This is a genomic window from Candidatus Poriferisodalis sp. (assembly GCF_965198245.1).
In the GTDB taxonomy this organism is placed as follows: Bacteria; Actinomycetota; Acidimicrobiia; order Acidimicrobiales; family Poriferisodalaceae; genus Poriferisodalis.
The window spans coordinates 1,662,429-1,719,647 of sequence record NZ_OZ240249.1 but is presented as its reverse complement, the minus strand read 5'-3'; the positions used below and the strand labels follow the sequence as shown (position 1 = coordinate 1,719,647).

Below are 57,219 nucleotides of genomic sequence, written 5' to 3'. Positions count from 1 at the left end.
CGCTCAGGTGATCCCTTCGGCCGACGAATTGGGCATCGACATCGTCGATCAGCTGAATCTCCACGGTGGTGCCATCGCCTTGGGCCACCCGTTCGGCATGACCGGCGCCCGCATCATGACTACGCTGCTGAACGGTCTCGCCGACCGCGACAAGACCTACGGGCTCGAGTCGATGTGCGTCGGCGGCGGTCAGGGCATGGCCATGATCGTGGAGCGGCTGAACTAAGACACCGCTTTCCGGGGTGTCTCCCCCGATAACTGCCGCGTCTGACGGCGGCGCGTCGGCAACACTGGCCGAATGAACGCGAGCCCTACAACAGTGCCGCGGCCCATCGAGATCGTTCCGTCTGTCCTGCCCGCAGACTTCGCGCGCCTCGGAGACGAGTGCGCCGCGCTGGAACAAGCCGGTGTCGACCGGATCCAGTGGGACGTCATGGACGGCGTCTTCGTGCCGAACCTCACGTTCGGCCCCGACGTCATCGCAGCCTGCCGTCCCCATGCCGGCTTGCTCTTCGAAGCTCACCTCATGGTCGTTGACCCCGACCCGATGCTCGGTGCGTATGTCGATGCCGGCTGCGAGATGCTGATTGTCCACGCCGAGTCGGTCACCCACATGCACCGCACGCTGAGCCGGGTGGCCGAGCTAGGCGCCCAGCCAGCGGTGGCGATCAATCCATCTACGCCAATCGACGCCGTGGCCCATGTGCTCGACCTCGTTGACATGGTGCTCGTGATGACCGTCAATCCGGGTTTCGGCGGTCAGGCGTACATCTCGACAATGGAGCCCAAGATCGCCGCGCTGCGCCAGCTCATCGATCTGAGTGGTTCAGCGGGCGCATCGGGTTCGGGCATCGATATCGAAGTCGACGGCGGCATCTCGGCGGACACCATCAGCGGCGCGGCGGCGGCAGGTGCCAATGTCCTCGTGTCAGGGAGCGCGTTGTACCGCTACGCCGAGGGGCTCGCGCACGGCGTCGCGGACCTGCGGTGCCGCGCGGAGGCTGCGTCCCGAGCGTGATGACCGTGGCAGCTCGCCGGCGTTGGCTCCTCGTTGCTGCCGCCGCCGTAGTGATCGTCTTCGCCGTGCGCGTGACGCTGTTGCGCGACAGCGGGGAACCCTCCGCCGAAGAGTTCTGCGGGGAGTTTGCGCACCTGCTGGTCGTCGACGAGCTCAGCCTGACGGTCAACCCGAATGATGACGCAAGCGCCCGCGACGCGATGGATCGCACCGCTCGCCAATTCGCCGACGCCGCAGCAGCCGCACCCGCGGAGATTCGCCCGGACGTGCAGCTGCTGGCCGACCTGACCGCCGCACTTCGTGATGCTGTCGTTGACACAGCATCACGAGAGACCTTTGACCGCGCCGCTGCGCTGATAGCGGCCCAGGATCCGTTTCTCGAGACCCAAGACGCTGCTGCGCAGCGAGTCATCGACTACGTCACCCGCCATTGCATTGCTGCGCCCGGCTAAACCGGCCGCAATGAGGGCTTAGGTCATCTCGCCGCGTTTGACGATCACGTGATCGCACAAGCCGTAAGCCTGGGCTTCCTCTGCAGTGAACCAACGATCCCGCTCGGAGTCGATCAGGACCTGATCGACATCCTGGCCGCTGTGGTGGGCGACTCGCTCGGCCATCAACCGCTTGATGTAGGCCATCTGCTCTGCCTGGATGGCGATGTCAGACGCCTGGCCCCGAACGCCGCCAGATGGCTGGTGCATCATCACCCGGGCGTGCGGCAAGCAGTAGCGCTTGCCAGGCGCGCCGGCGGTCAGCAGGAACTGGCCCATCGAAGCACCCAACCCCAGACAGACCGTGGCCACGTCGCACGCAACGAACTGCATCGTGTCGTAGATGGCCATACCAGCAGTGACAGAACCGCCGGGGCTGTTGATGTACAGCGAGATATCCCGACCGCGATCCTGACCCTCCAGGTACAGCATCTGTGCACATACGACGTTGGCCAGATGATCGTCCACCTCGTCGCCCAGGAACACGATGCGGTCATCCAGCAGCCGGTTCGAAATCTGGGTCCAGCCAGACACACCGCCTGACTCGAATGCACGCTGCTCGAACGCACGCTCCGAAGCGGGGCTCGGGTGCTGGGCGGATGGAAGGTCGGTCATGCGGCGCAGGTTACCGACGAGGCCATCTTGCCCAGCAGGGCAGCTGCGGGCATGTGCGGGCAGGCGTGTCAGAGCTGCCTGGCCAGTGCACGCAGCGCCCGGCCCCGATGGCTGATCCGATTCTTCGCATCGGAAGTCATCTCGGCAAACGTCAGCGGAGCTGCTTCGTCAGGAACGAAGACGGGGTCGTAGCCGAAGCCATGATCGCCGCGCGGTGCCGTCGCGATGGCCCCCTCTACGAGACCGTCGGCCAACACCTCGCGCCCGTCGCCGAATACGACTGCGACCACGGTGCGAAAGCGGGCAGTGCGCCGCGGCGGGGGCACATCAACCAGTGCCGCCATGAGCTTGGCCAGGTTGGCGATCGGGTCCGCCCCGGGTCCCGCGTAGCGGGCACTGTGCACGCCGGGCGCGCCGCCGAGCGCGTCGACCTCGAGGCCGGTGTCATCTGCGATGGCCAGCTCGCCGGTGGCTGCGTGCACGAATCGGGCCTTGATGAGCGCATTATCTGCCAGGGTCTCGCCGTTTTCGGCCACGTCGCCGAGGTCGCCGGGCCGTGGCACGATTTCCGCTTCCGGCAACGCCTCTCGCAGCACGTCAGCGATCTCGATCGCCTTGTGCGGGTTGGCCGATGCCATTACGAGTCTCATGCCGTCGGGGCCCTCTCAGCGCATGTGTACGGAGTCGTTTGGCCTCAAGATGGCGGCGTGACCAGGGCCGCTCGCTGCAAGTTGACAATCTCGGTGATGCCTGAACGGGCCAGGGCCAGCATCGCCCCGAGCTGGGCATCGTCGAACGGGTCTCCCTCGGCGGTGCCCTGCACCTCGACAAAGCGGCCCTGTCCGGTCATGACGACGTTCATGTCCACCTCGGCCCGGAAGTCCTCCTCGTAGGGGAGGTCCAAGCGGGCCTCTCCGTCCACGATGCCCACCGAAATGGCAGCGCATTCGTCGGTGAGCGGGTGTTGGCTGATCACCCCGCTGCGGATCAGGCGGGTGCAGGCGTCGTGCAGGGCCACGTACCCACCGCAGATCGACGCAGTACGCGTACCCCCGTCGGCCTGCAGGACGTCGCAGTCAACGGTGACCTCACGCTCTCCGAGCGCCGCCATGTCGCACACTGCCCGCAGTGCCCGGCCGATCAAGCGCTCGATCTCGAGCGTGCGGCCTTTCTGCTTGCCGCGCTTGGCTTCACGGCCGACGCGTTCACCGCTGGAGCCGGGCAGCATCGCATACTCCGCGGTGACCCAGCCCGTCCCGCGGCTGCGCATCCAGCGCGGCACGTTGTCGTCGATGGACACGGTGCACAGCACCCTGGTGCGGCCGAAGGACACCAGCACCGAGCCGGGTGTCTGGTCGGTGAAATCGCGTTCGAAGGTGACCGGGCGCAGTTGGCCGGGCGTCCGACCATCGGCGCGCGTCACCGCGGGGGTCCGGCCGCCGGTGCGCTCCACAGCGGGGGGTCCGGCCATCACGCCCAAAAGGTCGCGCCGGTGCGGGCAACCGACACATCGCCGCAGAACACTTCGCCCGCCTCCGTGAGATGATCCTGCGGATCCGAGCCAGGCGGCACATGGGTCACGACGAGTTTTTGTGCACCCACGTCGTTGGCATCGGCCGCCAACCACGCAGCGCTGAGGTGGGGGATGTCGGGATTGTCAGTCGCATGGAGCAGCGTTCCCTCTCCGACAACCAGGTCCGGTGCGGGCCGCCCGGCGTCGCGGCTGAGCGCAGCGAGCGCCCAACCCCGGCCGGTGTCCGAGGTGTACACGATGGATTTGCCGTCGGACTCGAAACGCATTGCAAGCGTCTCGACCGGGTGATCGGTGCGGGAGAACAGCACATCGATGTCGCCGACACGCGCTTTCGACGAGTCCTTCACCATCTCCCAGCCGAAGAGATCCGAGCTGTCGCCGTAGGCCTCGGTGACCTCCCGCACGCCGCTGGTAGCAAGGACGCGAATGCGCTCAATGCCCATGTAGTACTTCGCGGCGTTGTAGACGACCGGCAGCTCGGCGCAGTGATCCGGATGGTGATGGCTCACCAGCAGTGCATCCACGGATTCGAGTGCCACGTGCTGTTGCAGGTTGGCGAAGGTGCCAGGGCCGCAGTCCACCCACAGCGTCGTGGAGTCGCTGCGCACGAGGTAGCCGCTGCAGGACTCGCCAGCGGCGGCATAGCTGCCTGAACAACCCAAAACCGTCACCGAGAGCTCGCTCACGGAGGCCGATACTACGCAGGAAGGCGACGCGGCTCACATCGCGCCGGAGTCAGCGAACTTCAGCCCGTTGGGCAGCGCGTTCCTGCTTCGAGCGACCGGAGGATTCCGGTGCCGTCCAAAATGCCGGTGAGCCGGCCGCCGCTGGTTGCGAGCAGAACTGAGGCCGGTTCGCTGGCCGTCGCCGGGCGGAAAGTGGCGGCGGGGTATGCCTCGGCCACCTCGCTGCGCGTGGCGCCGATGCCGATCCCTTCGGCGGTGCGCAGCAGGTACGGATCGGGTCCGAACGATCCCAGCCGCCACGTCATGAAGTGCTCTTCGCCGGCATCGCGGTGCTGGTACCCGTCTTCGGGATTCCCGAACAGGGCCAGCACACCCGGCCATTCAACGACTCGCAGGCGGCTGCCGGGACAGTCTCCGTATATCGAGAACGTATCGATCCATCCGGTGTCGGTCACCGGCTGGCCGAGCGAAGTAATCAGCGCACCGAGGGCAGCCTGCACGCCGGCACCGAAGCTCACGAGACCGAGGCCGTTTCCGGCCAGGACCACCCCTTCAGGGTTCGGAATTGCCGCAGCCCCCAGCCGCTCGGATGTCGATGTCTGCGCCGCGGCGTCGGCCGGCACCGTTACCAGGACCGCAGCCGGCCGCTCAGATGACGGTTGTTCGGGCAGCAACGTCGTCTGGGTGATGTCGAGCGACAGCGCAGTTGCAGGGGGCGATGTGGGGGCAACCAGGATCGGCGGGCTCGTGCATGCACCTGCCGACAGCGCCAGCGTGACTACGAGCGCTGCAACACCGTGACGGGATGCCATCTCCCCCATCTCGTCAACGCTACGACGGCGACCCAAAGGACCAGCAGCAGGAACAGCGAATCAGAAATAGATGACGCGCTCGGCGTTGGCGGCCGCGGCATCGAGGTCGTCAGTCCAGGCACCGACGGAGAGGTATTTCCACCCGTGGTCGCTCACCACGAACACGATGACGCCTTCGTCGATGCGGGCAGCGGCCTTGCGGGCCCCGGCCAGCGCCGCCCCGCCCGAGATGCCCGAGAAGACGCCCTCTGTCGCCAGCATGCGCGTCGCTTCGATCGATTCGCGTGGGCGCACGATCATCTTTTGATCGAGCAGATTGGCGCCACCCCAGTTCTCGAAGATGGGAGGCAGGTACCCGTCGTCGAGGCTGCGCAGCCCTTCGACCTGCTCGCCAGCGGGAGGCTCAACAGCCCACACCTGCACTCCGGGAGCATGCTCCTTCAGGTACCGCCCGACGCCCAGCAGCGTCCCGCTGGTGCCCAGCCCCGCCACGAAGTGGGTGATGTCAGGCACGTCGGCCACGATTTCGGGACCCGTGGTCCGGTAGTGAACCTCAGGATTGGCCTCGTTCCCGTACTGGTAGAGCATCGTCCAGTCGGGGTTCGCCTCTGCCAGCTCCAAGGCGAGCCGCACGGCGCCGTTGGATCCCTGCTCGGCCGGGCTGTCGATGATCTCGGCACCGAAGATCTCGAGCATCTGGCGCCGTTCCGCAGTGACGTTGCCCGGCAGCACGATCATCACCCGGTAGCCGCGGCGCTGCCCGAGCATGGCCAGCGCAATACCGGTGTTGCCCGACGACGGCTCGATGATCACCGAACCCGGTGCAAGTCGGCCCTCTGCTTCGGCGCTGTCCAGCATTGCCAGCGCCACACGGTCCTTCACGGAGCCGGTCGGGTTCTGCCCTTCGAGCTTGGCGTAGAGCGCAACCGACGGGTTGGGGCTGAGGCCGCTGACATCCAGCGTGGGAGTGCCGCCGATCAGCTCGTCGACGCAGCGATAGACGGCCACGAGCTAGCTCAGCGCCGAGGCCGGGGCGATGCCGGCTCAGCCGCCGGCGACGGCTGGCAAGATCGACAGCTCGTCACCATCGGCCAGCGCAGTGTCCATCTGGGAGAGGTACCGCACGTCCTCGTCGTTCACATAGACGTTGACGAAACGATGCAGGCTGCCGTCTTCGGCGAGCAGATTCGGGGCGATTCCGGGAAATTCGCCGACCAGCCACGACACTGCCTCGGCCACGGTGCTGCCCTGCGCGGCAACCCGCGACTGCCCGTTGGCGTGGGGACGCAGGACGGTGGGCAAGCGGACGGTGACAGCCATCGGAGCTCCCGGTTCGGCGGCGCTGGGGTGAGCGGTCTCTGGCCGGGGGGAATCAGACTGCGCCACGGCAATTCCCGACCTGATCACTCAGGATTCTACGGGCCGCGACCGCTGCCGCCTACTGCCGCGCTGGATCTTCAGCGCGAGTGCGGTGACCGCCAGCCGTACCCTCGGGCTGATGGCCGCGAGGCTGAGCCGATAGGCGAAGCCGTGGCCCGAGCGGCCCGTGAGCGAAGCGAACAAGAGCGGGAGGAAACAGGTGACGCAACGAGAAGGCTCACCTATCCGCGCGTCCTCGAACGATCGGACCGTCGTGGCGTCGAACCGGCGCGCACGACGCAATTACGAGGTGCTCGACACCTTCGAGTGCGGCATGGTCCTGCGCGGCACCGAAGTGAAGTCGCTGCGCGCCGGCGGGGCCCAGATGGGCGACGCCTACGCCCGGGTGCGTAACGACGAGATGTGGCTGATGGGCCTGCATATCGCACCATGGACCCACGCATCTCCCACCATGGGTCACGACGTCGAGCGTCCCCGCAAGCTGCTCATGCATCGTGCCGAGATCAACCGGCTGCGTGCCCGCACCGAACAGGATCGGTTGCAGCTGATCCCGCTTGAGATCTACTTCCGCGATGGGCACGCCAAGCTGGAACTTGCCTTGGCTCGGGGCCGTCGCATGTACGACAAGCGCCAGGCGATCCGCAAGCGAGAGACTGATCGCGAGGCTCAGCGAGCGCTGCGTCATCGGCCCGACTAGCGGCGGCGAGACATGGACCCGCCTAGCGGCACGGTGGTATCGGCCCGCCCGCCGTGCCGCCCAGTCCGCCAGCTCAGTTCCAGTCGCGGCCCACGATCGAGACATCGTCGGGGTTGAAGAATCCCGGGATGGTCCAGCCGTCGAGGTCGTACTCGGCCATGCACTGCTCCGCAAAGCCCTCGAGCGCCTCGGTCATCGAACCCAGCCCGGGAATCTCGAAGTCGGCCACCGCCAGATTCTCGAAGCGGATCTGTTCGTTGTTGCCGGCGTAGTTGCGCTCGTACAGCTCGTGGCGGCTGCCGAACTCGCTGCCCATGGCATCCCACAGCAGCTTCATGATCTTCATCCGTTCGAGCGCCGGGACGCCGTTCGACCCCCGCACGTACTTCTCGAGGTACGGCCGGATTTCGTCGGACTTGAAGTCTGACGCATGGGAATTCACGTAGATGAGCCCAGAGGCCACGACCGACTCGATGATGTCCTTGACGCGCGGATAGAACATCGGCGTAAAGGTGCGGTACGCCATGCCGTAGATCAGCGACGGCTGCACTGCGCCGTTCTCCCACGGGTCGGGGCTCTTGCACATCGCGTCGCTCAGGCCCCACATCAGGTTGCGGATGGCGATCACCTCGCCCAGGTTCACCTGGACGCCGCGGAAGTCACGGGTGCCAGTTGCCCGCAGTGCCTTGGAGAGCAGACCCGCGATGAAGTCGAGCTTCACGCACAGGCGGGCGAGACCGTGGAAGGTGAAGCGCGGGATGAAGCCCGACGCGGGGAAGAAGTTGTTGGCGTTCTCGAGATCGCCATAGAGGAAGACGTTCTCCCACGGAATGAGCACTTGGTCGAACACCAGGATCGAGTCGTTCTCATCCAGCCGGCTCGACAGCGGGTAGTCGAACACGCTGCCTGTCGCCGCCGCCTGCAGCTCATAGGAGTTGCGACAGATGAGCTTGACGCCTTCGCAATCCATCGGCGTGGTGCAGACGATGGCGAACTCGGGGTCCTGCAGCGGAAGCGGGCCGAAGTGGGCGATGAAGTTGTAGTGCGTGAGCGCGGAGCCGGTCGCCACGACCTTGGCGCCCGAGACGATGAGGCCGTTGTCGGTCTCCCGTTCGACGTGCATGCAGACATCGCGGATCTGGTCCGCTCCCAGATGACGGTCGACCGGCGGGTGCACGATGGCGTGGTTCCAGTACGACACTTCTTCCTGGCTGCGTCGATACCAGTACAGGGCGTTGTCGTAATAGTCGCCGTAGAACTCGGGAAAGGCGCCGAGCGTGCCCAGGAACGAGGCCTTGTAGTCGGGGCTGCGGCCCATCCACCCGTAGGTGAGTCGCTGCCACCCGGCGATGGCGTCGCGGGCGCCGACGAGATCGTCTGCGCTATACGGCACCCGGAAGAACTTGTGCGTCTTGCCGCCCGAGCCGGTGTCGGTCTCGCACATCAGCACGTCCTGCTGGGCGGGATCATGCAGCGCGTCGTACAGCCGGGCGATGGAACGCACGCTGTTGCGGAACGCCGGGTGCGTCGTGACGTCACGCACCTTCTCGCCGTGGAAGTACACCGTGCGGCCGTCGCGCAGGCTCTCGACGTATTGGTCGCCGGTCATCGGCGACCATGTCTCGACTGATTCGCTCATCGCTCCCCCTGTCAGGTTCCCCCGGATGCGGCCCGACACTAACCCAAGACGCTGACGGGGAGTCTTGCTCAGCGCTGAAACTGAGTCGACTCACTTTAAGGAATGAGCAGGACCTTCCCCGTCGTTGCCCGGCCCTGCAGGGCCTCATGGGCACTGCGTGCGTCCGACAGTGCGAAGCGGGCGCCGATGCGCACGTCGAGGCGATCCTCGGCGATCCACCCGAAGAGGTCGCCCGCCCGGCTCTCGAGCTCATCGCGGGTCAGCGTGTGATGAGCAAGCGTCGGCCGTGTCAGGAACAACGATCCCCCGGTGGACAGCCGCAGCGGTGCCAGCGGCGGCACCGGTCCCGAGGCGTTGCCGAAGGTGGCCATCGTTCCCCGCGGCCGCAGGACCTCGAGGCCTCGCTCGAACGTGTCAGCGCCCACCCCGTCGAAGACCACGTCGAGCGGTCGGGGGCCGGCAATGCGTTCCACGGCGTCGCCGAAATCCTCGTCGCGGTAGTTGATGACGTGATCGGCGCCGGCATCCGCCGCCAGCTCGGCCTTCTCCGTCGTGCTGACGGTCGTGAAGACCTCGGCGCCGCGGAGCTTGGCGATCTGGATGAGCAGCAGCCCGACGCCCCCAGCTCCGGCGTGGATCAAGCAGCGATGTCCGGGCTCCAACGGGAACGTGGAGCAGGCCAGAAAGTGGGCCGTCATGCCCTGCAGCATCGTCGCCGCTCCCAGCTCGGTGCTGATGCCCTCGGGCAGCACGATCGCCGCCCCGGCTGGCACCCGCGCCTTCTGCGCATACGAACCCGTGTGAGACGTCCACGCCACACGATCGCCGACTGTGAGGCCTTCGACCCCCTCGCCGACCTCCGCAACGATGCCCGCGCCCTCCACGCCCGCGATGAACGGCAAGGGCATGGGGTACAGGCCGCTGCGGTGGTAGGTGTCGATGTAGTTGACGCCTGCCGCCTCGACGTCGACGACCACCGTGCCTGGTTCGGCAACCGGATCGTCGACTTCGGTCCAGACGAGCGCTTCGGGCCCGCCCGGTTCAGTTACCTGAATTGCGCGCATCGGGATCTCCTACGAGCGCGTCGCGATCACGGGGTAGCGGCGAGATCGGACTTGACGGGGCGGGCCGAAGGGGGCCGAACTCAGCTTGGGTCGAAGTTGGTCTCGTATTGGGTGGTATCGACCAGCAGGTCTTCTTCAGGCAGCATCTTGGCGTAGTTGAGCGCGCCGTTGATGTCGTGATCCCAGATCTCGGCCGGCAGCTCGTAGAGCACTTCGACGCCGTAGCCGTTGGGATCGTTGACGTAGACGCTGTGGGTCATGCCATGGTCGACTCGCAGGTTCATCGGGACGTCGTTCTCCTTGAGGAACTGCACCTGCTCCAACCAGGACTCCCGGTCGGGATAGGAGATGGCGATGTGGTTCACCGCGCATTCGCTCTCGAACATGTCCCACTGCTCAGGCGGCGCCGGAAGGTTCGGAAGCTCGACCAAGGCAACATCGTGGTGATTCACATCATCGATGACACCGCTGTAGAACTGCATCTTCACGGGGGGGACGTCATACTTCTCCGAATCCAAGGCGCCGACCTGCCTGAAGCCCAGCAGGTTGCACCAGAAGTGATGCGACTCCTCCATATCGCGGACGTTCAGCACTAGGTGGTTTAGGCCCCGAGGCGTGACCGCAGTGCTGCGCTTCTTGATGGTTTCGCTCATGGGCTACCCCCGCTCGAGAGGACAAGCGGCCGGGGCCTACGCCCGACCGCAGCTTCCTTGCGCTGAGCCTAGCCCCTTGTGCCGGGGAACGTAAAAACCTGACTGCGCTCAGAGCGCCTCGAGTCGAGGCTTGACCTCCGCAGCGATCCACTCAGGGATCGTGTCGTCCTCATGGCAGAAATGCTCGAACACCACCTCATCGAGACCGAGATCACGCAACTGCCCGACCTGGTCGACAAGTTCCTCCACCGAGCCGCGCCACGGACCGTGGCCGGCTGCGATGGCCTCCTCCTGGCTGATGCCCGAGCCCTCGGGAGCCATCATGTCCCAGAAGCGTTGCAGCGCCATCCCTTCTTGGTGCTCATCGGGGCCGATCGCGGCGAAGATGAGCATCGAGCGGCGGATGTCCGCGGGATCGCGGCCGAAATCCGCGCAGTGCCGCGCCAGGGCCTCATTGGCGGCCCGGTAGTCGTCGAGGTCGAGCGGCATGGCATTCCACTCATATGCGTGCTCGGCGGCGATGCGCAGCGTGCGCCGCGGCCCGATGCCCCCGATGAGGATCGGCGGGCGTCCCGCGGGCGGGTGGGGCTTCGAGTTCGTGCCGATGATCCGGTAGTGGGTGCCCTCGAACGTGCCCGACTCGGAGTACCACAGCTCCTTCATGAGCGCGATCGCCTCTTCGAGACGGTCGTAGCGCTCGGGGCCTGGCGGGAAGTCGATCCCGTAGATCTCGTGTTCGTCGGGGTGCCAGCCCGCGCCGAGGCCCATGACGAAGCGCCCGTCGGCCAGCGAGTCGAGCTGCTGAGCCATCCGCCCGACGTTCACCGGCTCACGGAAGGTGACTGGGGTTACCAACGGGCCGAAGCGGATCCGTTCGGTCTCCTGCGCAGCCATCACGAACGACAGGTAGACGTCGATGGCGTCCTTCTGCTTGCCGTTGAAGTAGTGGTCGGAGCGGAACAGCGAATTGAATTCCAGCCGCTCGATGAGCTGGCAGATATGGCGCCACCGCTCCCATCCCAGCGGTGTGGCCTCTCCGATGATGATGCCGACATCCATGGCTCGCTCCCCCTGCCGGCAGGCACCGTCTCGGTCACCCGGGCCTGTCACCCGGGCCGGTCACCCAGGAGGGCGATGCGCTGCGCTGTGCATGCGAGCCGGAGCGTAGTCTCGGCGCGGTTCGCCTCGAAGAGGCCCGACCGGAGCCGGAGATCCCCATGGCTGACACCTCAGACACTGCGGAAGCACGCTCGCTCACACTCGGCGGCGCCCGCAAGGCGCTCGATGCTGCATTGGCCCAGGCCGAGGACATGGGGCGGCTTTTTTGCATCGCCGTCACGGATCCTTCCGGCGAGCCGATTGCGACCGCACGGATGGACGGCGCGCCGCGCCTCTCGGCGGGCATCGCCCTCAACAAGGCGTTCACAGTCGCCGGCTTCGGCGGCATGCCCAGCGGCAACTGGTGGAATCTCATCAAGGACGAACCCGCGCTGGTGCACGGCATCACTCACACGCCGCGGCTCATCGTGTTCGGCGGCGGCGTGGGAATCTTCGTCGACGGTGCCCTGGTGGGGGCCATCGGCGCCTCAGGCGGCTCAGCCGATGAGGACACCGAGGTCGCCCAGGCAGGCGCCGACGCCTTGGCCGGTTAGCTGAAGCCGTTCATCCGGGTCGGGTAAGACCGGGCCTCGAACTCAGCCCTGGCGCTTGGCCAGCCACTCCTCGAACTCGGGGCGCCGGTCCTTCGCTATCGGGAATACGCCGATCGAGCTCTCGCCCGCAGCGACCCGCTCGATGGCCCACTCTTCTTCGATCTCCTGGGCATAGGAGTCGTTGGCGACTTCGGGGGCCAGCAGCGCCGGGATCACGACGGCGCCTTCGCCGTCGCCCACGATGATGTCGCCCGGAAGCACGGTGACGCCAGCACAGGCGATCGGCACCTGGTGATCGAGCGGCGTGTGGAGCCGGCCAAGCGTCGCGGCGTGAGACGACTGGTGGTACACGGGCAAGCCGACCTCGGCCACGGCGGGCGTGTCGCGCAGGGCGCCGTCAGTGATGAAACCGGAGGCGCCGAGATGCTTGATGCGCATCGTGAAGATGTCACCGATCGTTCCTGCGTGCGGTTCGCCCCGCGCTTCCACGATCAGCACCTCTTCGGGCTCGATCGACTCCACGGCCCGGCGCTGTGCGTTGGGGCCTTGCAGACGACGCTCGAATTCCTCACGCTTGGGCACGAAGCGAAGCGTGTGTGCATAGCCGAGCATTCGCTGGCCCTCGTTGAGCGGCCGCAGCCCGTTGAGGAAGCTGTTCTGCATTCCCCGCCGCTGCATCTGGCCCGCCAGCGTGGCGGTCGACACGGCGTTGAACTTCATGCGCATGTCGTCGGTGAGCGCTACCGGGCGGTGTTCTGTGTCGGCCATGGGTTCCCCTTTGTATTGCCCGATCGGGCTTCTCTGGTAGTGCGCGCTGACTGGCCTCGCGCTGGCAGCAATGTAACCAAGCCCGCCACGCGTTGAGCCGTTGCGCCCCTCGACAAGCCGCAATAACCCGAGTGCGCGGATCGCAATTTTGGCTCCGCTCCCTCGGGCCAAGGCCCCGGTTACGGCACATCTGCCGGTGCATTCAGTTCTTCAAACCGGCTTTCTAAACCGACTTATACTCCGCGCTGGGCGAGGTCCGACATTTCGCCTGCTGGGGGCGCGGGCTCGGTACGGGCTGGGTTCCCGTCCGGGAGAGGTCCCGGACGCGACACAGAGGGGGAAGCACCCATGCTTCGAAAACTGACAGCAATCGCATTCGTATTCGTACTCGTGGCCGCAGCGTGCGGAAGCGATGACGACACCGATGCGGACGACGCGGAGGTGCCTGCCGCCGCCACCGAGGCGATGGCCGATGATTCCGGCGACGACATGACCGACGACGACATGACCGACGACGACATGGCCGACGACGACATGGCCGACGACGACATGGTCGACGACGACCATCTCGCGTGCGGTCTCGGAAACGGTCAGCAAGCGACCGGTGAACCGATCGTCATCGGCAACGTGACCACCTCCGTTCCCGGCATCGACTTCTCGACGGGTCCGCTCATGATGAAGGCGTTCTTCGACTGCGTGAACGCCAATGGCGGCATTCACGGTCGCCCGCTGGAGATGGTCTGGGAGAACGACAACTTGAATCCTGCTGACGCCGCGGCGGCTGCTCGCAAGCTGGTCGAGACCGATCAGGTCGTGGCCCTCGCTGGAGGCTTCTCGATCCTGGACTGCCCGGTCAACGCCGGCTACTACGAAGAGCAGGGCTACAAAGTCATCGTCTCAGGAGTGCCGGCGGAGTGCTTCAGCTCGCCGAACATTGCTGCGACCAACATGGGACCCGCCTACTCGGCACTCGGTGCGGCCCAGGCAGTGGTGGCCAAGGGCGCAACTGGCAAGGTCGTGACCACAACTGGCATCACGCCCACCTCGCACTACTACAACTCGCTGGCTGGCATCTACGTCCAGCAGCATGGTCTCGAGTGGGAAGACGTGCAGCACGAGCTGCCGCTTTCCGATGCCACGTCGATTGTGCTTGACCTGGTCAACCGAGCCGGCGACGGCGGCGGGGTGATCCTCAACTTCACGCCGCCGGAGGGTTTGAAGATCCTGAAAGCCGCCGAGGAGCAGGGTCTGATTGACCGGGTTCTCTGGGGTTCGTCCACGCCGCTGAACGACAGCTCAGTAGCGGTTGCGCTCGGCCCTGCCTGGGAAGGCAACATCAACGTCAACGCCGAGTTCAGCCTGCTTGACGATCCCCGCCCGGACGTGGAGCTGTACCGGCAGGTGACGGCCCAGTTCAACCCCGACCCGACGCTCGGCAGCTTCCAGCAGATGGGCTTCGTGGCCGGCCAGATCCTCGTGCACGCCCTGCTTGAAATGGACCCGGCCGACCTGGACGACCCGGTAGCGGTCAACGCAGCAATCGGCGCGGTCGCCAACTTCGAGACCGACCACCTGTGCAAGCCGTGGTACTTCGGCGGCCTGCCACTTGGCAATGTGCCCAACAACTGGGACTACAACGTGGTGCCCAACGGCGTCGACCGCATGGTGGACGACAGCGGCTGCTTCGAGATTGCCGAGGTCGATCCGATCCTCATCGCCGTGCGCGACGCGGAGCGGGCCGGCGGCCTCACTGCGGACGAGCCGAACAACTGGACGGGCGGCTTGGGCTCCGGCGGCTGATCCGCCCAATTCACGAACCGAGCCACACCGCATACATCACTTCGGATGCCCGATACTTCGATACTGCTGCCCTTCATCATCCAGGGCTTGGCATTCGGGGCGATGTATGCGGTGACCGGGACGAGCATCGTCGTCCTGTACCGCACCACCGGTGTGGTGAACCTGGCGTTCGGTGCCATCGGTTCGATGGGTGTCCACATCGTGTGGTCGCTGATGGGCGGATCGCTGATCCTGCCCGAGCCCCGGGCGTCGGGATTCGCGATCCTGCTGTACCCCGCGCTCGTGGGCGTCTGCGCGCTGATCTTCCTGATCTACGGATGGTTCTTGGCGCCATTGCTGGACCGGCGTGACGCGCTCGCCAAGTCGCTTGGCACGGTGGCGCTTGCGCTGTTCCTGATGGGGATCATGAAGGAGCGCTGGGACACGTCCAAGCCGCGCTCCATGCACTTCCCCAACTCGACGTTCAGAGTCGGCGGCACAGTCGTGACGACGAACCAAGTGCTGGCGCTGCTGTTCGCTCTCGCAGTCGTGATCGTCGTGGGGATCTACCTGCGGCGCACGGAAACCGGGACAGCGATGCGGGCCATCGCGAACAACCGCGAGACGTCGGGCCTGCTGGGCGTCCCGGTACGGCGCGTCGAGGCAATGGCATGGTTCGGGGCGGGCATCCTGTGCGGCTGCGTGTTCCTGCTGCTGCCGTCGCTGTTCAAGAGCATGGACCAAGCCACGCTCACCTGGTTCGTGATCCCGGCATTGGCCGGCGCCATCGTTGGCCAGCTGCGATCGCTGTGGATCACCTTCTTCGCCAGCCTCCTGATCGGAGTGGTGGAGTCGGTGCTGACGCCGTTCCACGGAAACCTGCAATTCCTGGCGACCTACCGCCGGCTCACCCCTGTGGTGATCTCCGTGGTTGCGATCTTGTGGATCTCGCGCCGGCGGACCGTCGTGCTCGCTGGCAGGGAGATGACGTGATGGCCAGCCGAGTGGTGTCGCATTGGGCATTCCAGCCGGTGACCGTCATCGCGCTGTTCGTTTTCGCCCTGTTCGCGATGCCGTCGATCTTCGACGCTACGTGGATCCACAACTTCACCCAGATGGCGACCTTCTCGATCGTGGCGGCCAGCGTCGGGATGCTGTATGGCCGTGTGGGTCTGGTGTCACTCGGCCAGGTTGCCCCCTATGGCATTGGCACCTGGATCACGGTTCGGCTCGCATTCGCAACCGATGTCCCCTACCCGTTGCTCATGATCGTCGGCGGCATCGGCGCCGCCGTCATCGGCGTGCTCATCGGCCTGCCGGCGCTGCGAGTCAGCGGGCTGTACTTGGCGCTGGTCACGCTCATGCTGGCGGTGGGAGTTGAAATCATCCTGTTCCAGATGAAGCTGCCCAACGGCGGCAGCGGCTTTCGGGGCGTCGCAGCGTCGCTCACCGCGATCACGCCAGTCCGGCGGCCGGCCTTCGCGCAGACCGACGTTGCCTACTTCCGGTTCGCCGTGGTGGTGGCGTTTATTGTCTTCATGGTGGCGGTGGCCTTCCTGGCAACCAAGCCGGGGCGGGCCTGGGCGTCGGTACGCCAGAGCGAGCCCTCCGCGCTGGCTTCAGGCATCGACATCACCCGCTACAAGCTGATCGCCTTCGGCCTCGCGGCGTTCATGGCCGGCGTGGCGGGCGGAGTGTTCGCCGGCCATGTGCAGAACTCGATCGGCATCAACGAGTTCAACCGGCAGGCGGCGCTGCTGCTCATTGCGGTCGTGCTCATGGGCGGCATCAATTCGCTGTGGGGTGCTCTGCTCGCAGCCTTCTTCGCCAAGATCATGCTCGACTTCCTGACCCAGAACGTCATAGGCCACCAGTTCTGGAACGACTTCGCACTGACCATCTTCGGCATCGGTCTCATGATCAACCTCATCCAGACGACGAAGTCGATGGAGCGCAAGGGCCTGCTCGAGTGATCGAGATCACCGACCTGAGCGTGCAGTTCGGCGGCGTCCGCTCGCTCGACGAGGTGACCCTTCAGTTTCCCGACGGCACGTGCGGGTTGATCGGTCCGAACGGGGCCGGCAAGACGACCCTGTTCAACGTGCTGTCGGGCTTCGTGACGCCGGTTGCTGGCCGCGTCGAGATCGACAACGTAGACCTGCTCTCGATGACCGACTACCGGCGAGCGCGCTGGGGGGTACGACGCACGTTTCAGACCGTGCAGACCATCGAGAGCCTGACCGTGTACGAGAACGTGCGCACAGTCCACGAGCACGCTGCTGGGGGTTCGCGTTCCGAACGGCAAGATGCGGTCGACGATGTGCTGTCATTCGTCGGGTTGACAGATGTGCGAGATGAGGTAGTTCGCACGCTGCCACAGCGTGACCGGCGCTTCATCGAAGTCGCACGGGCCATCGTGGGAGAGCCGAGGGTGGTTCTGCTCGACGAGCCCGCAGCAGGTCTGCCCGAGGAGGAGACTGAGCAGTTGGCCCAGATCATCCGCAATGTTCCCCGACAAACAGGTGCCACCGTGATCTTGGTCGACCACGACATGTCGCTGGTGCAGGCGTGCTGCGAGTGGACCGCGGTACTCGACTTCGGTCGACTCGTTGCCGCCGGGCCGACTGCCGAGGTGCTGCGCGACGAGCGGGTCCTGGCCGCTTACGTCGGCGACGAGGAGACGTGACGATGTCTGACGGCACTGCGGCTATAGCCGCCGTCTCCGCCAGCACGGGGTCCAGCCTGGTTCTCACCGATCTGACCGTCGATCGGGGCGGGCGGCCGGTGGTGCACGACGTCGCCATCGAAGTGCCGCCGGGCGAGATCACGACGATGCTCGGGCCGAACGGTGCCGGCAAGTCGAGCATTGCCGCGGCCATCGCCGGGCTGGCCCGGGTGCGCTCTGGCCACGTCACCATGGCGGGCGTCGACATCACCAACTGGCGGCCCGAGCGGGTGCGTCACGCCGGGGTATCGGTGGTACCCGAGGGTCGTCGCCTGCTGACCGATCTGACCGTGGCCGACAACATGCGGGTGGCGACCTACTCGCTGGACGCCGAGGCTGCCGAGGATGGAATCGAATACGCAAGGTCGCTGTTTCCCGAACTGGACCGTCGCTGGGAGTACTTCGGACGCCTGCTGTCGGGAGGCGAGCAGCAGATGGTGGTGCTGGCCCAAGCGCTGGTCTCGCGGCCCAAGGTGCTCGTTGTGGACGAGCTGTCGCTGGGGTTGGCGCCGATCGTGGTGAAGCGGCTCACGCCAGTGCTCGCCCAAGTGGCCGACAGCGGCGTCGCTGTGCTGTTGATCGAGCAGTTCGCGCAGGTCGCCCTCGGGCTGGCCACCAAGGCGTACGTGCTCGAAGGCGGGCGAATTCGCTACGACGGCAGCGCCGAGGACCTGATCGAGCGACCCGACGTGCTGCACTCGGCGTACCTGCTGCGCGACTGAGCCGCCGATGCAGGCGATGAGGCCAGGTTCTTGCCTCCCGACACGCTGTGGCCGACTCGCTGGAGTCGCTGGTCAACCAAACGATCGACCTCATGAACGAGGGCGCATCGCTGGACCAGGTGCTCCAGACGGTGTCGCTGCCGGCCGAGTGGCTGGAACGTCAGGACTGGTCGAACGTTCGCCTGTCGACGCCGAGGTCCCGCACGATGGCGCGAATGGTTCCGGTGCGGAGGTCGCGGCCGCCCCAGTTAGAAATAGTGGTTCGCGAACCGTTCGCTGGGTTCCGCCAAATCTCGTGTGAGCCCCGCTATTGGCGGTCCAGTTCGCAACCGAGCGCACGCAGCTTGCGAGTCAGCTCCAGGTAGGTCAAACCGCAATGACGAGTTCGCCGACCCGGTCGAAGGGCACGGGAAGCTCGTCGCCGTGCTCCATGCAGGAGGCGATGTAATCGGCCGCAACGCCGTCGAGATTGTGGAGCGCCTCTTCGGCAGTCGTGCCCCACGCACGGCAGCCGGGAAGCACCGGAATCTCGGCCAAGTACATGTACTCAGTCTCCTCAGTCGGCGTTCTGAGGGTGAACGGCAAGCTGTACAGCTTTGGCATCGGCCTCGGTTCCAAGCATCGAGTCGTCTGTGCTGGTGAGGTTATTCGCCTGCATGTCCGGCCGAGGTTCGTGGCGGCGTCAAGAGAATCCTTCGGCTGCCGGAGCCGTAGTCGATTGCGCCGCGGCTATGCGGTCATCGCGCGCCGCAACAACTGCACTGCAGCCCGAACACGCAGGACCGCTGCGCAGTAGCGACGCTTCTCCGCGTGGGCAAGCCGCCCGGCGCACACGCCCTCAAGATCGTCAGGAACGCGAACACGTTCCGGCGATTCCTCACGGCCGCCCAATCCGGATTTCCAGATCAAGCAGGCCATCGCTCGGCAGCCCTGATCTCGTTCGCCAATTCCCAGCCAGGTGTTCCACTCATGTCTGACGTTCAACGCAGTAGCAGGTGGCCGCTGCTGGTCCTCGGCGCAGTCTCAGTGGTTGAGGAGCACCCTCACGATGCTGTCCACCTGAGCGCTGACATCAGCGCTGAGGGTGCCGAGCCGGTGCACGAGACGGTGGCGGTGAACCGAGCGCAGCAGCTCGCATTGGACGTAGCTCGTGTCACCGAGGCCATTCGATTCGTCGGCTTCGACCTCGACGTGGAGTGACAGACCTCGCCATGTCGTCGTGAGCGGTGCAACGATGACGAGCGGGAAGTCAGAGCCGAAGATGTTCGGCGGCCCTAGGACGAGCGCCGGATGACCGAAAGCGGTTTCCCCGGGGTGCGGCTCGCCGAAATCGATCAACCACAGCTCGTCAACCGATGCCATCGCCGACTTTGGTTGCCGCGGCTTCCGTCAGGTATCCAGCCCAGTCATCAGGGCGTTCGCGCAGCGCTCCAAGCTCGTGCTGCACCTGCTCTGCGAAGCGAACTCTCCGCAGCGCTTCGGCGGCGTCCCGCAGCGTCTCGGTGAGCGACCGCCCTGACGCCTTGCTCATCTCCAAGAAGCGCGCGTGCGTCGCGCGGTCCACTCGCACCGTCGTCGTATCCACGCGCGCATTCTATTCCACCGTGTAGACAATTCGTCTACACAAACCTGCGGCGATTGCTTCGCAGAGCTGTTGCGGCGTGATCGGGACGGTGTTGGTGACGACCACGTCGGCGCTGAAGCCGGCGTTGCCGAGCATGCTCATGTTCAGTCCTCGTGGTGAGTTTCGGCCCGCACGCTACTTATGAGCACGCTCATTTAGTTTGAGCCGCCACGCTCGAACAACCGCACTCGCCAATCCTGCTCGGCGTAGTCTTCGCGGGTCGGCTCGGTTTTCCCGCTGCCGAGAGGGGCGGGGCTATGGCCGAGGCAACGGGGGTGCCGAGCGACCCCTACGGCGGCCACGGCTCGCCGGGAACCCCCGAGCGTGCACTCGGCATTCCTGCCGCGGCCCTTGCCATGGTCGGCTGGGCTGCGTCGGGCGTCATCGCCAAGGGGCTGTCCGAGCTGGGCCCGCTGGCTGTCGTGTTCTGGCGGATGTGGCTCTACACCGGCCTGGTGCTGCTGTTCCTGTGGGCGAACGGCACGCCGTTGAAATGGAGCTCGATCAAGATCTCGGCGTGGGGCGGCTTCTCGCTCGCGTTTGACATCATGCTGTTCTTCACGGCGCTCCGGCTGACAACGGTGGCCAATGCGACGGTCGTGGCGTCGCTGCAGCCGCTGCTCATGTTGTATCTGGCGCCGAAACTGTTCGGCGAGCAGCCGCGAGGTCGCCACTGGGGCATAGTGATGATTGCCAGCGGCGGCATCGCCATCGTGGTGTTCGGTTCGTCAGGGATTCCCGAGTGGAGCCTGCTGGGCGATCTGCTGGCAGCGCTGACGCTGTTCGCCTGGACCGGCTACTTCGTGTTCTCCAAGCTGAGCACGCGCAAGATCAGCTCGGCCCAGTACACGGGTGGCAGCGCGCTGGTGTGCTCGCTGGTGTGCTCGCCGTTCGCGATCGGTTCGGGGCAGGTGTTCGACATCCCGTCGCCCGGCGCTTGGGTGTGGCTGGTCATCTTGTCGATCGGGCCCGGCTTTGCCTCTCACATGCTGATGAATTGGTCCTTGGCTCGCATCCCGGCGTGGGTGGGCTCGACGATGACGCTGGCGATCCCGGTCACGAGCACGCTGATGGCCTGGGCGTTCCTCGGCGACGAGGTGTCGCTGTGGCAGTTCGTCGGCATGACGGTGGTGATGTTCTCCCTCGCCGTAGTGGTCGTCGACCAGTCACGCGGCGCCCGCGCATAGGAGTGCGCGCTGCGCTTGCGCTTGGCCTCTGAGCATTGCGGAACGGTTTGCGCGGACTAGCGGTTCTGCCAGCGCGGGGGGCGGCCCTCAGTGAACGCGCGGGGGCCCTCGGAGGCGTCGTCGGAGGCGAGCATGGCCTCATAGGCAGCGAGCTGGCCCGAGCGCAGCAATTCGAAGGCCTCGGGCAGGCCGAGGTGGGCGGTTCGACGGCCGATCTCGCTGATCGCGGCCACCGACAACGGCGCTGACTCGGCGACTCGCTCGGCCAAGGCGCGGGCCTCGGCCATCAGATCGCCACCGGCGACGACGGCGTTGACGAGTCCCCAACGCAGCGCTTCGGCGGCATCGAGGCGGCGGCCGGCGTACAGCACTTCGTTAGCCACCACCGGCGGCAACATTCTGGGAAGGCGCACCGAGGCCGTGTCGGCGATGATGCCCAAGCCGGCTTCGGGCAGCCAGAAGCAGGCGGTCTCGGCCGCGATCACCAGATCGGCCGCCAAGACGATCTCAAAGCCGCCGCCCACGGCCATGCCATTCACGGCGCAGATCACCGGCTTGGCCAGTCCTGGCAGCTCGCCGAAACCGCCGAAGCCCCCCTCGCCGTAGTCGGCCTCGAACTCCTCGCCCGCGGCGGCGGCGTTCAAGTCCCAGCCCGCAGAGAAGAATCGATCACCGGCGGCGCTGAAGATGGCGACGCGCAGCTCTGGAGTGTCACGGAACTCGGCGAACACGGCACTGAGCTCGCGGCTGGTGGCAGCGTCGATGGCGTTGGCCTTCGGTCGGTCGAGGGTGATCTCGAGCACTGGCCCGTCGACGACGCTGACGACGGCAGGACGCGCAGCGTCGGCGCTGGCCTCGGTGGAGCTGGTCATGGTCGGTCGGTCCTCCGGTGGCCAGGTTCCATCTCAGCACCGTCGAGCTGCACGACGGTCATCAGCGCGTCGACGGCGACTACTGAGTCTTGGGTAACCAGCAATGGGTTGATCTCCACTTCGGTGATGCTGCGATCAGCGCTCACCAGCGCGGCGAGGTTCTCGACCACCGCGACGACGGCATCCAGCACTGCGGGGGGCCTGCCGCGGTGGCCGGCCAGCAGCGGCCAGATGCGCAGGCTGCGCAGGGCAGCGCGGACATCGGCCGGATCGGTGGGCAGCAACAACGCGGCGGTGTCGTCAAGCACCTCGACCAGCGTGCCGCCTGCTCCCAACGTCAGCAGCATTCCCACCGGCGGCTCGGAACGGATGCTCACCAGCAGCTCCGCCAGCGCCTCGGCGACACACTCCTCGACCGTCACCGTTCCGTCGCCGAGTGCGCCGAGGCGCGCGGCCGCGGCGGCCACTTCGTCGAGGTCGTCCAAGCTGACCACCACTGCGCCCACATCGGACTTGTGGGCCACGCCGGTGGCCTTCACCACCACTGGCAGACCGATCTCAACGGCGGCCGCGGCTGCTTCGGCCGCTGTCACCAGCATCCCGCGCGGCACCGAGATACCCGTTGCGGCCAGCCGTTTCTTGGCCTCAGACTCCGCCAATACGGTCTCCGTGAGGACCGTCTCGGCCAGCACAGTCTCGGCCAGCACTGTCTCAGCCACGGCGGCGGCTTCCGACGCCGTTGCTTCCCCGCCGCTCGAAGCCCCGTGCAGACATGGGTCGTGTGCCCGCCGGGCACTGTGGGCTGGAGCGAGCAGCGGGGCCGGTGGCGTACCCGCGAAGGCGGCGAGCGACTGTCCGAACGCAGCCGCAGCCTCCAAGGCACCCAGTGCGGTGTCGATGTCGCCACAGGCGCTGAGGCCGAGCTCGCCGGCCCGCACACGCGCTTCGTCGGGCAGGTTCTCTGCCAAGGAGGCCACAACCACGCCGGGAGTGCCGCTGGCGGCGCATGCAACACCGAAGGCGTCGAGCGTGGGCCACCAGCGTGATCTGTCGAGTCCCACCGCGGGCAGGTCCAGGACCACCATCGCGGCATCGAACGGCGCATCCGCGGACGGATCGACGGACGGCTCCCCCGGCCCTTCGGTGGGCGGCTCACCGGACAATTCGGCGGACTGCTCGGCGGGCGACGCGCCAGGGGGGTCCATGTCGCCGAGCACGGCGGTGAAGCACTCGCGCAGGCGCGCAGCGTCTCCCCAAATGAAGGTGTGATAGTCGAGCGGGTTGGTCACCGCGACACGGTGGTCCAACGCGGCAGCAACCCGTTCGCGGTGCTCGGGTGAGAACGCCGGAAACGACAGGTCGCGGGTGCAGCTGCGATCCGCCACCAGCGCCGCCTCGCCGCCGGAGCAACTCAGCGAAACCAGCCGGTTGCCCCGCAGCGGACCAGTGTTGACCAACACCGACAGCGTGTCGAGCAGTTCGGGCAGTGTGTGCACTCTGTGTACACCGAGACGGCGAAACAGGGCGTCGTAGGCGGTGTCGTTGCCCACGAGCGAGGCGGTGTGGGTCACGGCAATGTTGCCCGATGCCTCGGTGACACCCAACTTGAGAGCCACGACCGGCAGGCTCCGCTGGTGCGCCGCGTCCATCGCGGCAGCGAACCGGTCGATGTCGTCCACCGCTTCCAGATAGAGGCCCACCCCGGTCACGGCCGGATCGGCCACCAATGTCTCCAACGACTCGGCCAGGCCCACGTCGGCCTGGTTGCCCAGTGCCAGCACATGGGCGATCGCAAGGCCACGTCGCGCCATGGTGAGGTTCACCGCGACGTTGCCGCTCTGGCTGACGAGGGCGACGCCGCGCTCGCAGCGGGCCAGCCCGTGCACGTCGGGCCACAGCGCAGCGCCGGTGACCGCCGACAGCGTGCCATAGCAGTTGGGGCCCACCAGCGGCATGTCAGCGGCGGCTTCGGTCAGTTCGCTTTGTGCCGCCGCTCCGGCGTCGCCGGTTTCGGCGAAACCTGACGCGTAGCACACGGCAGCGCCCGTCCCTGCGGCGGCCAACTCTCGCACGACCTCTGTGGCCGTGTCACGGGCCACGGCCACAAAGGCAGCATCGACGACACCAGGCAGCTCGGCGACCGACGCGACGGTGTGGGCGCCGCGCAGTTCACGGCGGGGGCTGACAGCCCACATCTCGCCGTCGAAGCCGAACGAACGGCTGGCCTCGATTGCGAGCTCGGCCGCGGTTCCGCCGATGAACGCCAGCGAGCGAGGCCGCAGCAGCCGGTCGAGCCGTCCGCTCACTGCTTGCTCACTGCCCGCATTCCGCCCGCAGGCCGCGTCCCCACCGTCCGCATTCCGCCCGCTCACCGTGTGCACACGACCCGCCTACCGCCCGCCTGCTACTCAGGAGCCCAACGGGCGCAGCATGTCGCGGGACACGATGTGACGTTGGATCTCGCTGGTTCCGTCCCAGATCCGGTCGACGCGGGCGTCGCGCCAGATGCGTTCCAGCGGCAGCTCGTCCATCAGGCCCATGCCGCCGAGGATCTGGATCGCCTCATCGGAGACGAACTGCAGCATCTCGGTGGCCGACAGCTTGGCCATCGCCGCATCGGCGTCGGTCATCTCGCCTCTCGCCGACAGCCAGGCGGCCCGGTAGGTCATGAGCTCGGCCTCGGCCAGGCGCAGACGCATGTCGGCCAGCTTGAACGACACCCCCTGGAAGCGGCCGATGCGCTGCCCGAACTGCTCCCGGTTGGCGGCCCAGTCCAGCGCGACTGCCAGTGCCCGGTCGGCTCGCCCCAAACAGGTGGACGCCACCTGCAGGCGGGTGCTGCCGAGCCACTCGTTGGCCACGTCGAAGCCCCGGTGCTCGGGGCCCAGCAGGTTCGCCGCGGGCACCCGGGCGTCGTCGAAGTTCAAGATGAGATTGTGGTAGCCCCGGTTGGACACGCTGTTGTAGCCCGGCAACCGCTCCACGCCAGGAGTGTCGAAGTCCACCAGCAGCGACGAGATCAACTTGCGGGGCGGACGGCCGTCCGATCCGGCTGGCTCGACGCCGGTGGCTGCGAACAGGATCACGTAGTCGGCGAGGTCGGCGTGGCTGATGAAGTGCTTGGTGCCGTTCACGACGAAGTCGTCGCCCCGGCGCTCGGCCCGGCAGGTCATGCCCCGCAGGTCGGAGCCCGCGCCCGGTTCGCTCATCGCCAGACACTCCACCCGCTCGCCCCGCACGGTCGGCAGCAGGTATTCCTCTACCTGGTCACCGGTGCAGGCGCGCAGGATGTTCGACGGTCGCGCCACGATGTACTGCAGCGCGTAGGTGGTCGAGCCGAAGGCCCGCTCGGCCATGGACAGCGTCAGGTCGTCCAGTCCCCCGCCGCCCAGGTCTTCGGGCATGTTGGCCGCATAGATGCCAGCCGCCAGGGACCGTTCGCGAATCTGTTCGACGAGCTCGGGGCGCACCTGCCCGGTGCGTTCCACCTCGTCCTCATACGGCGCCAGCTCGCGGTTCACGAAGGCGCGCACGGTGTCGACCACCATCTGCTGGTCGTCGTCGATGGAGAAATCCAAGGGGTGCTCCTGTTGTCGTGGTCGTGCCGGCGTGGTTTGGGTCTCAGGGTGGCGCGTGCTTGGGCGTCAACCGGCGGGAATGGACATGCGCCGGCCTGCCTGGGGCGGCGCGGGCATCGGGGCGTGGGCGGCGGCGATGGCGGCAACAGCCGCTGCTGGGCCCGCCAGCGCGGGCACCGCGCGCCCGGCCTCGGTGCTCACATGCAAGAGCATCTGCTCTGTCGTGCACCGCAGCTCGTCGCTGTGGCCTCGGTACATGGCATGGAAGATGTGGAGCCGCTTCGCGTCGCTGCCCAGCACCTGAGTGGTCACCCGCAGCGGCTCCCCCAGCGAGGCCTCGCGCAGGTAGTTGATGTGGGTCTCGGCCGTGTAGTAGGAGTGGCCGGCTGCGCGATAGTCCTCGTCGATGCCCAAGTAGCGGAACAGCATGTCCGACGCCCAGCCGAAGGCCGTGAGGAACGCCGCTTCGGTCATGTGGCCGTTGTAGTCCACCCAGTCCGGCTCGACGACAGTCGAGTACAGCTCGAGCGGGGCGGCGACATGCGTACCCGGCGTCCAGGGTTCCTCGGTGACGCCGGCCTCGAGGATGCGGGCCTCGCGCTCTGCCACGAGGCGGCCGGCGCCGATGTCGCAGGGGCGCAGCGCCCGCATCACCGACAGCAGGCAGTCGTCGCGCAGCTGCTCCAGCTCGGCGATGGACCGTCCGGCGGCTTGGTCCTCGCAACCGCTCTCCATCGCCGCCACCAGCTCGGGGGTCAACTCGGGCGCCTCCAGATGGGTCCACGGCAGCTTCAGCGCCGGTCCGAACTGGCGGAGCATGTGGCCCATGCCGCCCTCGCCGCCGGCCAGATGGAATGTCAGATTGGTGCCCATCGCGGCCCACCGCAGGCCGGGTCCGTACGTGATGGCGTCGTCCAACTCGGACGTGGTGGCCACGCCGTCGTTCACCAGGTGCAGCACTTCTCGCCACAGCGCCTCCTGCAGGCGGTCCGACAAGTAGCCCTCGATCTCGTTGCGCACCACCAGCGGGTGCATGACCAGGTCCTGGTAGTGGGCGACCGCGGCATCCACCACGGCAGGGCTAGTGGCGTCGCCGGGCACCACCTCCACCAGCGGCAGCAGGTACACCGGGTTGAACGGGTGGCCGATGATGACGCGCTCGCTGTGGCGGCAGCCTTCGGCGAGACGAGACGGGAGCAGCCCTGAAGAGCTGCTGGCGATCACGGTGTCGGGCGCAGCGGCTGCGGCAAGGCGGTGAAGCAACGGGAGCTTGACGGCCTCGTCCTCGGGGACGCTCTCCTGCACCCAGTCAGCGGCGGCCGCCATGTCCTCAGCAGAGTCGGCCCAGCGCAGTCGGGACGGGTCGGCGCCGGGGAATAACCCGAGGCGCGTCGCCGATGGCCAGGCTCGTTGCACTGCTGCGCGCAGCCGGGACTCAGCACCGTCGGCTGGATCCCAGGCGATCACGTCGTGGCCCCGTGCCAGCACGCGCACCGCCCAGCCCGCCCCGATGACGCCCGTCCCTGCCAGCCCGATCGTGCGGGCCGATCTGGTGTCCACAGTGGGCACGCTCGCGATCTCCTTCAGGCAGCCACGGCGGGGCGGCGATGGCTCCAGGGGGCGGCTTGTTCCATCTGCGCGGCGATGCGCAGCAGCACGTCCTCGCGGCCAGGTGCGGCCACCAGTTGTACGCCGATCGGCAGGCCTTCGGGCGACATGCCGTCGGGGGTGCCCAGCGGTACCGAGATGGCGGGTTGACCGGTGACGTTGAACTGCGGCAGGTACGGCGTCACCCTTGCCAGCCGCTTGGTCAGCGTGCGCTCGTCTCCCTCGACGAGGTAGCCCACGGGGGGTGGGACAACGCCCAGCGTGGGAGTCAGCAGCAGGTCGAAACCGTCACCGCTGCCGGGCTCGGCGTTCCACCACGAGACCATCCGGCGTGTGAAGTGGTGCAGGCGCTCACGGCTGTCCATGTAGTCGGGGGCGCTGATCTTGGCACCGCGCTGGTAGTTGATCCACGCCACCGGCTCGACGTCGTCTTCGGCCCACGGGCGACCGAGCACCCCTTCGTAGGACCGCAGAGTCGCCGTCGCGCTGGTGCGGATCACCCGGATGTAGTCGTACATGTAGTCATTGGAGGCCATCGGTTCAGGCAGTCTCGCTTCGACTCGATGCCCGAGTCCGTCGAGAATGCCGGCGGCGGCTTCAGCGGCCTGGGTGCACAGCAGTTCGGTGTCGGCGAACGGGAGGGTCGAGCTGACCCCGATGCGCAGCTGGCCGGGATCCTGGCCGACTTCGGCGACATAACCGGCGCCAGGCGCAGGGTGCGCGGGCACATACGGGTCGCCCGGTTCGGGTCCAGCCAACACGTCGAGCGCCAGTGCTGCGTCGCGCACGGTGAGAGCCACGGCGCCATCGGTGGTGCCGCCTCCCCAGCCCTCGCCGGACGGCGCGCCCGAGATCCGACCCCGCGACGGCTTGAGACCGACGAGCCCGTTGGCGCTGGCCGGGATGCGGATGGAGCCACCGCCGTCGCTGGCATGCGCGATGCGCACGATGCCTGCCGCCACCGCTGCGGCAGCGCCGCCGCTTGAGCCAAGCACCGTGTGGTCGGTGTTCCACGGGTTGCGCGTCGGTCCGTATAACGCCGTCTCGGCTGCGGCAGGACACTGTCCCCCGCCGAGTTCGGGACTGTGGGAGTGCCCAATGCTGACGGCGCCCGCTTCGGCCCAGCGGCGCGCCACGGCGCCGGTCTCGCTGTAGCGATAGTCGAGCTCGGCCAGCCGACGGTTGCCTTGGTACGCAGGCTCGCCCTCAGCCGGGCAGTGCAGGTCCTTCAGCGCGATCGGCACGCCCGCGAGCAGCCCGGAGTTGTCGCCGCTGGCAGAAAGTGCGGCCGCCCGATGCCGCGCTGTGTCGAATTGCGCGGCGCGATGCCGCGCCGTGTCGTAGGTCTGCTCGACGATCGCGTTGATCGTCGGGTTCACCTCTTCGCAGCGTGCGATTGCCTCATCGACCGCCGTGGCAGCGTCGACCTCGCCGGCTCGCACCTGATCGGCCAGCGCCGTCGCATCGTTCATCGTCGTCCCCGTCTGTCGAAGGCTTCGCAGTCCACGGCGCAGTCTCGCGCAGCACCAGATCAGGTCGACGCGTCAAAGAGCTCCACATCGCACTCGATGCCCGGCGCTCGCGACAGTCGGGCATCGCTTGTGAGCAGTGTCGCGCCGGTTTGTTCAGCCAGCGCCACGTACGACGCGTCGTAGGACGTCAGGTTGTCGCGCAATTCCCAGCAACGAGCGATGAGCGGGGTGTGATCGACGCGTCTGATCCCCACTCTTGCAAGATGGCGCAAACCACGTCGCGCCGCAGCTTCCGAAATCTCGCCACGGCGGTACATCCGACGGAACGCGGAAACAACTTCGAGGTCGAGCACGTGAGGTGCAAGTGCCAGTTCCAGCGAAATGCGACGCAAGGCACGATCAGTGCGCTCGCCGACCGTTCCCACCGCCGTGACGGCGACGCTGGCGTCGACGACGATCAATGCGACTCGCGATCGGCGCGAATGATCTCGACAATCATGTCGGGATCGAGGTCGAATTCGCCGTAGGCCAACGCCTCCACACGTTTGAGTGCGAGAAGTTCCTCTACCGCTGCCATCTCTGCCTCGCGGCAGACGGCGTCAAGCATGTACTGCTGCAGCGACTGCCCGGTTGTAGCTGCTCGTCGCTTCAGCTTGTCGTGCACCTCATCGGGCACGTGCTTGATCTGGATCGTCGCCATGTGCCCACCTTAACGCCAGAGTGACGCTGGTGGCGCCAATTTAGCGCTACCGAGTCATTGGGCGCAGTTTCGCAATCCAGCACAGCAGGGTCTGTCAAAGTCCGGTTCAGCGGCCCTGCCAGTTGGGCTGACGCTTCTCGGCGAAGGCCCTTGGGCCTTCCTTCACGTCCTCGCTGGCCCTCAGGCGAGTGACGGCCGGATAGGGATGGTGGAACGCTTCGCCGAGCGGCATGTCAAGCCCGCGCATCGCCGCTTGCTTGGTGGCCCGGATGGACAGCGGCGCGCAGCGCATGATGTCGTCGATGAGCCGGTCGGTTGCCGCGTCGAGGTCGGCGTAGGGCACCACGTCGTTCACGATGCCCAGCTCCAGTGCCCGCTGCGCATTCATGGTGCGAGCCGTCAGCAGGAACTCCATTGCCAGCTTGAGCGGGATCTGGCGCGGCAGGCGGTGCACTCCCCCGCCGCCCGCGTACAGGCCACGCAGCGGCTCGGTCAGCCCGAACCGGGCATGGTCGGCTGCCACCACAAGATCGCACGCCATCGCCACCTCGAACCCGCCGCCGAGCGCCACGCCGTTCACCTGGGCAATCAGCGGCTTGGGATAGTCGAAGCGCTCGATCAGGCGTGTCACCTGGCTCATCAGCTCGCGGTCAGCGGCCTGGGTGGCCTCGTCGGACTGACGAACCATCGACAGGTGCTTGAGGTCGCGCCCGGCGCAGAAGGCCTGCCGGCCCACCCCGGTAATGACCATCAGCCACACGTCATCGTCGGTCGCGGCGTGATCCAGGATGTCGGACCACTCCTTGTGGGCTGTCGTGTTGATGGCGTTGCGCACCTCGGGTCTGTTGATGGTGATGCGCGCCACACGCGGCCTGATCTCCTCATAGAGGAAGTACTGCGGTTCGAAGTCCAATACCTTCATGGCCCGGGATCGTATGCCGCCAGCCGTATGTGGACCGCAGCACACCTCTCCACAGCCGCAGCCGGCATGGGCCTGCTCGGCGAGCGCTGCAGTCCCGCGCGCACTACACAAGGGGCGGCACCCGTGACAGCCACACGACGGGCAAGCGCAAGGCCGCAGCCAAGGAGGTAGGGATGTTCGAAGACCACGTGTCGATCGACACCGGCGAGGGCGAGATGAGCACCTTCGTGGTGCACCCCGAACCCAGCGAACGCCGACCAGGGCCGTTCCCGACCGTGCTGTTCCTGATGGACGCGCCGGGCAAGCGCCCCGAACTGCACGACATGGCGCGGCGTATCGCGACGGTCGGGTACTACGTGCTGCTGCCGAACTTGTACTACCGCCAAGTCCCCGGCTTCATCGTGCAACGCGACGATGCCGCCAGCCGCCAGTTCATGGTCGAGCTGATGACCAACCTCTCCAACGCGATGGTCGCCCGCGATGCGGCAGCAATGATGCGGCACGCCGAGGCCGACCTCGCAGCGAGCACCGAGCGGGTCGGCACCACCGGCTATTGCATGACCGGCCCGATGGCGATCTGGCTGGCTGCGGAGTTCCCCGAAACCATCACTGCGGCCGCCTCGATCCATGGCGTGCGGCTGGCTGTGGACGCCAGCGACTCCCCCCACCTGCGAGCACCCGACATCAAGGGTGAAGTGCTGGTGATGTCAGCCGAGCATGACGATTACGTCGACCGCGCGCACTTCGATCGGCTGTGCAAGGCCTTTGCCGACGCAGGCACCGATGCACAGACCTACTGGGTGGACGGCGCTCACCACGGATTCGTCTTCCCGCAGCGGCCGGTGTACGACCAGCCAGCCGCTGAGCGCCACTGGGAGCTGCTGCTGGACATGTTCGCCCGCCGCCTGCACTGAGGGGCCGGCCGGCGCAGCCCTGGAGCAAGCCCGGCGGCGCGGTGCCACACTGTCGCGCCATGGAATCACTTGACCTCGTCCGCACCGTCTCGCCGCCTATCGCAGCGCTGGGCTCGAGCTTCTATTTCGATCCCGGCACGCTCGCGCGGGGCAAGGAGGCGGGCCTTGACGGCTTCCGCCTGTATTTCCTGGGCCGCGGCGGCGTGCTTGGCGATGTCGAGGCCGAGGTCGTGCACAGCGCATTCGGCTACTTCAACTTCGGCCTGGCTTCCAAGATCTGGAACTCCGCCAAGGAAGTGATGCCAGCGCGTGAGGCCGGGACGCTGTATATGGAGTGCGCCGGAGCCTTCGGTGCCTCCAAGCTCGGTGACGTCGAGGGCCTTGACGCCTTCAACGCTGCCGCCGACAGGGTGATCGCTGCGGGCTTGGCGAACTGTGCCGGCCAAGCCCTGTTCGCCGGCACGGCGGCAGAGCCCCGCAGCGATGACACTGCTGCTCGCGCGTTCCAAAACGTGGCTGTCTTGCGCGAGTTGCGAGGAAGCCTGCACTTGGTGGCAGTGGTGGCGTCGGGACTGACGCCTGAAACCGCTCACCGGATCCGTCGTCCCGACGACGTGACGATGTTCGGCTGGACCGACGACGTCGAGGTAACCGACGATGACAGGGCTCGTTGGGAAACAGCTGAGGCACTCACCGACGAGTTGTTGGCGCCGATCTACGGGGTGCTCGACGGCGCCGAGGCCACGGCGCTCACCGACGGCGTCGCCGCCATCGAAGCCGCTCTCTCCAGCTAGCGCTGACCGATGACGCTGTCTCTCAGCGCTGACGAGGTGCTGGCCACCACCCGGGCCGTCCGGCACCGGCTCGACTTCGACCGCCCCGTCGACGAGAACTTCCCATGCACACCGGCCATCTTCATCCCGTGCATCGAAGGCCGCCTCGACGGTGCGCCTGCGGGGCTGCAAGCGCTGCGATGGGGTTCGGTGATCCAGGGCGCCTGGAGCTTCTGCCTCGCGGCGCGCAACCGGGGCCTGGGCACCTGCTGGACGACGGTGCACCTTGCCCGCGAGCAGGAAGTCGCCGAGATCTTGGGCATCCCCTACGACGACGTCCAGCAGGTGGCACTGCTGCCGGTCGCACACACCATGGGCACCGACTTCAAGCCCGGACGCCGCAAGTCATTCGATCAATGCGTCCACGTCAACGGCTGGTAGCCGGCGACACCCTTGCGCCGCGAACCAGCCATCACTGACACGACTGGCCACGGCCAGCACTTCTCAGAGGCCGCGCGGATAGGCGACGTCTCGCAAAGATGCTGTCACGCCTTCTTTGTGCAAAGTTGCCGTCTGTGGCGGCATTTCTGCGCAAAGTCCAGGCCGCCGGGGCTGCCGGCCATCGCCGCCTATTCGCTACGGCTCTCAGGAAGCCGCACTTCCAACCCTGGCCGCGGATCCGTCAGATTGTCCGGAGCGGGCAACGGCAGCCGATTTTCGTGCAAGTGCAGGATCGCGAGGTTGGGCAAGTCGCCCAGTACGGCGGGTATCGACCCTGACAGACGATTGTCGGCCAGATCCAAGTTCCTCAGTTGAACGAGATCCCCGATTCGTGGGGTGATCGCACCCGCGATACCGGCTTCTTCGAGATCGAGCTCTTCGACGCGTCCATCGGCGACGACCACGCCGTACCACGCATGCATCGGATTCGAGGCTCCCCACGCCGATGCCGGTTCATCGCCGAGGGAACCGGTCTCAGCCAGATCGGAGTAGAAGCTCCACAACGCGGTGCAATCCGAGATCAGGAGATCCAGGGATTGATCGACGACTGAAGAATCGTCACACGGCGTATCACGAGCAGGCGCCGGTTCGGTTACAAGCGCCGGGGCTCTCGATGTCGAAGGCGCAGTCTCAGCCTGTGTCGTCGGTGCGGCTTCAACAGCGGCCGCTGAGGTCGCAGGTGGCGAGCTCCAGTCGGCATCGCTCCCTTTCGCCTGCTCGCGCCGAAGCTACTGCCGGGGAACCGGCAGATCAGGCGCGCTGCTCGGTTCGTTCGCGCCGCTGCACAGAGACGTGGAGATCAGGGCCGTCGGATCCGGCGGGCGAGGGTGAGGGCGTAGTCGCTCTGCGCGTCGGTCCACATCTGCTGGACGACGAGGCCGGCAGCGCCGAGTTCGGCTCGGACCCGCTCAGGGCGGAACTTCGCGCTGATCTCGGTGCGCATGTGCTCGCCCGCTGCGAAGTCGACCGTCATCTCCAGCGCGGGGATGTGCACAGTCTGGGCCCGGGTAGGGCGCAGGCGCATCTCGATCCACTCGTTGTCGACATCGAATGACGCCTCGTGCTCGAAAGCGTCGAGGTCGAAGTCCGCGCCGAGCCGGCGGTTCAGGACCGACAGCACGTTCAGGTTGAACTCGGCGGTAACGCCCGCCGCATCGTTGTACGCGGCTTCGACACGGCCGAGATCTTTCGCGAGGTCGGTGCCGAGGAGGAACGTATCGCCGGGCCGCATCGCTGCCGCAACAACATCGAGGAAGGCGGGACGTTTGGCCGGCGCGAAGTTGCCGATCGTGCCGCCCAGCAGCATCACCATGAAGGGCGGGCGAGGCTGCACCGCTCCGGAATCCGCTGGCTCGTCGAGCGGCAAGCGACCGAGGTGATGCTCGAAGTCGCCGACGACGCCATGCACACGCAGCCCCGCATAGCCGGCGGCCAACTCGTCCGCAGCGGCCCGCAAGGTCGCTTCGCTGTTGTCGAACGGGACATAGCGCCGGAGCTGGCCAGCAGCGGCGAACGCGTCGAGCAGGATGCGCGTCTTCGTCGAGGTTCCCGAACCGAGCTCGGCCAAGCTGTCGGCGCCCGAGGCAGCCACGATGGAACCGGCTTCCCGCTCGAGAATCTCACGTTCACGTCGGGTCGGGTAGTACTCGTCAAGACGGGTGATCTGTTCGAACAAGTCGCTGCCGTGGTCGTCGTAGAACCACTTCGGCGGCAGCTCCTTGGGACGCGACGACAGGCCCACCGAAACGTCGGCGCGCAGTTCGCGGTCGGCCCAGCCAGCGTCGAGCCAGTTGTCGACCACAGGCGCGCTGGCGGGCTGGGCGGCGTGAGATCGAATGATCACTGGGCGGCGGCGAGGCGCAGGCCAGAGAAGTGCCAGCGGGTGTGGGGGTGGAAGAAGTTGCGATACGTGGGGCGAATGTGACCCTCGGGCGTCGCGCAGCATCCGCCCCTCAGCACCAGCTGGTTGATCATGAACTTGCCGTTGTATTCGCCGACTGCCCCCGGTGCGACGCGAAAGCCCGGGTACGCGCTGTACGGGCTCGACGTCCATTCCCAGACATCGCCGTACATCTGCTGGAGTTCGACCTGCTCGTTGCGCAGGGCCGGCGTGGGACCGTTTGCCGGCCCGGGATGCAGGCTGGCGCAGCTGCCGATGTTGCCCGTCCGCGGCAAGCCCGTCACTGCGTGCTCCCACTCGAACTCGGTCGGCAGTCGGGCGCCAGCCCAGCGGGCGAACGCATCGGCCTCGTAGTACGACAGGTGGCACACGGGCTCGTCGGGCGCAACGGCCTTGAGGCCCTCGAGCGTGAACACCTGCCAGCCCTCGTCGGCAAGATGCCAGTACGACGGTTCCTCCCAGCCGTGGGCCAACCGCTGGCCCCAGCCGTCGGAAAGCCACAGCGTCGGCGTCTCGTAGCCGCCGTCGGCAATGAACTCCAGCCACTGCGCGCACGTGACCGGGCGGTCGGCCAGCCGGAACGGCTCAACCAGCACTCGATGGCGAGGCCCCTCGTTGTCGAACGCGAAGCCGCAGCCATCGTGGCCGACGGCAAGCTCACCACCGTCGAAGCTTGCCCAGCGGACCTTGTCCGCGCACTTCACGGCGCTTGCGTCGGCACCGGTGCGAGCGGCGTGTGCCGCCTCGCCCAGCGCGCGATACGCAGGCCACAGCGCTGGATTGCACGACAGCACGTGCTTGATGTCCATCAGGATCAGCTCTTGGTGCTGCTGCTCGTGATGGAGGCCGAGCGTCACGAGATCGGCGATCTCGTCATCAAGCTCGAGGGTGAGCAACTGCCCCATCGCTTCGTCGACATGACGGCGGTAAGCAGTCACCTCGGCGCAGGACGGGCGGGACAGGTTTCCTCGCTCAGGCCGGGGGTGCCGCTTGCCGATGGTCTCGTAGTACGAGTTGAACAAGAACCCGAACGCCGGGTCGTGCTCGGCGTACCCGTCGAGATGCGGCTTGCACAGGAACGTCTCGAAGAACCATGTGACGTGCGCCCGGTGCCATTTCGTGGGGCTGACGTCGGGCATCGACTGGATGCACTGGTCCTCGTCGCTCAGCGGTGCGGTGAGCGAATCGGTGTGCGCCCGAACCGAGCGGTACGCCTGCAACAGGCTCGCAGGGGAGTTGCTGGTCATAGTTGTCGCCACTAGGCCAGACGGAGGGTAACCGCGATCCATGAGATCGTCGCATCTGCGTGATGGACATCGCTTCATGTTTCGAGCTCGGTGACAGCCGCAATTTGCATAGGCCACGTGTCTGCGTGACGCTCAATCGACGCGAACGAGGCCGTCTGCGGTAAACACGCAGCGCGACACTTGTGCGCCCGCATTGCCGCGGCCACGCGGCGGACGGCCACCACGGCTGGCAACGATGACTGGGAACCGGGAGACAGCACCCATGGGCCTGAAGAAGCTGTTGATTGCGAACCGGGGAGAGATCGCCGTGCGGGTCGCACGCGCCGCCGCCGAGCTGGGCATCGGCACCGTTGCGGTCTCGGGCGCGGACGATGCTGCCTCGCTGCACACCCGCGTTGCAGACGAGGCCGTCACGCTCGACGGCCGCGGCGTAGCCCCGTACCTCGACGTCGACCAGGTGGTCCGCGCGGCGGTGGCGACAGGCTGTGACGCAGTCCATCCCGGCTACGGCTTCCTGGCGGAGAATCCTGCGCTCGCGGAGGCCTGCGACACAGCGGGCGTCGTGTTCGTCGGCCCGACGGCGGACCAGCTTGCCCTCTTCGGCGACAAGGTGGCTGCTCGGCGGCTTGCCGAAGAGCACGGCGTGCCCCTCGTGCCAGCCACGAACGGGGCAACCTCGCTCGCGCAAGCCGCTGCATTCGGGGCGCAGCACGGTCCGATGATGATCAAGGCCGTTGCGGGCGGCGGAGGCCGCGGCATGCGGCCGGTCCTGAGGCCCGAAGAGCTCGAAGCCGCCTACGAGCGCTGCATCAGCGAGGCGACTGCGACGTTCGGCCTCGGCGACGTGTACGTCGAACGGCTTATCGAGCGCGCCCGTCACATCGAAGTGCAGATTATTGGAGACAGCGCCGAGGTATCGCACCTCGGCGAGCGTGAGTGCACCCTGCAGCGCCAGAACCAGAAGATCGTCGAGATCGCGCCCTCCCCCAGCCTGTCGCCCTCGACGCGCCAGCGCATCTGCGATGCAGCGGTGGCGATGGCCTCGGGAACGGGATATCGCAGCCTGGGCACCTGGGAGTTTCTGGTCGATGCGGACGACCCCGACACGGTCGCGTTCATCGAGGTGAATGCCCGGATCCAGGTAGAGCACACCGTCACCGAGGAGGTGACGGGTGTCGACCTTGTGGCAGCTCAGCTCCGGATCGCCGGCGGAGCAACGCTGGCCGACGTGGGCCTGACACAAACCGACATCGGGGCCCCGCTCGGACACGCCATCCAGTGCCGCGTCAACACCGAGACGATGACCGACGACGGCACGGCACGGCCGAGTGGCGGCATGCTGACGGCGTTCGAGCCGCCCACCGGACCGGGCATCCGCACCGACACCTACGGCTTTGTGGGCTACGGCACGAATCCAAGTTTCGACTCATTGCTCGCCAAGGTGATCGGCCACAGCCGCAGCAGCGACTACGCCGACGCGGTCCGGCGCACCCGGCGAGCGCTCGGTGAGTTCCGCATCGACGGCGTCGCGACCAACCTGAGCTTCCTGGCTGCGCTCATGGACCGGCCCGAAATCAGCGCCAACGACATCACTACCCGATTCGTCACCGACCACGCGGCCGAGCTGTGCGCCGCCGCCGCTGACGTCGCGTCGCTCTGGGCCCCCGCAGCGTCGAGTGCTGGCGCTAGCGCTGGCGGACTAGCAGGGGCGCGTGTCGACGACGATCCGTTGGCAGTGCTGAGGCACGGCGACATCGACGGCGCCTCCACTGACCGCGCTGCATCCGACGCGGTGCGCGCACAGGCGATGTCCGGTGCTGCTGCGTCGCTTCACGGAGTGCCCGTGGCGACGATCACTGGTCCCGACGGCAGCGTCGGCGTGCCCGCCCCGCTGCAGGGGACCATCGTGTCGATCTCTGTGGCCGAGGGCGACGCGGTTGCTGCGGGCCAGCAGGTGGCGGTGATGGAGGCGATGAAGATGGAGCACGTCGTCACCTCCACGGTCACCGGAGTCGTGCGAATGCTGGGAGTTGCCGCAGGCGACATCGTCTATGAGGGGCACTCGCTGCTGTTCGTCGAGGAAGCCGAGGTGGACGTCGCACTCACCGAAGCAGCCGCAGCGGTCGACTTGGACTACATCCGGCCTGACCTGGCCGAGGTCATGGGCCGGCGAGCCGTGGGCCTCGATGAGAATAAGCCCGAGGCGGTCGCGAAGCGTCACGGCCGCGGCCACCGCACCGCGCGCGAGAACGTCGCCGACCTCGCCGACCCCGGCACCTTCGTCGAGTACAGCCCGCTGATGGTCGCCGCGCAGCGCAAGCGCCGCTCCATGGAGGACCTGATCGCTAACACCCAGGGTGACGGCATGGTCGCAGGCGTGGCCAGCGTCAACGGCGACCTCTTCGGCCCCGAGAAGTCCCAAACCATGGTCATGTCCTACGACTACATGGTGCTGGCGGGGACCCAGGGCGTGAACAACCACCGCAAGAAGGACCGCATGTTCGAGATCGCCGGGCACAATCGCTTGCCGGTTGTCCTGTTGGCCGAGGGAGGCGGCGGGCGACCGGGCGACACCGACGGCCTCGGCGGTCAAGGCCTGGATTGCTGGGCATTCACGTACTTTGCGCAGCTCAGCGGCCTGGTGCCGCTGGTAGGTGTCACCAACGGACGCTGCTTCGCAGGCAACGCGGTGCTGCTGGGCTGCTGCGACGTGATCATCGCGACCGAAGGCTCGAACATCGGCGTCGGAGGCCCGGCCATGATCGAGGGTGGCGGCTTGGGCGTGTTCCGTCCCGAGGAAGTCGGTCCGGTCGACGTGCAGTGGCCCAACGGCGTCATCGACGTACTCGTCCCCGATGAGGCCGAGGCGATAGTCGCCGCCAAGCGGTACCTGTCGTTCTTCCAGGGACCCATCGACGAGTGGGAATGCCACGACCAGCGCGAACTGCGCCATGTCGTTCCTGAGAACCGGCTGCGGGCTTACGACGTGCGCGAGGTAATCGAAAAGCTCTGCGATGTCGACTCGGTGATGGAGATCCGCCGCGGATGGGGACCGGGATGCGTGACGGCGCTCGCACGCATCGAGGGTCGCCCTATCGGCATTGTGGCCAACAACAATCACCACCTCGGCGGTGCCGTCGACGCCGACACCGGCGACAAGGCAGCTCGCTTCATCCAGCTCTGTGACGCGCATGACGTTCCGTTGTTGTTCCTATGCGACACGCCCGGGATCATGGTCGGCCCCCAAGCCGAGTACGAGGCGACTGTTCGCCATGCCGCACGCATGTTCGTGACGGCGGCCAATGTGGACGTGCCGTTCATGACCATCGTGCTGCGCAAGGGCTACGGCTTGGGCGCACAGGCCATGGCCGGCGGCAGCTTCAAGGCACCGACGTTCACCGTGTCATGGCCGACTGGAGAGTTCGGCGGCATGGGCCTCGAGGGCTTCGTCAAGCTCGGCTATCGAAGGGAGCTTGAGGCCATCGAAGACCCCGCCGAGCGCAAGCGGTCCTACGAGGAGCGTGTGGCCCGTCTGTACCACCAGGGCAAGGCTGTGAACACCGCCGCGTACTTCGAGATCGACGACGTGATCGACCCCGCCGAGAGCCGAGACTGGATCCGCATGGCGCTGCTCGCCGCGCCCAAGCCGGCGCCACGAACCGGCAAGAAGCGCCCGATGGTCGACACCTGGTAAGGCGCCGCTGCTGGCCGGCTTCGGCCGAGCTGCGAGAGACCGATCAGGTGAGGAGTTCGGCGACGGCGAGTTCGGCGATGCGGTCGCCGTCATAGCCGAGCACGTCGGTGAGGATCTCGAAGCTGTGCTCGCCGAGGGTCGGGCCGCCGTAGGTGACGCCGGCCGGGGTGCGCGACAACACGAATCGAGAGCCATCCACGACCGTGGTGCCCTGCTTCGCGTGCGGAACCTCGACCTGCTGGCCCCGGTGGATGATCTGCGGATCGGCGGTGTACTCGGGCGAGTTCTGCACGATGTGCGCTGCCACGCCGACGTCCTGCAGGCGGTACATCAGCGCCATGCCGTCTTGGCCCCGGATCCACGCCGAGATGACCGAGTCCAGGTCGTCGTGACGCTCATGACGCTCCGCAAGTGTCAAGTCGGCCAAGTCGCTTCGTCCCATCTGCGCCGCCAGCGATTGCCACTGGGCGTCGTCGACGCATGCGATGGCAATCCAGTTGTCGTCGTGTTCCACAGCCTTGGGTCCCGCGTCGGCTGCAGCACCGGGCACAGTCGCAGCAGTCCGGTATACACCCTGGGGCGCGATGTGGCGATCCCGGTTGCCCACCCGCTCGGCCACACGGCCATTGACGGTCCGGTCGAGCAATGCAGGAGCCATCAAGTGCAGTGCCGACTCGGCCTGGGAGAAGTCGATGTACTGGCCCTCGCCGGTGCGGCGCCGGTGCTCCAGCGCTCCCATCACCGCAGCTACCAGCCAGCGAGGCGAGGTGTAGTCGGTGTAGGCGCCGAACGGCCCACATGGCGCCCGGTCGGGCCAGCCGACCGGGTAGAAGAATCCCGAGATGGCCGCGGCCATCGTCCCGAAGCCCGCCAGCATCGCCAGCGGCCCGGTTTGACCCATCAGGCAGCTGGACGCCATGATCACATCGGGTCGGCGCTCGCGCACCTGTTCGGGGCCCATCCCCCATCCCGCCATCGCCTTGGGCGAGAACGACTCCACGATCACATCGGCCCAGTCGATGAGGTCCCAGATGACCTCGAGCGCCGGGGGCTTCGACATGTCCAAGCAGATGCCCCGCTTGCCGGCGTTCATGTTGTTGTAGAGCGCCGAGTACTCAGGATCGCCGATGTCGTCGCGGAACGGCTGGAGCGAACGCGCCACCTCCAGCCGGGTCTCTGACTCGACTCGGATGATGTCGGCGCCGTAGTCCGCCAGCACCCGTGACGCGGCGGGCCCGGCCATCGCCCACATGAAGTCGAGCACCTTCACGTTCTCTAACGGGAGGGCCGTCGACGCCACGTGCTCGGTGATGTCCGCCCCGGTGGCCTCGATGCGGGGCCGCGTCCGAGCCCCAGCCGCACCGAACTCGGCCATCACCTCATCGGTGTGCTCACCCAGCTTGGGCGGCGGGCCGAGCGGCTGCATCGGCGTGACGCTGAAGCGGGCATATCGCCCCGGGTAGAGCACGTCAGTTGGGCCGTCATCGCCGAGGTCCTGAGTGACGGTTTCCCAGTACTCGCGTGCCGCCAGCTGGTGCGAGTCGATGACCTCGTCCGCGGTCCATACCGGTGTGATGAGCACCCGCCGGCTCATTGCCGCGTCGAGCAGCTCAGCTTTCGTCTTGGTGGCGAAGAAGTCGTGGAGTATCTGCTTCAGCCGCTCGTACTCCGAGACCGGCTCACGACCATCGAGCAGCATCATGGCGTACTCGGTCCAGTTCTTGTCCCGGGTGGCTTCGTCGCAGTAGCCCTCTTCGTGCACCCAATCCATGAGGTTCTGGGTGAATGCCCGGAATCCCGGCCCGAACAGGAAGGTCACCGACGCGTGCCCGTCGGCGCATGGCCACATCAGCTGGATGTGCAGGCCTTCCACGAGCACACCGCCCGCGCTTCGAATCGGCGGTGTCGCTCCGATGGGTGTCGACAGCGCGTACGACTGGCAAGCCTGGTTCATGCTCTGCTGTGCCGACATGTCGACGTGCTGGCCGAGGCCCGAACGGGTCTGCCGCTCCCAGAGTGCGATCAGCGCGGCACCCGCTGCCTCCGATGCGGCGTTGTGGAACGCCTGCGGGAACAGCCCACCGGTGCGCACCGGCGCCCGGTCGACGTCGCCGGTCATGGCCATGTTCACCGCTGCGGCCTGCAGCGTGAGATCCGACGCGGTCCAGTCAGCCTTCGGACCGTCTGAGCCGAACGGCGAGATCGACACGTACACCAATTCGAGGTTGACCTCGCCAAGCGTGCCGTAGCCGAGGCCGAGGCCGTCCATCACCCCTGGACCAGCCGACTCGATCAGGATGTCAGCGTTGGCGGCCAGGTCGCGCAGCCGACTTGTGCCATCGTCGGTCTGCAGGTCCAGCACCACGCTGCGCTTGCCGCGGTTGTACGCCCAGTGATGCAGCGAACGTTCGGGATCCTCCGCATCGTCGGCGAACGGTCCCAGCCGTCGAGCCGATGAGCCTTCCGGCGGCTCGACCGCGATGACGTCCGCACCCATCTGGGCGAGGATCGCGCCGGTGAGGTGCCCGCGCTCGTCGGTGAGGTCGAGCACCCGGAACGGGCTCAGCATCGAGGGGGACTCGGGATCAGCAGCAGCGTCAGGCATCCGCACATTTCAGCACGGTGGGCGATGTCACATCCGCTGTTCGAGGGTTCAGTCGCCTGCCGGCACCTTGAAGGGTCCGGCGCGGTCCTCCGCGGCCGGTAGTGCCGCCCCCCAGCATCGGATGGATCCGTCGTCCAGCAGCCCGCACGTGTGCCACCGACCGGCCGACACAGCAGTGAATGCAGTTCCCGAAGGAGGGGGAGGGGGGATATTTTGGCGGAACGTGTTCAGGCCCCAGCACGTGACACTTCCGCTGTCGAGCAAGGCGCACGAGTGACGCCAGCCTCCGGACACCGCTGTGAATCTCATCCCTGCCGGGACCGACGGCGCGTCACCCTGACCATCGGGGCTGCTGCCCCAGCACCGCACCGAACCGTCGTCAACCAAGCCGCACGTGTGCCAGGAAGACGACGAGATCCTTTGGTAACCCGTACCGGCGGGCAGCGCCGGGACCTCCCCCTGCTTGTCGTGATTGTCGCCCCAGCACCGCACCGAACCGTCGTCTACCAGGCCGCACGTGTGCCAGATACCCGCAGCTATCGCCGTGTAGGTGCGGCCGCTCGGCAGATCGGGGACATCACCGCGGTTTCCCTCGTTGCCGCCCCAGCACTGGGCCGTTCCGTCGTCGAGCACCCCGCAGGCATGCCATACCCCGGTATCGATCCCTGTATAGGAACGACCGGCCGGTGCAGCGGCTGGCGCCGACACTCCGCTGTCATTGCCGCCCCAGCACTGCACCGAACCGTCATCCAGCAGGCCGCACGAGTGCCACCATCCGGTGACGACATCTGCGTAGACGGTTCCCATGGGTGCCGCCGGGACGTCGGTCTCGCCGAGACTGTTCTGACCCCAGCACTGCACCGAACCGTCATCCAGCAGGCCACAGGAGTGCGTGTCGCCTGACGCCACCTTCACAAAGGAATTTCCTTGGGGCGGTTCTGCCTGCCCGCGGCGGTGACCACCCCAGCACTTGACCGAACCATTGTCCAAGAGGCCGCACGCATGCTCCTGGCCTGCGGCGACCGCTACGTAGCTGGTGCCGGTGGGCGCCAGAGGCACGGTCGACTGCTCAGCGGAGTTGGTTCCCCAACAGATCACCGAGCCGGTGTCGAGCAGACCGCATCGATGCCAGGAACCCACGGCCAACGACACGAACGCTGTTCGGTGGGGCGCGGAGGGCACGTCGGTGTTGGGGGAGCCGTCGCCTCCCCAGCACTCGATGGCGCCGTTGTCGAGCAACCCGCACGAGACTCTGTCGCCGGATCCCACAGCGACGTACGCGGTCCCCGGCGGCCTCGGCACAACCTCGCTTTGGAGACTGCCGTTCTCGCCCCAGCACTCGATGGCGCCGCTGTCGAGCAACCCGCAGGAGTGGTCCTGGCCCGCCGCCAATGCGGTGAAGCGCATGCCGGCAGGCACGCTGGTCTGACCACGCCAAGTGTCGCCCCAGCACTGTGCGGTGCCGTCATCGAGGAGCCCGCACGTGTGGGCCCTACCCGCTGTGACGGCCACGAACGAACGAGGGGTCGCGAGCATCGGCACGGTGGACTGGTTGAGGTTGTCGGCGCCCCAGCACTGAATCGACCCGTCATCGACGAGGCCACATGTGTGCTGTGCACCAGCAGACACCGAGGTATACGAAGCCCCGACCGGTGTCGCCGGCACATCAATCTGGCCATGTGAATTCTCGCCCCAGCACTCGATATCACCGGTAGTGAGCACCGCACACGTGTGATGCCGGCCTGCGTCAATGAACTTGATGGCACTCTCGGCAGGCACTGTCGACGCTGGCGGGGAGGCGCCTGGTCCAGGCACGCTGCCGGCTGGATCGCCGATTGGTGCCGATACCGGATCACTGCTCGATCCCGAGCCACCGCCGGTCGTCCCGGAATTGTCCGAAGAACCACCGCTCGAGCCGCTCCCGACCCCAACGTCGAGACCGTAGGCGTACCGGGCGGCCTTGGCGGCGGTCGCCACACGATCAGCGCCGCGCAGGCGGATGACTCGGATACTCGCGAGCAGCTCGCTGGTCTGTTGAATCGTCTCGTCTGGCACGGCAGTCGTACCGCCCACGAATATTGCCTTCGACGGCCGCAACCGGCGGAGTGCCTCCGTCGTAGCATCGCCGAGTCCTTCAACATCGGTGTGCAGAACGGTGCCGCCCACCGAGGCCGCAACGGCGGCCGCCACGCCGCCATCAGGTGGAGACCAACCCGATGCGAGTACCACGGGCCGGCCCGTCTCAGCCGACGCGGCGAGGCGCGCCGCCGTGGCAGTGCGGTCGGCGCCTTCGATCCGGTCGATCTCGACATCGCCCAGCAGATCGGCGATCTCTCCAGCGACGCGTTCGGGCACCGCCGCGGGTCCGCCGACAACCACCACCCGTTGTGGCCGCCGCCGCTCGAGTTCGGCCCGAGCGGCGTCGCCGAGTCGGTCGGGATACGTGAAGAGGACCGCAGCCTTCTCTGCTGCCGCGAACGCGGCCGCCGCTGCGGCATCAGGCAGCGCCCAGCCAGAGGTGATCACCACAGTTCCGCCAACCGGACTCTCGACGCGGCGCGCTACTGCTGCCGCGGTCTCGGTTCGGTCCGTACCGGAGAGACGCTCGAGCCGCGCGTTCGCCAGCGTGCGCGAGATTTCGGTGCGAATGTTCTCGGGAAGCGCTGCCACTCCGCCCACGACAATCACCCGTTCAGGGGCGATGTCCTTCAGGGCCTGGGCGGCAGATGCTCCGAGCCGATCGGCATAGGAGTAGAGCACGTAGCCGTCCAGGCTCGCCGCCAGTGACGCCGCTGCCGCAACATCGGCCAGCGCCCAGCCCGATGCGATGACGGCCACTCTGCCGTCGTCCTCATCGACAGCGTTGACCGGGACGACCGGGAGCGCCAAGAGCACAGCTGCCATGGCGATGACGGTCGCCCAGCGACGCCGTATCAGCGCGCTCTCCCATCAATGAACCGGCAGCGGCCGGCAATGTCCCACATAAGCCCTCGCCGCGAGAACGCAGACCGGCTGTGGCCTGCGTCATTCCACAAACGTCGGGATCTTAGTGAAGCCCCCTACACGGCTTGACCATTTGGCTGCTATTCGAGCAGTTCAGCCACGGCCAGTTCGGCGATGCGGTCGCCGTCGTAAGCGAGCGTCTCAGTGAGTACCTCGAAGCTGTGCTCGCCGAGCGTCGGTCCGCCATAGCTCACCTGGGCCGGAGTGCGGGACAGCACGAACCGGGTGTTCTCCACTGTCGTCGTGCCCTGCTTGCCGTGGGGCACCTCGACGAGGTGTTGGCGGTGCACCACCTGTGGGTCAACCGTGAACTCCGGCGAGTTCTGCACGATGTGCGCCGCAACACCCGCTGCCTGCAGCTCGGTCATCAAGTCGTAGCCGTCTCGTCCCCGGGTCCACGCCGAGATGATGTCGTCGAGTTCGTCGTGGCGCGCATGACGTTCGGCTGTGTTCAGCGAGGCCAAGTCGCGGCGGCCTATTGCCCCCGCCAGCGCAGCCCACTGGCCGTCGTCGACGCACGAGATGGCGATCCAGTTGTCGTCAAGGTCATCGCCCGCGGGCCCGCCTGATGCGGTCGGGAACGCACCCTGGGGTGCAAACACCAAGTCCCGGTTGCCCGCCGCTTCCCAGATACGCCCGTTGGTGGTGCGCTCGAGCAGCGCCGGCGCCATGAGGTGCAGCGCCGCTTCGGACTGGGACAGGTCCACGTACTGGCCTCGGCCGGTCTGGCGCCGATGCTCCAGCGCCCCCATCACCGCAGCCACCAGCCAGCGGGGCGACGTGTAGTCGGTATAGGCGGTGAACGGCCCTGCCGGTGCTCGGTCGGGCCAGCCGACCGGGTAGAAGAACCCCGAAACGGCGGCGGCCATCGTGCCGAAGCCGGCCAGCATCGCCAGCGGTCCGGTCTGGCCCATCAGGCAGCTCGACGCCATGATCACGTCGGGCCTCCGCTCGTGCACCTGCGGCCAGCCCATGCCCCAGCCCGCCATCGCCTTGGGCGAGAACGACTCCAGGATCACGTCGGCCCAGTCGATGAGGTCCCAGATGACCTCGAGCGCTTCGGGCTTGGACATGTCCAGCGCCAAGCCACGCTTGCCTGCGTTCAAGTTGCTGAACAGACCCGAACCGTCCGGATCGCCGACGTCATCGTGGAACGGCTGAATCGAACGCACCGCGTCGAGCTTGTTGGCTGACTCGACCCGGATCACATCTGCGCCGTAGTCCGCGAGCACCCGCGAAGCCGCCGGGCCGGCCATGGCCCACATGAAATCGAGCACCTTCACGCCTTCGAGCGGCGGCGAGGTGCGTGCAACCGGGGCGATGGCCGCAGGCACTGCCGGCAAGCGCTCCGATGCCGACACTTCGGCCAGCACCTCATCGGTGTGCTCGCCCAGCTTCGGCGGACGCCCGAGGTTGACCAGCGGGGTCTCGGTGAACTTGGCGAACGCGCCGGGATAGCGCACCGCAGCGGGATCGAACGAGCCGGCATCGGCATCGGACACGACATCGCTGTGGTCGACGTCCTCCCAGTACTCACGGAACGCCAGCTGGTGCGAATCGACAACCTCGGCGGTCGTCGACACCGGTGTGATGAGCACTCGGCGGGTCATGGCCGCCTCGAGCAATTGGGCTTTCGTCTTGGTGGCGAAGAACTCGGTGAGAACCTGCTTGAGCCGCTCGTACTCGGAGATCGGTTCCCGGCCGTCGAGCAGCATCATGGCGTACTCGTTCCAGTTCTTGTCCCGGGTCGCCTCATCGCAGAAGCCTTCCTCGTACACCCAGTCCATGAGGTTCTCGGTGAAGGCCCGGAAGCCCGGCCCGAACAGGAAGGTCACCGAGGCGTGCCCGTCTGCGCAGGGCCACATCAACTGGATGTCGATGCCCTGCAGGCTGGCGCCGCCTGCGATGCGCTTTGTCACAGTGGCATTCAGCGAGGTGTTGAGCGTCGACGACATGGAGGCCTGGCTCATCGACTGCTGCGCGGACATGTCGACGTGCTGGCCGAGCCCCGAGCGGGTCTGGCGGTCCCACAGCGCGATGAGCGCCGCACCGGCTCCTTCGGAGGCTGCATTGTGCATGGCCTGCGGGAGCGTGCCGCCGGCTCGCAGCGGCGCTCGGTCCTTGTCGCCGGTGATGGCCATGTTCACCGCGGAAGCCTGAAGCGCCAGGTCCGACACAGCCCAGTTGGCCTTCGGCCCATCGCTGCCGAATGGCGTGATCGAGACATGGATGAGCGCAGGGTTGAGCCCCGCCAATGCGTCACGGCCGAGACCCAGCGCCTCGGCCTCGCCGGGTTCGAACGATTCGAAGACGACATCCGCGCCGGCAATGAGCGCCTTCGCCCGCTCGACATCCTGCGGGGTGCGGAGGTCCAGCACGACGCTCCGCTTGCCACGGTTGTAGGCCCAGTGGTGCAACGAGCGCTCGGGATGTTCGACATCGCCGGCGAAGGGTCCAAGCCGGCGAGCCGACGAGCCCTCGGGCGGCTCAATCGCGATCACGTCGGCGCCCATCTGGACCCAGATCGCTCCGGCCAGGTGCCCCCGTTCGTCGGTCAGGTCAATGACCCGGTAGTCGGCCAGCACGCCATGCTGCACCGTGTTCGTTTCCGCGCTCATGACCACATTTCAGCACGCTCACCGAGGGCCATTTGCCGGGGAGTGCAACACCTCGCTCCGGCGCGGAACGGTCAGCCCTGAAGCATCAACCGTGGTCGCCGTCGGTTGCGTGCCCATCTGACGAGAGCGCGCTGACGAGGTCCCCGTACATGATCACGTGCGCGACGGTCACGATGCCGACCGTCACCGGCCAAACCAGGACGACCACGATCGCCAACGAATACGCAAACGAGAGCGGGCTCGCTATCACCACGAGGAAGACAACTGCCGCGAAGACCATGCGCACGAGGTCGAACAACATCACACGGCCCCATGTCGCCAACTTGTTGCGCCCCAAGAGCCGGTTCCACCGACGCAACGACGGCAGTCCAGGCTCCACGTACACCATGACCCACAAGATGGTCAGGAGGGGGGCAATGACGACGGAAACGACGAGCGTGACGAGATCCCACACGGCGCCAAGCGGGTCTGCGACCACAGTGAGTCCCAGCCCGACGAGGAACAGGACCGCTTGAACGACGACGAGCGCGACATTGATGAGCAGCAGCGCAGGCAGCCGACTCAGCGCGATGCTCGCAGCGGTGCTGCCGCCAGCATCGATACCCGTCAGCTCTTGGCGCGCAATCTGGGCGCTCGTAGCGGCTTGGAGAATGCTGAAGAAACTGGCGATGAGCGCCACCAGCAGAAGGACCGCCGCCTGTGGCGTGAAGGTGAATTCGAAGGACGCCATCCATGCGTCGACCTCCGCCGCCGTCTCGATTTCACCGTCGAACAGGGCGTCGAGCTTCTCCCAGAACTTGCCATCGAACAGTTCGTCCACGCCCACGTATGCGCTCACGAACGCAACGAGCCACAAGGCCGCTCCGAGCGTCGCGGCTACGGCCAGGTCGCGCCAACGCTTGCCAACCACCCGGAAGGTGCCAGCCCACAGTGCTCCTACAGAGCGGTGCGCATCAGGTCGCCGGCCACTGTGCCGCGACTCCGAAGGCGGTGGTACCGGGCGCGGCCGCATGTCGTCATCAGTCACGGCGAGATGCTAGGTCGGCTGCTGCACGGGAACTTCCTCGCCTCCCGCCGACTCCTGATGCAATGCCGGGTCATTGTCAACGACCCGGTCCTCAGTCGAGATGCCCGCCAAGTCCACGTACAAGAGGGTGAAGGCCGTCGTCAGGAGCGTGGTCGTCACGACAATGTTGACGACACCGAATCCGAACCAGGCGAACGAATCGACCTTGAGCACGAAAATCCCCGATGCCGCCTTGAAAGCGACGCGGACGAATTGGCACAACAGCACCCGTCCCAACGCGGCAGCGCGCTGACCGTCGACAAGCTGCCGTGCCCGGCGGAACTTCGGCCGCTGGTCCTCGACCTTGATTGCTGTGAAGTAGACGTTGATCTGCGGGGCGGCATAGGCGACGATTCCTGCTGCGAGATATGCCCAGGGCAACAACGCCAGCAGGTCTCGTTCGAAGAGGAACATCACCAGCAGCAAGGTCAATAGCGGCCCCAAAACGATCGCCACGAGTACGCCGTAAACGAGATTGACGGTGATCACTCTCGGAAGCCTGCGCACGGCCAACCGCAGGGCCGGGCCGGGTTTCGACATCCCGCCACGTTCTCGCTGCATGACGAGATGAACCACGGCAGTGCTGAAGAGGTAGCTGCCGATCGCCATCGCCACCAAGGAGAACGTGCTCGCCGATGTCAGACGCAATCCGTATTCGGTACTGCGACTGTCATCGAAGACGGGCTCGTATGCCCAGCCATATACGCGCCACACGAGCGTCAGGGCCACAAGGGCAGGCAGTGACACAACGATCACGTTGCGCCAGTTCCGGAGGGCGAACCGGAACGTGTCGCCGATGAGGGCGGGGATTGGGCGAAGCGTTCCCGGCTCAGGCTCCGCGGGCGTGGTCCAGAAGAACGCTTCAGGCGGATCGACGGGCGGATCATCGACGTCTTCGACCGGGTCGGCGGGCTCGGCCAGTGGAATCTGGCGGATGACCTGCGGCGTCTCCGGCTGAGGTGGCCGCCCGAATGGCACGAAGCGAAGCTAACGAAATGGTCGCCAGCCAACGGCAGGGGTCGATACGGAGTCAATCCGTAGTCGACCCGCCAGCGTTAACTCAGCGACTCCGCGTCGATGGTCGGCTGCTGTTCTGCGGTGATGAGGTCCGCGTAGATCAGCAGATGCGCCACTGCTCCCACCACAAAGAAGAGCGGAGTGACGACAACATTGACGATGAGATCGCCGTACAAAGCAGGAAGCGGCAGCGCGCTCAGCGCCAACGAGACTGCGAATCCCACTCCGCAAGCGACGAGCGAGAGCAGGAACACCCGCCCCCAAATCGCTGCCTTGCGACCCCGCATCAGACTCCACCAACGGCGGGGCGAGGGAATGCGGGGTTCGACATACGCCATCACGAAATAAATTCCGATCAGCGGGAAGAACACCACAGCGGCAGCTACGAAAGCCAGCGCCCAGAGGATGGCGAGCGCAGGCGCGATCAAAGCGAGGAAGACGCATACACCGCACCCGGCCAAGCCCATGACGAATCCCAGCAAGAGTGAGATGGCAAAGATCTTCGGCATTCGACGGAATGACGCAGAGAGGGTCCTGGCGAAGTTGAGTTCTCGCCCATCGACATCGTCGAGTGCCATCCGGGTGATGGCGATGTCCTGCACCAAGAAACCGATCGAGCTCGCGAGGCCGAAGGCGATGAGCAAGACGATTGCCAACGCCGTGGGCGTGACGTCGAAGGACTCCAGCCACTCACCGAAGTCCACAGTCGTACCGCCCAAGGGATCGGTCAGTTCGTCGATCTTGGCGAAGAACTGCCCGCCGAAGAGCGCGTTCAGGCCCAAGAACAGCATCACGAACGCCACGATGTAGCCCGCTGCTCCTATCAGCACGTATTCCCCGAACGGTCGCCAGCGCCGTCCAATGAGCGCGAACGTATCCCGAATCAGATCGGGAATCCGGCGAAGTTCGCCGGGCGCGAGCGGTCGGCCGTGCCACTCGGGCCGCACGTGTCCTGGTGGCAATGCCGGTCGAGGTCGCATCCTCTCGTCAGCCACGGTCAGATGTTACGCCGGCCGCATTCACCGGGAGCGAACGGCGGGCTGTTCTAGCGTCGGTGCATGGACAACACGGCATCTGGCCTGATCGCACCACTGCCAGAAAGCTTGCCTCCGCACCGGGTGAGGTACCTGCCGATCGTGGACCGGCCACGGATTCGCTGGCCGAACGATGCTCGGGTGGCGTTGTGGATCGCCCCGAACGTCGAACACTACGAGTACCTGCCGCCGCGAGACCCGCAACGCAACACGTGGACACGGTCACCGCACCCCGACGTGCAGGGGTATGGATACCGCGACTACGGCAACCGGGTCGGCTTCTGGAGAATGCTTGACGTGCTCGACCGCTACGGAGTGGTCGCCACGGCCTCGACGAATCTGGCCGTGTTCGACCACTACCCCGAAGTCGGCGCAGCCATGGTCGAGCGCGGGTGGGAAATCATGTCCCACGGCATCTACAACACCCGCTACATCTCCTCGATTAACGAGACCGCCGAGCGGACCTTCTACATCGAGTGCATTGAGGCGTTGCGCAGCCACGCCGGTCAACAGCTGCGCGGCATGCTGGGCCCGGCGGTGTCGAACACGGCCCTCACGCCGGACCTCATGGCCGAAGCGGGGTTGATCTACCACGCTGACTGGTTCCACGACGATCAACCCGTGCCGCTGGCAACCCGCAGCGGCCAGCGGCTCGTGTCGGTGCCGTACTCGATGGAGCTGAACGACGTGCCGGTGTTCACCCAGCACTACGACACCGACGACTTCGTGTCCATAGCGCGAGCCCAGCTCGACGTGCTGCGCCGTGAAGCCAACGACGCTGCCGGCGGCCGGGTGATGTGCGTGGCACTGCATCCCTACCTGATGGGCATGCCGCACCGGATCGACGGGCTTGCGGCGATGCTCGAGTACCTGATGGGCCACGACGACGTGTGGCAGACCACTGCCAGCCAGATTGCGCAGCATTTCATCGACCATCACTATGACGACTTCGCCGCCCACGAGCCTGTCCCGCCTGAACCGCTGCCTTCGCGACCGCGCGTGGCAGCGGCTTCGGCCCCGAGCCCACGCCCCGTAGCAGCGCTGCAGGCCCCCTTCGAGTTCGGCCCCGCCCATCATCAGCACGGCATGGACCACCCCTACTACGACTGGTCGCCGCTGCCGAGCCGGGCCCCCTTCGAATGGCCGAACCAGAGCCCTCTTGCCGTTGGCGCGGTCATCGTTCTCGAACACGTCGAGTGGGAGCCGCCGCCGGACGCGTATTCGCTGCGCCGCCGCAGCGGTGGGCTGGCTCGCCTGCCGGCTCCGGACTACCCGCAGCTCACGATCCGCGAGTACGGCCACCGGGTCGGCATTTTCCGCTTGCTCGACGTGCTGGAACGCCATGGCATCGCCGCCACCGTCGCTGTCGACGCGTTGACCGCCGAGCACTACGGCTGGTTGGCGTCCTACTTGGTCGAACGGGGCTGCGAGATCGCTGGGCGGGGCATCGCAGCCACCCGACTCATCACCTCGAAGAACTCCGAGGCCGACGAGCGGGCCGCCATCGCGCAATGCCTCGACGCCATCGAGGGCGCGGCCGGGACTCGGCCCACTACCTGGTTCTCCGCCGAAGGCGTCGAGTCGTTCCGCACCCCGGCGCTGCTGGCCGAAGCCGGCATTGACACCGTGCTCGACTGGCCCAACGACGAGCAGCCGTATCTCATGTCCACCGACGGTGCCTTGGAGGGGACTGACCGATCGCCTGCTACAGCGCCGATGGTGTCGCTGCCGCTGTTCCTCGAAGCCGATGACGAGTTTGCGCTGTGGCACCGCCGGGCATCGCTGGACAGCTGGCGCGGAATCATCTCCGGCGCTGCAGCCCGCATGCACCGTGACGGCGCCGAGCACCCTGCCGGCGGCCGGCTGCTAATGCTGACGCTGCGGCCCTGGCTCGCTGGCCAACCTTTCCGGGCTCCGGTGCTCGACGATGCGCTCAACCAGGTGACCGCTCTCGGCAACATCCACACCGCAACTGCAACTGACCTGGCCGCACACGCCCGGACCTTCTTCGGCTGAGCAGACGCGCCGAGAGACGGCGTCTCGAAACGCCGCTGTCACGATTCTTTGCGCAAATTTGCCGTCTGTGGCGGCATTTCTGCGCAGAGTCGTGGCCGTCGAGGCGGCGCCTATGCCAAACGCCAGGCTCCCGGCGTGGGGACACTCAAGCGGAGGTGGTCCCGCAGCGTGGTGCCGTCGTACTCGGTGCGGAAGAGGCCGCGGCGCTGCAGTTCGGGCACGACCAGCTCGACGAAGTCCTCGAAGGCCCCCGGCATGTGCGTCCCGGCGATCACGAACCCGTCGACGGCACGCTCAGCGAACCATTCCTCGAAGTAGTCGGCCAGCTCGATGGGGCCTCCGACAGTGGGATGCGCCAACCGACCCCGCCCCGACACCTGCACGAAGTCTCGCACCGTGGGATTGGCTCGTCCGGTGATCTGCAACACCTGGTTGCGGATGCCCTGGATGCCGGTCATGGCATCGAGGTCGTCGTCGGACAGCGGCTCATCTAGGTCGCGGCTGGCGAAGTCGAAGTTCAGCCCCTCCGACAGCAGCGACAGGTCGTCCACCAGCGTCGGCAGCTCGTCGTAGGCGGCGCGGCGGTCTTCGGCCTCGGCCATCGTGCGGCCCACCACGGGGAACGTCAGGTTCGTGATCTTCACCTGGTCGGGATCTCTCCCCAAGGCCTCGATCTGCGACTTCACCGAGGCGTAGTGCTGGGTAGCTGCATCCAGCCGCACGTGAGTCACGAACAGCAGCTCGCCCCAGCGGGCGGCGAAGGTGGTGCCCCGACCGCTCTGGCCGGCCTGGATGACCACCGGATGGCCTTGCGGCGTGCGCGGCACGGTGAACGGCCCCCGCGACGAGAACCAGCGGCCCCGGTGGTCAAGCCGGTGCACTTGGTCGCCGTGCGCATACAGCCCTGCTGCACGGTCCGCTGCAATGGCATCGGCCTCCCAGGTGTCCCAGTGGCCGTGCACCACCTCCATGAACTCGTCGGCACGGTCGTAGCGCTCATCGTGCGCGGGCGCTTGGGCCAGGCCCATATTGCGCGCTTCGTTGTCGTTCACCGACGTGACAACGTTCCACGCTGCGCGCCCGCCGGTGAGATGGTCGAGCGTGGCGAATACCCGGGCCACGTGGAACGGTTCGTAGTAGGTCGTCGAGTATGTCGCTCCCAAGCCGAGCCGATCGGTGGCCATGCCCATTGCCGTCAGCACCGTGACCGGGTCGAGCTTGACGCAGCGGATGCCCGCCTCGACGGTGTGCCGATGGTCGCCGCCGAACATGTCGGGCATCGCGAGCCGGTCGTCGAAGAAACCGAGGTCGAAGCAGCCGGCTTCGAGCACTTCGCCGATGTGTCGGTAGTAATCGAAGCTGGTCACGTCATGGCGAGCCTGGGGATGCCGCCAAGCCGCAGGGATCGTCGTGCAGTTCTGCGCCTGCAGGAAGCCCACCAGCACGATCTGGCGTTGCGCATTCACGCCTAGCGATCGTAGAGAGTCCCGCCGACCGGCGGGCCGGGTCGGCGGGATGCCAGACTCTCCGGCTATGCCGACTGAGCCCGCGGCTGGCGAGATCGCGCACGATGACATGCTCCGGGATCGGCTGACGGCGAACCTGGCTCGTCACGACGTGCGCCAGCACCCCGGTGAGGGGCGCAAGCACGCAGCCGTGGCGGTGATCGTGCTCGACAGTGACGCCGAGCGGCACCGAGCTGATCCGGTCATGGGCGGCATAAACGCCGAGCAGCGTCGTGAGATGCTCGCCGACATCCCCGGCGCGGAGAACGACCCCACGCTCACCGGCGATGTCGAGGGAACTGCGGGGGGCGCTGCAGTGCTGCTCACCCGGCGGGGCTCGCACCTGCGCGGCCATGGCGGCCAGTGGGCGCTGCCCGGTGGGCGAGTCGATGACGGCGAGACGGCACTCGAAGCTGCCATGCGGGAAGCCGCCGAGGAAGTCGGCTTGGAGCTCACGAGCGACGATCTGCTGGGCCGCCTCGATGACTACCCCACCCGCTCGGGCTATGTCATCAGCCCCTTCGTGTTCTGGCTGTCGGACGACCGTGATCCGGTAGCGAACCCCGCCGAGGTGGCGTCGTTACACCGAGTCTCGATGCGCGAGCTGACCCGCGATGACTCGCCGCGATTCGTGAGCATCCCCGAGAGCGATCGCCCCGTCGTCCAGATTCCCATCGGCGGCGACCTGATCCACGCACCCACCGGCGCCGTGCTCTACCAGTTCCGAGCAGTCGCCTACGACGGCCTCAACACCCGGGTCGACGAGCTCGAACAGCCAGTGTTCGCTTGGCGTTAGCCAAGCGAACCATCAGACCCAGTGCTTGGCGTTAGCTCGCCACATGCCGGCAGGTCGGCCGTGGTCCGGTCCCGGGCCAGCCGCTGGCTTCAAATGACAGGAAATTCAGCGACATAAGCCATCAATTGGCCGATTTGTTACCGAAATTTCGCCAAATTCATAGCCCTCCTGACGATGTGGCGCCGAAAGTGCGTCGTACGTTTCATTACAGAACCATTACAGGAGGACTGCAAAATGAAGACAAGGAGGTCTTCAGCTAGCCGCTTGCTCGCCGGTGCGAGCGCTCTGTTGCTGGTGCTCTTTCTTCCGTCGGCCCCCGCAGAGGCAGCGGACAACGGGGCCCGGCAAGAGGTGGTCCCTACCGTCACGATCACGGCCGGGGCGACCACTCACAACGAACCCGACGGCCCCATGAGCTTCACGCTCCACGCCAGCCCGGTCCCGGCGAACAATCTCGAGGTGCAGCTCGACTCCCGGCAGACCGGGGTGGTCTTCACCGACGCGATCGAGCGGTCGTTCACCGAGACGATCCCCGCTGGCGAGGCGTCGTACAGCTTCGACTTCATCATCGTCAACGATCTGGTGGTCGAACCCGTGGGCGTCGTGACGATCACGATCGCTGACAGCGAGGCAACGTACGAGGTTGGCTCTGAATCAGAGGCACAGACGGCGCTGATCGACGACGACGTGCCGATCACGGTCTCCTGGGATGCCTCTACCGTGCACGTCAGCGAGGCCGCGGGCAGTGTGACCGTCCCGTTCTTCATCCGGGTACACGATGGCAATACGCCCGGGACCTTCGAAGATGTCAATGGGCTCCATGAGGGTGTGGCGTTCCTTTATACGACAGCGCCGGTGACCGCGGACCCGACTGCGGATTTCGGATTCCAATCCCGGGTCTTCACGTTCGAGGTCGGTTCGTTCACGGTCGACTCCTCCGGCGACTACACGTTGACCGGCGAGATCGAGATTGAGATCACCGACGACACCGAGGACGAGCCGGGCGAGACGTTCGTCTTGTACTTCGAGTCCCCCCTGCCGCAGCCGCTCGACATCGGCGACACGGTGATCCCGACCGACCGAAAGACGATCGTGATCGCCGACAACGACGGCGTCAACAACCCGCCCCAGTTCGTCACTACGCCATCGGAACTCAGCATTCCCGAGGATGCCGAGGTCGGGACGCTCATCGGCGCTCCGTTTGAAGCGACCGATTACGACGGGCACGAGGTGACGCTCCTCTTCACCGGCGTCGAATCGGAATTCGAGCTCGATGCCGCGACGAAACAGATCAGGATTGCAGAGGAACTCGACTTCGAGACCGTGCCCGACTACGACCTCGAATTCGCAGCCGTCGACACCGCCGGAGGCGTGACATTCCACACCGTCAGTGTCGATGTGACCAACGTGGATGAACCCGGCTTGGTGGAGCTTGCACCGATGGCCCCCGAAGAAGGCGCAATGGTCGAGGCGACCCTGTCGGACGTCGACGGGCCCTCTGATGACATGACATGGGAATGGTCTGAGAGCGCCGCCCTGGACGGCAGCTTCGATCCCATCGACGGCCAGACCGAAGATCACTACATGCCCACGGTCGACGACGTGGGCATGTACCTGCGGGCCACAGTGACCTACGCAGACGGCGAGGGTGCTGGCAAGAGCGCTGACGCGACAACGTCCGAGCCGGTGACGGCCCGCCAGGATGAAGACAACAACCCGCCGCAGCCGCCCTGGCCGCCTCCGGACTTCTGCGGAACGCATCCCGACACAGTTGCGGACGCCTCGACGCCGCTCAGCGTGGCGGTTGGCGGCAGCGCGAGCGACGACTTCTGCGGAAAGGACGATGCCGACTGGGTGGCCGTTGACCTGGTGGCCGGGCAGGCCTACCGCATCGAGGGCACGTTCAACTCGACGGACGGCGAGCGCCGGATCTTCATCGCAGGAATGCACGACCCGGATGGGCAGCTCATCACCGGATCACATTCCTTCGACGGCAACCCATACGGCACATCCAATACCAGCGGCTACATCAACTTCCGGCCGACGGAGACCGGCACCCACTACATCGAGGTGGGCGACATGGGCTGGTTCCACTTCCGGTATGCAACCGGTCCGCTTAGCTGGGAGGTCGAAGTCCACGAGATCGACTTGCCGCCCGACGACGTCCCCGGGGTTGAACCGCTGACTCTCGAGTTCAACAACTACGGCCAGTTCGTTGACGAGTTCTTGGGCACCGTCAACACCCACGGCGACCGCGACACGTTCGCCATCGATGCCGTGGCGGGTCACACCTACTACATCCAGATGTACGAGCGGAACCGTTCAGGCATCT

The 57,219-nt window shown here is 66.5% G+C and carries 53 protein-coding genes and 1 pseudogene (2 of these 54 running past the window's edge); 19 read left to right on the top strand and 35 right to left on the bottom strand.

Annotation, left to right across the window (positions count from 1 at the left end; translation table 11 throughout):
• The 3 genes from ACOCMM_RS07905 to ACOCMM_RS07895 form a co-directional block, all read left to right on the top strand.
• A protein-coding gene (locus ACOCMM_RS07905) for an acetyl-CoA C-acetyltransferase (RefSeq protein WP_419552631.1) crosses the window boundary here: on the top strand, positions 1–226 show its 3' end. It extends 1,007 nt beyond the left edge of the window; 226 of the gene's 1,233 nt are visible here — the last part of the coding sequence; the start codon falls outside the window, past its left edge; it ends in the stop codon at positions 224–226.
• 72 nt (positions 227–298) lie between these two features.
• Positions 299–1,018: a ribulose-phosphate 3-epimerase gene (gene rpe / locus ACOCMM_RS07900; RefSeq protein WP_419552630.1), complete on the top strand. Its 720-nt coding sequence runs from the start codon at positions 299–301 to the stop codon at positions 1,016–1,018.
• 5 nt (positions 1,019–1,023) lie between these two features.
• A complete protein-coding gene (locus ACOCMM_RS07895) occupies positions 1,024–1,470 on the top strand; it encodes a hypothetical protein (RefSeq protein WP_419552629.1) in 447 nt (148 codons plus the stop codon).
• Between the two features lie 18 nt (positions 1,471–1,488).
• Here ACOCMM_RS07895 and ACOCMM_RS07890 read toward each other — a convergent pair whose 3' ends face one another.
• The 7 genes from ACOCMM_RS07890 to ACOCMM_RS07860 form a co-directional block, all read right to left on the bottom strand.
• Positions 1,489–2,124 carry an ATP-dependent Clp protease proteolytic subunit gene (locus ACOCMM_RS07890; protein ID WP_419552628.1) on the bottom strand — a complete coding sequence of 212 codons (636 nt, stop codon included), beginning with the start codon at positions 2,122–2,124 and terminating at the stop codon, positions 1,489–1,491.
• A gap of 68 nt (positions 2,125–2,192) precedes the next feature.
• Entirely contained in the window at positions 2,193–2,762 is a 570-nt protein-coding gene (rdgB, locus tag ACOCMM_RS07885) for an RdgB/HAM1 family non-canonical purine NTP pyrophosphatase (protein WP_419552627.1), read from the bottom strand.
• A gap of 56 nt (positions 2,763–2,818) precedes the next feature.
• Positions 2,819–3,595 (bottom strand): ribonuclease PH, encoded by a 777-nt coding sequence (gene rph / locus ACOCMM_RS07880; protein ID WP_419552626.1) that lies wholly within the window; start codon positions 3,593–3,595, stop codon positions 2,819–2,821.
• A complete protein-coding gene (locus ACOCMM_RS07875) occupies positions 3,595–4,344 on the bottom strand; it encodes an MBL fold metallo-hydrolase (RefSeq protein WP_419552625.1) in 750 nt (249 codons plus the stop codon). Before ACOCMM_RS07875 ends, rph begins: the two co-directional genes overlap by 1 nt.
• Positions 4,345–4,403: 59 nt before the next feature.
• Positions 4,404–5,165, bottom strand: coding sequence for a hypothetical protein (locus ACOCMM_RS07870; protein ID WP_419552624.1), 762 nt, complete (start codon positions 5,163–5,165; stop codon positions 4,404–4,406).
• 51 nt (positions 5,166–5,216) lie between these two features.
• A complete protein-coding gene (locus tag ACOCMM_RS07865; RefSeq protein ID WP_419552623.1) occupies positions 5,217–6,164 on the bottom strand; it encodes a PLP-dependent cysteine synthase family protein in 948 nt (315 codons plus the stop codon).
• Between the two features lie 36 nt (positions 6,165–6,200).
• A complete protein-coding gene (locus ACOCMM_RS07860; RefSeq protein ID WP_419552622.1) occupies positions 6,201–6,476 on the bottom strand; it encodes a ubiquitin-like small modifier protein 1 in 276 nt (91 codons plus the stop codon).
• Positions 6,477–6,735: 259 nt separating this feature from the next.
• Here ACOCMM_RS07860 and smpB point away from each other — a divergent pair, with 259 nt between their 5' ends.
• Positions 6,736–7,233 carry an SsrA-binding protein SmpB gene (gene smpB, locus ACOCMM_RS07855; RefSeq protein WP_419552621.1) on the top strand — a complete coding sequence of 166 codons (498 nt, stop codon included), beginning with the start codon at positions 6,736–6,738 and terminating at the stop codon, positions 7,231–7,233.
• A gap of 73 nt (positions 7,234–7,306) precedes the next feature.
• On the opposite strand, the gene ACOCMM_RS07850 is transcribed toward smpB, so the two are convergent.
• From ACOCMM_RS07850 to ACOCMM_RS07835, 4 genes are all read right to left on the bottom strand, one after another.
• Complete coding sequence (locus ACOCMM_RS07850; protein ID WP_419552620.1) at positions 7,307–8,872, bottom strand: 4-hydroxyphenylacetate 3-hydroxylase N-terminal domain-containing protein; 1,566 nt, start codon at positions 8,870–8,872, stop codon at positions 7,307–7,309.
• Between the two features lie 95 nt (positions 8,873–8,967).
• Positions 8,968–9,936, bottom strand: coding sequence for a quinone oxidoreductase family protein (locus ACOCMM_RS07845; protein ID WP_419552619.1), 969 nt, complete (start codon positions 9,934–9,936; stop codon positions 8,968–8,970).
• Positions 9,937–10,016: 80 nt separating this feature from the next.
• Complete coding sequence (locus tag ACOCMM_RS07840) at positions 10,017–10,589, bottom strand: VOC family protein (protein WP_419552618.1); 573 nt, start codon at positions 10,587–10,589, stop codon at positions 10,017–10,019.
• A gap of 108 nt (positions 10,590–10,697) precedes the next feature.
• Entirely contained in the window at positions 10,698–11,648 is a 951-nt protein-coding gene (locus ACOCMM_RS07835) for an LLM class flavin-dependent oxidoreductase (RefSeq protein WP_419552617.1), read from the bottom strand.
• A 158-nt stretch (positions 11,649–11,806) separates the two neighbouring features.
• On the opposite strand from ACOCMM_RS07835, the gene ACOCMM_RS07830 reads away from it, so the two are divergent.
• The gene (locus tag ACOCMM_RS07830) at positions 11,807–12,241 is read left to right on the top strand and encodes a GlcG/HbpS family heme-binding protein (RefSeq protein WP_419552616.1); all 435 of its coding nucleotides are present in this window, start codon (positions 11,807–11,809) and stop codon (positions 12,239–12,241) included.
• A 42-nt stretch (positions 12,242–12,283) separates the two neighbouring features.
• Here the strand turns inward: ACOCMM_RS07830 and ACOCMM_RS07825 are convergent, their stop codons facing one another.
• Positions 12,284–13,009, bottom strand: a complete 726-nt coding sequence (locus tag ACOCMM_RS07825) for a hypothetical protein (protein WP_419552615.1) — start codon at positions 13,007–13,009, stop codon at positions 12,284–12,286.
• A gap of 348 nt (positions 13,010–13,357) precedes the next feature.
• Between ACOCMM_RS07825 and ACOCMM_RS07820 the strand changes: the two genes are divergently transcribed.
• Genes ACOCMM_RS07820 through ACOCMM_RS07800 form a run of 5 tightly spaced genes read left to right on the top strand, consistent with a single transcriptional unit; the run spans position 13,358 to position 18,235 of the window.
• Positions 13,358–14,809, top strand: a complete 1,452-nt coding sequence (locus tag ACOCMM_RS07820; RefSeq protein WP_419552614.1) for an ABC transporter substrate-binding protein — start codon at positions 13,358–13,360, stop codon at positions 14,807–14,809.
• Between the two features lie 45 nt (positions 14,810–14,854).
• Positions 14,855–15,781 carry a branched-chain amino acid ABC transporter permease gene (locus ACOCMM_RS07815; RefSeq protein ID WP_419552613.1) on the top strand — a complete coding sequence of 309 codons (927 nt, stop codon included), beginning with the start codon at positions 14,855–14,857 and terminating at the stop codon, positions 15,779–15,781.
• Entirely contained in the window at positions 15,781–16,761 is a 981-nt protein-coding gene (locus tag ACOCMM_RS07810) for a branched-chain amino acid ABC transporter permease (RefSeq protein ID WP_419552612.1), read from the top strand. Before ACOCMM_RS07815 ends, ACOCMM_RS07810 begins: the two co-directional genes overlap by 1 nt.
• Positions 16,758–17,474: an ABC transporter ATP-binding protein gene (locus ACOCMM_RS07805; protein WP_419552611.1), complete on the top strand. Its 717-nt coding sequence runs from the start codon at positions 16,758–16,760 to the stop codon at positions 17,472–17,474. The genes ACOCMM_RS07810 and ACOCMM_RS07805 overlap by 4 nt, the downstream gene beginning before the upstream one ends.
• A 2-nt stretch (positions 17,475–17,476) precedes the next feature.
• Entirely contained in the window at positions 17,477–18,235 is a 759-nt protein-coding gene (locus tag ACOCMM_RS07800) for an ABC transporter ATP-binding protein (protein ID WP_419552610.1), read from the top strand.
• 160 nt (positions 18,236–18,395) lie between these two features.
• Here the strand turns inward: ACOCMM_RS07800 and ACOCMM_RS07795 are convergent.
• The 5 genes and pseudogenes from ACOCMM_RS07795 to ACOCMM_RS07775 form a co-directional block, all read right to left on the bottom strand.
• A pseudogene (locus tag ACOCMM_RS07795) lies at positions 18,396–18,530 on the bottom strand (type II toxin-antitoxin system HicA family toxin); the annotation flags it as partial.
• Between the two features lie 71 nt (positions 18,531–18,601).
• Positions 18,602–18,838 (bottom strand): type II toxin-antitoxin system HicB family antitoxin, encoded by a 237-nt coding sequence (locus ACOCMM_RS07790; protein ID WP_419552609.1) that lies wholly within the window; start codon positions 18,836–18,838, stop codon positions 18,602–18,604.
• Between the two features lie 420 nt (positions 18,839–19,258).
• Entirely contained in the window at positions 19,259–19,597 is a 339-nt protein-coding gene (locus ACOCMM_RS07785; RefSeq protein WP_419552608.1) for a type II toxin-antitoxin system PemK/MazF family toxin, read from the bottom strand.
• Entirely contained in the window at positions 19,584–19,820 is a 237-nt protein-coding gene (locus ACOCMM_RS07780; RefSeq protein ID WP_419552607.1) for a hypothetical protein, read from the bottom strand. Before ACOCMM_RS07780 ends, ACOCMM_RS07785 begins: the two co-directional genes overlap by 14 nt.
• A 9-nt stretch (positions 19,821–19,829) precedes the next feature.
• Entirely contained in the window at positions 19,830–19,961 is a 132-nt protein-coding gene (locus tag ACOCMM_RS07775; protein WP_419552606.1) for a hypothetical protein, read from the bottom strand.
• Positions 19,962–20,116: 155 nt separating this feature from the next.
• Between ACOCMM_RS07775 and ACOCMM_RS07770 the strand changes: the two genes are divergently transcribed.
• Positions 20,117–21,046 carry a DMT family transporter gene (locus tag ACOCMM_RS07770; RefSeq protein WP_419552605.1) on the top strand — a complete coding sequence of 310 codons (930 nt, stop codon included), beginning with the start codon at positions 20,117–20,119 and terminating at the stop codon, positions 21,044–21,046.
• Positions 21,047–21,102: 56 nt separating this feature from the next.
• Here ACOCMM_RS07770 and ACOCMM_RS07765 read toward each other — a convergent pair whose 3' ends face one another.
• The 8 genes from ACOCMM_RS07765 to ACOCMM_RS07730 all read right to left on the bottom strand — a co-directional run bounded on the left by ACOCMM_RS07765 (position 21,103) and on the right by ACOCMM_RS07730 (position 30,198).
• Entirely contained in the window at positions 21,103–21,918 is an 816-nt protein-coding gene (locus ACOCMM_RS07765) for an enoyl-CoA hydratase-related protein (protein ID WP_419552604.1), read from the bottom strand.
• Complete coding sequence (locus tag ACOCMM_RS07760) at positions 21,915–24,224, bottom strand: acetate--CoA ligase family protein (protein WP_419552603.1); 2,310 nt, start codon at positions 24,222–24,224, stop codon at positions 21,915–21,917. The genes ACOCMM_RS07765 and ACOCMM_RS07760 overlap by 4 nt, the downstream gene beginning before the upstream one ends.
• Positions 24,225–24,326: 102 nt before the next feature.
• The gene (locus ACOCMM_RS07755; RefSeq protein ID WP_419552602.1) at positions 24,327–25,496 is read right to left on the bottom strand and encodes an acyl-CoA dehydrogenase family protein; all 1,170 of its coding nucleotides are present in this window, start codon (positions 25,494–25,496) and stop codon (positions 24,327–24,329) included.
• A gap of 66 nt (positions 25,497–25,562) precedes the next feature.
• Positions 25,563–27,065, bottom strand: a complete 1,503-nt coding sequence (locus ACOCMM_RS07750; protein WP_419552601.1) for a 3-hydroxyacyl-CoA dehydrogenase NAD-binding domain-containing protein — start codon at positions 27,063–27,065, stop codon at positions 25,563–25,565.
• Between the two features lie 14 nt (positions 27,066–27,079).
• Positions 27,080–28,576, bottom strand: a complete 1,497-nt coding sequence (locus ACOCMM_RS07745; RefSeq protein WP_419552600.1) for an amidase — start codon at positions 28,574–28,576, stop codon at positions 27,080–27,082.
• Positions 28,577–28,635: 59 nt separating this feature from the next.
• The gene (locus ACOCMM_RS07740; RefSeq protein WP_419552599.1) at positions 28,636–29,037 is read right to left on the bottom strand and encodes a type II toxin-antitoxin system VapC family toxin; all 402 of its coding nucleotides are present in this window, start codon (positions 29,035–29,037) and stop codon (positions 28,636–28,638) included.
• The gene (locus ACOCMM_RS07735) at positions 29,034–29,276 is read right to left on the bottom strand and encodes a FitA-like ribbon-helix-helix domain-containing protein (protein WP_419552598.1); all 243 of its coding nucleotides are present in this window, start codon (positions 29,274–29,276) and stop codon (positions 29,034–29,036) included. Before ACOCMM_RS07735 ends, ACOCMM_RS07740 begins: the two co-directional genes overlap by 4 nt.
• A 106-nt stretch (positions 29,277–29,382) precedes the next feature.
• A complete protein-coding gene (locus ACOCMM_RS07730) occupies positions 29,383–30,198 on the bottom strand; it encodes an enoyl-CoA hydratase-related protein (RefSeq protein WP_419552597.1) in 816 nt (271 codons plus the stop codon).
• 173 nt (positions 30,199–30,371) lie between these two features.
• On the opposite strand from ACOCMM_RS07730, the gene ACOCMM_RS07725 reads away from it, so the two are divergent.
• The 3 genes from ACOCMM_RS07725 to ACOCMM_RS07715 are packed head-to-tail and all read left to right on the top strand — an operon-like array spanning position 30,372 to position 32,326.
• A complete protein-coding gene (locus tag ACOCMM_RS07725; RefSeq protein ID WP_419552596.1) occupies positions 30,372–31,112 on the top strand; it encodes a dienelactone hydrolase family protein in 741 nt (246 codons plus the stop codon).
• A gap of 59 nt (positions 31,113–31,171) precedes the next feature.
• Positions 31,172–31,906 (top strand): SCO6745 family protein, encoded by a 735-nt coding sequence (locus tag ACOCMM_RS07720; protein ID WP_419552595.1) that lies wholly within the window; start codon positions 31,172–31,174, stop codon positions 31,904–31,906.
• A 9-nt stretch (positions 31,907–31,915) separates the two neighbouring features.
• Positions 31,916–32,326 carry a nitroreductase family protein gene (locus ACOCMM_RS07715; RefSeq protein WP_419552594.1) on the top strand — a complete coding sequence of 137 codons (411 nt, stop codon included), beginning with the start codon at positions 31,916–31,918 and terminating at the stop codon, positions 32,324–32,326.
• 188 nt (positions 32,327–32,514) lie between these two features.
• Here the strand turns inward: ACOCMM_RS07715 and ACOCMM_RS07710 are convergent, their stop codons facing one another.
• Positions 32,515–32,808, bottom strand: coding sequence for a leucine-rich repeat domain-containing protein (locus ACOCMM_RS07710; RefSeq protein ID WP_419554839.1), 294 nt, complete (start codon positions 32,806–32,808; stop codon positions 32,515–32,517).
• Here ACOCMM_RS07710 and ACOCMM_RS07705 point away from each other — a divergent pair.
• A complete protein-coding gene (locus tag ACOCMM_RS07705; protein WP_419554924.1) occupies positions 32,698–32,937 on the top strand; it encodes a hypothetical protein in 240 nt (79 codons plus the stop codon). The genes ACOCMM_RS07710 and ACOCMM_RS07705 overlap by 111 nt on opposite strands.
• Positions 32,938–33,185: 248 nt before the next feature.
• On the opposite strand, the gene egtD is transcribed toward ACOCMM_RS07705, so the two are convergent.
• Entirely contained in the window at positions 33,186–34,229 is a 1,044-nt protein-coding gene (gene egtD, locus ACOCMM_RS07700; RefSeq protein WP_419552593.1) for an L-histidine N(alpha)-methyltransferase, read from the bottom strand.
• On the bottom strand, positions 34,226–35,533 hold the full coding sequence (egtB, locus tag ACOCMM_RS07695) for an ergothioneine biosynthesis protein EgtB (protein ID WP_419552592.1): 1,308 nt from the start codon (positions 35,531–35,533) through the stop codon (positions 34,226–34,228). Before egtB ends, egtD begins: the two co-directional genes overlap by 4 nt.
• 235 nt (positions 35,534–35,768) lie before the next feature.
• Here egtB and ACOCMM_RS07690 point away from each other — a divergent pair, with 235 nt between their 5' ends.
• Entirely contained in the window at positions 35,769–39,227 is a 3,459-nt protein-coding gene (locus ACOCMM_RS07690) for a carboxyl transferase domain-containing protein (protein ID WP_419552591.1), read from the top strand.
• 43 nt (positions 39,228–39,270) lie between these two features.
• Here the strand turns inward: ACOCMM_RS07690 and ACOCMM_RS07685 are convergent, their stop codons facing one another.
• From ACOCMM_RS07685 to ACOCMM_RS07660, 6 genes are all read right to left on the bottom strand, one after another.
• Positions 39,271–41,832: a CaiB/BaiF CoA transferase family protein gene (locus ACOCMM_RS07685; protein ID WP_419552590.1), complete on the bottom strand. Its 2,562-nt coding sequence runs from the start codon at positions 41,830–41,832 to the stop codon at positions 39,271–39,273.
• A gap of 48 nt (positions 41,833–41,880) precedes the next feature.
• Entirely contained in the window at positions 41,881–44,736 is a 2,856-nt protein-coding gene (locus tag ACOCMM_RS07680; RefSeq protein WP_419552589.1) for a cell wall-binding repeat-containing protein, read from the bottom strand.
• 179 nt (positions 44,737–44,915) lie between these two features.
• On the bottom strand, positions 44,916–47,453 hold the full coding sequence (locus ACOCMM_RS07675; protein ID WP_419552588.1) for a CaiB/BaiF CoA transferase family protein: 2,538 nt from the start codon (positions 47,451–47,453) through the stop codon (positions 44,916–44,918).
• Positions 47,454–47,538: 85 nt separating this feature from the next.
• Positions 47,539–48,480, bottom strand: a complete 942-nt coding sequence (locus ACOCMM_RS07670) for a hypothetical protein (protein ID WP_419552587.1) — start codon at positions 48,478–48,480, stop codon at positions 47,539–47,541.
• Positions 48,481–48,489: 9 nt separating this feature from the next.
• Positions 48,490–49,497, bottom strand: coding sequence for a hypothetical protein (locus ACOCMM_RS07665; protein ID WP_419552586.1), 1,008 nt, complete (start codon positions 49,495–49,497; stop codon positions 48,490–48,492).
• A gap of 77 nt (positions 49,498–49,574) precedes the next feature.
• Positions 49,575–50,531: a hypothetical protein gene (locus ACOCMM_RS07660; protein ID WP_419552585.1), complete on the bottom strand. Its 957-nt coding sequence runs from the start codon at positions 50,529–50,531 to the stop codon at positions 49,575–49,577.
• Positions 50,532–50,594: 63 nt separating this feature from the next.
• On the opposite strand from ACOCMM_RS07660, the gene ACOCMM_RS07655 reads away from it, so the two are divergent.
• Positions 50,595–52,586: a polysaccharide deacetylase family protein gene (locus ACOCMM_RS07655; RefSeq protein WP_419552584.1), complete on the top strand. Its 1,992-nt coding sequence runs from the start codon at positions 50,595–50,597 to the stop codon at positions 52,584–52,586.
• A gap of 110 nt (positions 52,587–52,696) precedes the next feature.
• On the opposite strand, the gene ACOCMM_RS07650 is transcribed toward ACOCMM_RS07655, so the two are convergent.
• A complete protein-coding gene (locus tag ACOCMM_RS07650; protein ID WP_419552583.1) occupies positions 52,697–54,052 on the bottom strand; it encodes an LLM class flavin-dependent oxidoreductase in 1,356 nt (451 codons plus the stop codon).
• Positions 54,053–54,119: 67 nt separating this feature from the next.
• Here ACOCMM_RS07650 and ACOCMM_RS07645 point away from each other — a divergent pair, with 67 nt between their 5' ends.
• Both ACOCMM_RS07645 and ACOCMM_RS07640 read left to right on the top strand, forming a co-directional pair.
• Positions 54,120–54,887: an NUDIX hydrolase gene (locus ACOCMM_RS07645; protein ID WP_419552582.1), complete on the top strand. Its 768-nt coding sequence runs from the start codon at positions 54,120–54,122 to the stop codon at positions 54,885–54,887.
• A gap of 234 nt (positions 54,888–55,121) precedes the next feature.
• On the top strand, positions 55,122–57,219 hold the 5' portion of the coding sequence (locus tag ACOCMM_RS07640) for a hypothetical protein (RefSeq protein WP_419552581.1). It continues 635 nt past the right edge of the window; 2,098 of the gene's 2,733 nt are visible here — the first part of the coding sequence; its start codon is at positions 55,122–55,124; the stop codon falls past the right edge of the window.

Bases quoted from the DNA above. Each gene is read 5' to 3' on its own strand.
- ACOCMM_RS07850 (WP_419552620.1), bottom strand. From the start codon at position 8,872: ATGAGCGAATCAGTCGAGACATGGTCGCCGATGACCGGCGACCAATAC.
- ACOCMM_RS07765 (WP_419552604.1), bottom strand. From the start codon at position 21,918: ATGACCAGCTCCACCGAGGCCAGCGCCGACGCTGCGCGTCCTGCCGTC.
- ACOCMM_RS07680 (WP_419552589.1), bottom strand. From the start codon at position 44,736: ATGGCAGCTGTGCTCTTGGCGCTCCCGGTCGTCCCGGTCAACGCTGTC.
- ACOCMM_RS07785 (WP_419552608.1), bottom strand. From the start codon at position 19,597: ATGGCATCGGTTGACGAGCTGTGGTTGATCGATTTCGGCGAGCCGCAC.
- ACOCMM_RS07790 (WP_419552609.1), bottom strand. From the start codon at position 18,838: ATGCCAAAGCTGTACAGCTTGCCGTTCACCCTCAGAACGCCGACTGAG.
- ACOCMM_RS07735 (WP_419552598.1), bottom strand. From the start codon at position 29,276: ATGGCGACGATCCAGATCAAGCACGTGCCCGATGAGGTGCACGACAAG.
- ACOCMM_RS07685 (WP_419552590.1), bottom strand. From the start codon at position 41,832: ATGCCTGACGCTGCTGCTGATCCCGAGTCCCCCTCGATGCTGAGCCCG.
- ACOCMM_RS07820 (WP_419552614.1), top strand. From the start codon at position 13,358: ATGCTTCGAAAACTGACAGCAATCGCATTCGTATTCGTACTCGTGGCC.
- ACOCMM_RS07810 (WP_419552612.1), top strand. From the start codon at position 15,781: ATGGCCAGCCGAGTGGTGTCGCATTGGGCATTCCAGCCGGTGACCGTC.
- ACOCMM_RS07825 (WP_419552615.1), bottom strand. From the start codon at position 13,009: ATGGCCGACACAGAACACCGCCCGGTAGCGCTCACCGACGACATGCGC.
- ACOCMM_RS07690 (WP_419552591.1), top strand. From the start codon at position 35,769: ATGACTGGGAACCGGGAGACAGCACCCATGGGCCTGAAGAAGCTGTTG.
- ACOCMM_RS07870 (WP_419552624.1), bottom strand. From the start codon at position 5,165: ATGGGGGAGATGGCATCCCGTCACGGTGTTGCAGCGCTCGTAGTCACG.
- ACOCMM_RS07655 (WP_419552584.1), top strand. From the start codon at position 50,595: ATGGACAACACGGCATCTGGCCTGATCGCACCACTGCCAGAAAGCTTG.
- ACOCMM_RS07715 (WP_419552594.1), top strand. From the start codon at position 31,916: ATGACGCTGTCTCTCAGCGCTGACGAGGTGCTGGCCACCACCCGGGCC.
- rpe (WP_419552630.1), top strand. From the start codon at position 299: ATGAACGCGAGCCCTACAACAGTGCCGCGGCCCATCGAGATCGTTCCG.
- ACOCMM_RS07840 (WP_419552618.1), bottom strand. From the start codon at position 10,589: ATGAGCGAAACCATCAAGAAGCGCAGCACTGCGGTCACGCCTCGGGGC.
- ACOCMM_RS07845 (WP_419552619.1), bottom strand. From the start codon at position 9,936: ATGCGCGCAATTCAGGTAACTGAACCGGGCGGGCCCGAAGCGCTCGTC.
- ACOCMM_RS07725 (WP_419552596.1), top strand. From the start codon at position 30,372: ATGTTCGAAGACCACGTGTCGATCGACACCGGCGAGGGCGAGATGAGC.
- ACOCMM_RS07730 (WP_419552597.1), bottom strand. From the start codon at position 30,198: ATGAAGGTATTGGACTTCGAACCGCAGTACTTCCTCTATGAGGAGATC.
- ACOCMM_RS07835 (WP_419552617.1), bottom strand. From the start codon at position 11,648: ATGGATGTCGGCATCATCATCGGAGAGGCCACACCGCTGGGATGGGAG.
- ACOCMM_RS07800 (WP_419552610.1), top strand. From the start codon at position 17,477: ATGTCTGACGGCACTGCGGCTATAGCCGCCGTCTCCGCCAGCACGGGG.
- ACOCMM_RS07775 (WP_419552606.1), bottom strand. From the start codon at position 19,961: ATGAGCATGCTCGGCAACGCCGGCTTCAGCGCCGACGTGGTCGTCACC.
- ACOCMM_RS07710 (WP_419554839.1), bottom strand. From the start codon at position 32,808: ATGCATGCGTGGTACGGCGTGGTCGTCGCCGATGGACGCGTCGAAGAG.
- ACOCMM_RS07645 (WP_419552582.1), top strand. From the start codon at position 54,120: ATGCCGACTGAGCCCGCGGCTGGCGAGATCGCGCACGATGACATGCTC.
- ACOCMM_RS07675 (WP_419552588.1), bottom strand. From the start codon at position 47,453: ATGAGCGCGGAAACGAACACGGTGCAGCATGGCGTGCTGGCCGACTAC.
- ACOCMM_RS07890 (WP_419552628.1), bottom strand. From the start codon at position 2,124: ATGACCGACCTTCCATCCGCCCAGCACCCGAGCCCCGCTTCGGAGCGT.
- ACOCMM_RS07745 (WP_419552600.1), bottom strand. From the start codon at position 28,576: ATGAACGATGCGACGGCGCTGGCCGATCAGGTGCGAGCCGGCGAGGTC.
- ACOCMM_RS07770 (WP_419552605.1), top strand. From the start codon at position 20,117: ATGGCCGAGGCAACGGGGGTGCCGAGCGACCCCTACGGCGGCCACGGC.
- egtB (WP_419552592.1), bottom strand. From the start codon at position 35,533: ATGACCAGCAACTCCCCTGCGAGCCTGTTGCAGGCGTACCGCTCGGTT.
- rph (WP_419552626.1), bottom strand. From the start codon at position 3,595: ATGGCCGGACCCCCCGCTGTGGAGCGCACCGGCGGCCGGACCCCCGCG.
- ACOCMM_RS07720 (WP_419552595.1), top strand. From the start codon at position 31,172: ATGGAATCACTTGACCTCGTCCGCACCGTCTCGCCGCCTATCGCAGCG.
- ACOCMM_RS07830 (WP_419552616.1), top strand. From the start codon at position 11,807: ATGGCTGACACCTCAGACACTGCGGAAGCACGCTCGCTCACACTCGGC.
- rdgB (WP_419552627.1), bottom strand. From the start codon at position 2,762: ATGGCATCGGCCAACCCGCACAAGGCGATCGAGATCGCTGACGTGCTG.
- ACOCMM_RS07815 (WP_419552613.1), top strand. From the start codon at position 14,855: ATGCCCGATACTTCGATACTGCTGCCCTTCATCATCCAGGGCTTGGCA.
- ACOCMM_RS07860 (WP_419552622.1), bottom strand. From the start codon at position 6,476: ATGGCTGTCACCGTCCGCTTGCCCACCGTCCTGCGTCCCCACGCCAAC.